At 69.2% G+C, this 55,231-nt stretch carries 54 protein-coding genes (2 of these 54 running past the window's edge); 26 read left to right on the top strand and 28 right to left on the bottom strand.

Translation table 11 applies throughout. From position 1 onward, the window contains the following. Together ACFSVL_RS42580 and ACFSVL_RS42575 are read right to left on the bottom strand one after the other, a co-directional pair. Positions 1-58, bottom strand: partial view of a DoxX family protein gene (locus ACFSVL_RS42580; protein WP_378313161.1) — the start only. 323 nt of this gene lie to the left of the window's left edge; the window shows 58 of its 381 coding nt (coding positions 1-58); it begins with the start codon at positions 56-58; its stop codon lies off the left edge, out of view. Between the two features lie 57 nt (positions 59-115). Next, positions 116-892 (bottom strand): GntR family transcriptional regulator, encoded by a 777-nt coding sequence (locus ACFSVL_RS42575; RefSeq protein WP_378313159.1) that lies wholly within the window; start codon positions 890-892, stop codon positions 116-118. Positions 893-969: 77 nt separating this feature from the next. On the opposite strand from ACFSVL_RS42575, the gene ACFSVL_RS42570 reads away from it, so the two are divergent. Both ACFSVL_RS42570 and ACFSVL_RS42565 read left to right on the top strand, forming a co-directional pair. Then, complete coding sequence (locus tag ACFSVL_RS42570) at positions 970-2,187, top strand: APC family permease (protein WP_378313157.1); 1,218 nt, start codon at positions 970-972, stop codon at positions 2,185-2,187. 315 nt (positions 2,188-2,502) lie between these two features. Next, positions 2,503-3,285, top strand: a complete 783-nt coding sequence (locus tag ACFSVL_RS42565; RefSeq protein ID WP_378313156.1) for a S1 family peptidase — start codon at positions 2,503-2,505, stop codon at positions 3,283-3,285. Positions 3,286-3,480: 195 nt separating this feature from the next. Here the strand turns inward: ACFSVL_RS42565 and ACFSVL_RS42560 are convergent, their stop codons facing one another. After that, entirely contained in the window at positions 3,481-3,942 is a 462-nt protein-coding gene (locus ACFSVL_RS42560; protein WP_378313155.1) for a MarR family winged helix-turn-helix transcriptional regulator, read from the bottom strand. 57 nt (positions 3,943-3,999) lie between these two features. On the opposite strand from ACFSVL_RS42560, the gene ACFSVL_RS42555 reads away from it, so the two are divergent. Then, positions 4,000-4,893: an alpha/beta hydrolase gene (locus tag ACFSVL_RS42555; protein ID WP_378313152.1), complete on the top strand. Its 894-nt coding sequence runs from the start codon at positions 4,000-4,002 to the stop codon at positions 4,891-4,893. 61 nt (positions 4,894-4,954) lie between these two features. Continuing rightward, a complete protein-coding gene (locus ACFSVL_RS42550) occupies positions 4,955-5,641 on the top strand; it encodes a Crp/Fnr family transcriptional regulator (RefSeq protein WP_378313150.1) in 687 nt (228 codons plus the stop codon). Positions 5,642-5,649: 8 nt separating this feature from the next. On the opposite strand, the gene ACFSVL_RS42545 is transcribed toward ACFSVL_RS42550, so the two are convergent. Next, on the bottom strand, positions 5,650-6,171 hold the full coding sequence (locus ACFSVL_RS42545) for a hypothetical protein (protein ID WP_378313148.1): 522 nt from the start codon (positions 6,169-6,171) through the stop codon (positions 5,650-5,652). A gap of 141 nt (positions 6,172-6,312) precedes the next feature. Here ACFSVL_RS42545 and ACFSVL_RS42540 point away from each other — a divergent pair, with 141 nt between their 5' ends. Genes ACFSVL_RS42540 through ACFSVL_RS42520 form a run of 5 tightly spaced genes read left to right on the top strand, consistent with a single transcriptional unit; the run spans position 6,313 to position 12,023 of the window. Further along, complete coding sequence (locus ACFSVL_RS42540; protein ID WP_378313146.1) at positions 6,313-7,101, top strand: Crp/Fnr family transcriptional regulator; 789 nt, start codon at positions 6,313-6,315, stop codon at positions 7,099-7,101. A 50-nt stretch (positions 7,102-7,151) separates the two neighbouring features. After that, positions 7,152-8,387 carry a hypothetical protein gene (locus ACFSVL_RS42535; protein WP_378313144.1) on the top strand — a complete coding sequence of 412 codons (1,236 nt, stop codon included), beginning with the start codon at positions 7,152-7,154 and terminating at the stop codon, positions 8,385-8,387. Then, positions 8,384-10,675 (top strand): hypothetical protein, encoded by a 2,292-nt coding sequence (locus ACFSVL_RS42530; protein ID WP_378313142.1) that lies wholly within the window; start codon positions 8,384-8,386, stop codon positions 10,673-10,675. The genes ACFSVL_RS42535 and ACFSVL_RS42530 overlap by 4 nt, the downstream gene beginning before the upstream one ends. Then, positions 10,672-11,658: a hypothetical protein gene (locus ACFSVL_RS42525; RefSeq protein ID WP_378313140.1), complete on the top strand. Its 987-nt coding sequence runs from the start codon at positions 10,672-10,674 to the stop codon at positions 11,656-11,658. The genes ACFSVL_RS42530 and ACFSVL_RS42525 overlap by 4 nt, the downstream gene beginning before the upstream one ends. Continuing rightward, the gene (locus ACFSVL_RS42520; protein ID WP_378313138.1) at positions 11,658-12,023 is read left to right on the top strand and encodes a hypothetical protein; all 366 of its coding nucleotides are present in this window, start codon (positions 11,658-11,660) and stop codon (positions 12,021-12,023) included. Before ACFSVL_RS42525 ends, ACFSVL_RS42520 begins: the two co-directional genes overlap by 1 nt. A 1-nt stretch (position 12,024) precedes the next feature. Here the strand turns inward: ACFSVL_RS42520 and ACFSVL_RS42515 are convergent, their stop codons facing one another. After that, complete coding sequence (locus ACFSVL_RS42515; RefSeq protein WP_378313136.1) at positions 12,025-13,131, bottom strand: NAD(P)H-dependent flavin oxidoreductase; 1,107 nt, start codon at positions 13,129-13,131, stop codon at positions 12,025-12,027. A gap of 8 nt (positions 13,132-13,139) precedes the next feature. Next, complete coding sequence (locus ACFSVL_RS42510; protein ID WP_378313134.1) at positions 13,140-14,735, bottom strand: acyl-CoA synthetase; 1,596 nt, start codon at positions 14,733-14,735, stop codon at positions 13,140-13,142. A gap of 74 nt (positions 14,736-14,809) precedes the next feature. Here ACFSVL_RS42510 and ACFSVL_RS42505 point away from each other — a divergent pair, with 74 nt between their 5' ends. Next, positions 14,810-15,598 (top strand): crotonase/enoyl-CoA hydratase family protein, encoded by a 789-nt coding sequence (locus tag ACFSVL_RS42505; RefSeq protein ID WP_378313132.1) that lies wholly within the window; start codon positions 14,810-14,812, stop codon positions 15,596-15,598. Positions 15,599-15,818: 220 nt separating this feature from the next. Here ACFSVL_RS42505 and ACFSVL_RS42500 read toward each other — a convergent pair whose 3' ends face one another. Continuing rightward, entirely contained in the window at positions 15,819-17,348 is a 1,530-nt protein-coding gene (locus tag ACFSVL_RS42500; RefSeq protein ID WP_378313130.1) for an acyl-CoA synthetase, read from the bottom strand. Positions 17,349-17,429: 81 nt separating this feature from the next. Here ACFSVL_RS42500 and ACFSVL_RS42495 point away from each other — a divergent pair, with 81 nt between their 5' ends. The 3 genes from ACFSVL_RS42495 to ACFSVL_RS42485 are packed head-to-tail and all read left to right on the top strand — an operon-like array spanning position 17,430 to position 20,629. Continuing rightward, positions 17,430-18,413, top strand: a complete 984-nt coding sequence (locus tag ACFSVL_RS42495; RefSeq protein WP_378313128.1) for a Zn-ribbon domain-containing OB-fold protein — start codon at positions 17,430-17,432, stop codon at positions 18,411-18,413. A 6-nt stretch (positions 18,414-18,419) separates the two neighbouring features. Continuing rightward, positions 18,420-19,472, top strand: coding sequence for a thiolase domain-containing protein (locus ACFSVL_RS42490; RefSeq protein WP_378313126.1), 1,053 nt, complete (start codon positions 18,420-18,422; stop codon positions 19,470-19,472). Then, positions 19,469-20,629 carry a thiolase domain-containing protein gene (locus ACFSVL_RS42485; protein ID WP_378313124.1) on the top strand — a complete coding sequence of 387 codons (1,161 nt, stop codon included), beginning with the start codon at positions 19,469-19,471 and terminating at the stop codon, positions 20,627-20,629. Before ACFSVL_RS42490 ends, ACFSVL_RS42485 begins: the two co-directional genes overlap by 4 nt. Here the strand turns inward: ACFSVL_RS42485 and ACFSVL_RS42480 are convergent. From ACFSVL_RS42480 to ACFSVL_RS42470, 3 genes are all read right to left on the bottom strand, one after another. Next, on the bottom strand, positions 20,626-21,654 hold the full coding sequence (locus tag ACFSVL_RS42480; protein ID WP_378313122.1) for a YhjD/YihY/BrkB family envelope integrity protein: 1,029 nt from the start codon (positions 21,652-21,654) through the stop codon (positions 20,626-20,628). The two genes, ACFSVL_RS42485 and ACFSVL_RS42480, sit on opposite strands and share 4 nt — an antisense overlap. 43 nt (positions 21,655-21,697) lie before the next feature. Further along, entirely contained in the window at positions 21,698-22,483 is a 786-nt protein-coding gene (locus tag ACFSVL_RS42475; protein WP_378313120.1) for a transglutaminase-like domain-containing protein, read from the bottom strand. Positions 22,484-22,559: 76 nt separating this feature from the next. Then, positions 22,560-23,786 carry a cytochrome P450 gene (locus ACFSVL_RS42470; RefSeq protein WP_378313119.1) on the bottom strand — a complete coding sequence of 409 codons (1,227 nt, stop codon included), beginning with the start codon at positions 23,784-23,786 and terminating at the stop codon, positions 22,560-22,562. Positions 23,787-24,042: 256 nt separating this feature from the next. Between ACFSVL_RS42470 and ACFSVL_RS42465 the strand changes: the two genes are divergently transcribed. Further along, the gene (locus ACFSVL_RS42465) at positions 24,043-25,173 is read left to right on the top strand and encodes a steroid 3-ketoacyl-CoA thiolase (RefSeq protein ID WP_378313117.1); all 1,131 of its coding nucleotides are present in this window, start codon (positions 24,043-24,045) and stop codon (positions 25,171-25,173) included. A 13-nt stretch (positions 25,174-25,186) separates the two neighbouring features. On the opposite strand, the gene ACFSVL_RS42460 is transcribed toward ACFSVL_RS42465, so the two are convergent. Further along, positions 25,187-25,837: a TetR/AcrR family transcriptional regulator gene (locus ACFSVL_RS42460; RefSeq protein WP_378313115.1), complete on the bottom strand. Its 651-nt coding sequence runs from the start codon at positions 25,835-25,837 to the stop codon at positions 25,187-25,189. Positions 25,838-25,918: 81 nt separating this feature from the next. On the opposite strand from ACFSVL_RS42460, the gene ACFSVL_RS42455 reads away from it, so the two are divergent. Beyond that, positions 25,919-27,139, top strand: a complete 1,221-nt coding sequence (locus tag ACFSVL_RS42455; protein WP_378313113.1) for a cytochrome P450 — start codon at positions 25,919-25,921, stop codon at positions 27,137-27,139. Further along, positions 27,133-27,948, top strand: coding sequence for an acyl-CoA thioesterase (locus ACFSVL_RS42450; RefSeq protein WP_378313111.1), 816 nt, complete (start codon positions 27,133-27,135; stop codon positions 27,946-27,948). Before ACFSVL_RS42455 ends, ACFSVL_RS42450 begins: the two co-directional genes overlap by 7 nt. 250 nt (positions 27,949-28,198) lie before the next feature. Here ACFSVL_RS42450 and ACFSVL_RS42445 read toward each other — a convergent pair whose 3' ends face one another. Continuing rightward, positions 28,199-28,576 carry a VOC family protein gene (locus ACFSVL_RS42445; protein WP_378313109.1) on the bottom strand — a complete coding sequence of 126 codons (378 nt, stop codon included), beginning with the start codon at positions 28,574-28,576 and terminating at the stop codon, positions 28,199-28,201. A 577-nt stretch (positions 28,577-29,153) separates the two neighbouring features. Next, on the bottom strand, positions 29,154-29,630 hold the full coding sequence (locus ACFSVL_RS42440) for a pyridoxamine 5'-phosphate oxidase family protein (protein WP_378313107.1): 477 nt from the start codon (positions 29,628-29,630) through the stop codon (positions 29,154-29,156). 83 nt (positions 29,631-29,713) lie between these two features. Here ACFSVL_RS42440 and ACFSVL_RS42435 point away from each other — a divergent pair, with 83 nt between their 5' ends. Next, positions 29,714-30,529: an alpha/beta fold hydrolase gene (locus tag ACFSVL_RS42435; RefSeq protein ID WP_378313105.1), complete on the top strand. Its 816-nt coding sequence runs from the start codon at positions 29,714-29,716 to the stop codon at positions 30,527-30,529. Positions 30,530-31,121: 592 nt separating this feature from the next. Here the strand turns inward: ACFSVL_RS42435 and ACFSVL_RS42430 are convergent. Genes ACFSVL_RS42430 through ACFSVL_RS42415 form a run of 4 tightly spaced genes read right to left on the bottom strand, consistent with a single transcriptional unit; the run spans position 31,122 to position 35,150 of the window. Further along, on the bottom strand, positions 31,122-32,276 hold the full coding sequence (locus ACFSVL_RS42430; protein ID WP_378313221.1) for a low temperature requirement protein A: 1,155 nt from the start codon (positions 32,274-32,276) through the stop codon (positions 31,122-31,124). Positions 32,277-32,317: 41 nt separating this feature from the next. Next, on the bottom strand, positions 32,318-33,520 hold the full coding sequence (locus tag ACFSVL_RS42425; protein ID WP_378313103.1) for a metal-dependent hydrolase family protein: 1,203 nt from the start codon (positions 33,518-33,520) through the stop codon (positions 32,318-32,320). Next, positions 33,517-34,950: a sodium:solute symporter family protein gene (locus ACFSVL_RS42420; protein WP_378313101.1), complete on the bottom strand. Its 1,434-nt coding sequence runs from the start codon at positions 34,948-34,950 to the stop codon at positions 33,517-33,519. Before ACFSVL_RS42420 ends, ACFSVL_RS42425 begins: the two co-directional genes overlap by 4 nt. Before the next feature lie 2 nt (positions 34,951-34,952). Next, positions 34,953-35,150, bottom strand: a complete 198-nt coding sequence (locus tag ACFSVL_RS42415) for a hypothetical protein (protein ID WP_378313099.1) — start codon at positions 35,148-35,150, stop codon at positions 34,953-34,955. Between the two features lie 301 nt (positions 35,151-35,451). Here ACFSVL_RS42415 and ACFSVL_RS42410 point away from each other — a divergent pair, with 301 nt between their 5' ends. Then, positions 35,452-36,480 carry an Lrp/AsnC family transcriptional regulator gene (locus ACFSVL_RS42410; RefSeq protein WP_378313097.1) on the top strand — a complete coding sequence of 343 codons (1,029 nt, stop codon included), beginning with the start codon at positions 35,452-35,454 and terminating at the stop codon, positions 36,478-36,480. Positions 36,481-36,585: 105 nt separating this feature from the next. Next, a complete protein-coding gene (locus tag ACFSVL_RS42405) occupies positions 36,586-37,620 on the top strand; it encodes a fatty acid desaturase family protein (protein WP_378313095.1) in 1,035 nt (344 codons plus the stop codon). A gap of 120 nt (positions 37,621-37,740) precedes the next feature. Here ACFSVL_RS42405 and ACFSVL_RS42400 read toward each other — a convergent pair whose 3' ends face one another. Together ACFSVL_RS42400 and ACFSVL_RS42395 are read right to left on the bottom strand one after the other, a co-directional pair. Next, the gene (locus tag ACFSVL_RS42400) at positions 37,741-38,772 is read right to left on the bottom strand and encodes an SMP-30/gluconolactonase/LRE family protein (RefSeq protein ID WP_378313093.1); all 1,032 of its coding nucleotides are present in this window, start codon (positions 38,770-38,772) and stop codon (positions 37,741-37,743) included. 77 nt (positions 38,773-38,849) lie between these two features. Beyond that, positions 38,850-39,491 (bottom strand): TetR/AcrR family transcriptional regulator, encoded by a 642-nt coding sequence (locus ACFSVL_RS42395; protein ID WP_378313091.1) that lies wholly within the window; start codon positions 39,489-39,491, stop codon positions 38,850-38,852. A 119-nt stretch (positions 39,492-39,610) separates the two neighbouring features. On the opposite strand from ACFSVL_RS42395, the gene ACFSVL_RS42390 reads away from it, so the two are divergent. Both ACFSVL_RS42390 and ACFSVL_RS42385 read left to right on the top strand, forming a co-directional pair. Further along, entirely contained in the window at positions 39,611-40,615 is a 1,005-nt protein-coding gene (locus tag ACFSVL_RS42390; RefSeq protein WP_378313089.1) for a PhnD/SsuA/transferrin family substrate-binding protein, read from the top strand. A gap of 20 nt (positions 40,616-40,635) precedes the next feature. Next, positions 40,636-41,607, top strand: coding sequence for a 4,5-dihydroxyphthalate decarboxylase (locus tag ACFSVL_RS42385; RefSeq protein ID WP_378313087.1), 972 nt, complete (start codon positions 40,636-40,638; stop codon positions 41,605-41,607). 70 nt (positions 41,608-41,677) lie between these two features. On the opposite strand, the gene ACFSVL_RS42380 is transcribed toward ACFSVL_RS42385, so the two are convergent. After that, on the bottom strand, positions 41,678-42,313 hold the full coding sequence (locus ACFSVL_RS42380) for an MBL fold metallo-hydrolase (RefSeq protein WP_378313085.1): 636 nt from the start codon (positions 42,311-42,313) through the stop codon (positions 41,678-41,680). A gap of 144 nt (positions 42,314-42,457) precedes the next feature. Between ACFSVL_RS42380 and ACFSVL_RS42375 the strand changes: the two genes are divergently transcribed. Then, positions 42,458-42,883: a MarR family winged helix-turn-helix transcriptional regulator gene (locus tag ACFSVL_RS42375; RefSeq protein ID WP_378313083.1), complete on the top strand. Its 426-nt coding sequence runs from the start codon at positions 42,458-42,460 to the stop codon at positions 42,881-42,883. 205 nt (positions 42,884-43,088) lie between these two features. On the opposite strand, the gene ACFSVL_RS42370 is transcribed toward ACFSVL_RS42375, so the two are convergent. Next, positions 43,089-43,742: a TetR/AcrR family transcriptional regulator gene (locus tag ACFSVL_RS42370; RefSeq protein WP_378313081.1), complete on the bottom strand. Its 654-nt coding sequence runs from the start codon at positions 43,740-43,742 to the stop codon at positions 43,089-43,091. 163 nt (positions 43,743-43,905) lie between these two features. Here ACFSVL_RS42370 and ACFSVL_RS42365 point away from each other — a divergent pair, with 163 nt between their 5' ends. Next, positions 43,906-45,192 (top strand): nucleotide disphospho-sugar-binding domain-containing protein, encoded by a 1,287-nt coding sequence (locus ACFSVL_RS42365; protein ID WP_378313079.1) that lies wholly within the window; start codon positions 43,906-43,908, stop codon positions 45,190-45,192. Between the two features lie 131 nt (positions 45,193-45,323). On the opposite strand, the gene ACFSVL_RS42360 is transcribed toward ACFSVL_RS42365, so the two are convergent. Further along, complete coding sequence (locus ACFSVL_RS42360) at positions 45,324-46,502, bottom strand: FAD-dependent oxidoreductase (RefSeq protein WP_378313077.1); 1,179 nt, start codon at positions 46,500-46,502, stop codon at positions 45,324-45,326. Next, positions 46,499-47,092, bottom strand: a complete 594-nt coding sequence (locus tag ACFSVL_RS42355) for a PadR family transcriptional regulator (protein WP_378313075.1) — start codon at positions 47,090-47,092, stop codon at positions 46,499-46,501. Before ACFSVL_RS42355 ends, ACFSVL_RS42360 begins: the two co-directional genes overlap by 4 nt. An 84-nt stretch (positions 47,093-47,176) precedes the next feature. Between ACFSVL_RS42355 and ACFSVL_RS42350 the strand changes: the two genes are divergently transcribed. Next, positions 47,177-47,431, top strand: coding sequence for a Smr/MutS family protein (locus tag ACFSVL_RS42350; protein WP_009075408.1), 255 nt, complete (start codon positions 47,177-47,179; stop codon positions 47,429-47,431). Positions 47,432-47,484: 53 nt separating this feature from the next. Here ACFSVL_RS42350 and hsaB read toward each other — a convergent pair whose 3' ends face one another. From hsaB to ACFSVL_RS42325, 5 genes are read right to left on the bottom strand one after another with little or no spacing between them, the layout of a single operon-like run. Further along, on the bottom strand, positions 47,485-48,075 hold the full coding sequence (hsaB, locus tag ACFSVL_RS42345; protein ID WP_378313072.1) for a 3-hydroxy-9,10-secoandrosta-1,3,5(10)-triene-9,17-dione monooxygenase reductase subunit: 591 nt from the start codon (positions 48,073-48,075) through the stop codon (positions 47,485-47,487). Beyond that, positions 48,072-48,971 carry an iron-dependent extradiol dioxygenase HsaC gene (gene hsaC / locus ACFSVL_RS42340; protein ID WP_378313070.1) on the bottom strand — a complete coding sequence of 300 codons (900 nt, stop codon included), beginning with the start codon at positions 48,969-48,971 and terminating at the stop codon, positions 48,072-48,074. The genes hsaB and hsaC overlap by 4 nt, the downstream gene beginning before the upstream one ends. Continuing rightward, positions 48,971-49,816 (bottom strand): 4,5:9,10-diseco-3-hydroxy-5,9,17-trioxoandrosta-1(10),2-diene-4-oate hydrolase, encoded by an 846-nt coding sequence (hsaD, locus tag ACFSVL_RS42335; protein ID WP_378313068.1) that lies wholly within the window; start codon positions 49,814-49,816, stop codon positions 48,971-48,973. The genes hsaC and hsaD overlap by 1 nt, the downstream gene beginning before the upstream one ends. Beyond that, entirely contained in the window at positions 49,816-50,985 is a 1,170-nt protein-coding gene (gene hsaA, locus ACFSVL_RS42330) for a 3-hydroxy-9,10-secoandrosta-1,3,5(10)-triene-9,17-dione monooxygenase oxygenase subunit (protein WP_378313066.1), read from the bottom strand. Before hsaA ends, hsaD begins: the two co-directional genes overlap by 1 nt. A 32-nt stretch (positions 50,986-51,017) precedes the next feature. Further along, positions 51,018-52,604, bottom strand: a complete 1,587-nt coding sequence (locus ACFSVL_RS42325) for an FAD-binding protein (protein ID WP_378313064.1) — start codon at positions 52,602-52,604, stop codon at positions 51,018-51,020. 100 nt (positions 52,605-52,704) lie between these two features. Between ACFSVL_RS42325 and kstD the strand changes: the two genes are divergently transcribed. Further along, entirely contained in the window at positions 52,705-54,381 is a 1,677-nt protein-coding gene (kstD, locus tag ACFSVL_RS42320; RefSeq protein WP_378313062.1) for a 3-oxosteroid 1-dehydrogenase, read from the top strand. After that, positions 54,378-55,231: the 5' portion of a Rieske 2Fe-2S domain-containing protein gene (locus ACFSVL_RS42315; RefSeq protein WP_378313060.1), read on the top strand. The gene runs 322 nt beyond the window's last position; only the first 854 of its 1,176 coding nucleotides appear in the window; its start codon is at positions 54,378-54,380; its stop codon lies off the right edge, out of view. The genes kstD and ACFSVL_RS42315 overlap by 4 nt, the downstream gene beginning before the upstream one ends.

The following is a 55,231-nucleotide window of genomic DNA, read 5'->3' as shown; positions in this document are numbered from 1 at the left end:
CGGACAAGGCGAAAAGCAAAGCCAGTGCCGCCTGAGCGATCCACAGTGCGATCTCCATGTCTCGTTCCCTCCGTTCGATGCTGGGGGAACGAGCCGGCGGCACGGAATGTGACAGCTACTCGACGCGGCTCAGTCTGGTGACGAAACTCAGCCGGTCGCCGCGGTAAAGCGACCGGACGCGCTCGAACGGCTCGCCGTCCGGGCCCCACGACACGCGGTGCATCAGCAGCATCGGCAGCGCCGGGTTCGTGCCGATGAGCAGCGCTTCCCGGGGCGTCGCGAGCACGGTCTCAACGCGTTCCTCGGCCCCGTCGAAAACCACGCCCAGCTCGTCGCGCAGGTACGCGTACAGCGACTGCTCCGGGTCGAAATCCTCGGGCAGCGTGGGGAACTTGTCGGCGCGGAGGAAGGTCGATTCGAGGCCGACGCGCTCGTCGTCGGCGAGCAGCACGCGTTCCAGGTGGAGCACCTCGGCGGCCGGTTCGATCCCCAGGTCGGCGGCCAATCCGGTGCCCGCGGCACGGCGTTCGAACGTGATGAGCGTGCGGCCCGGCCGGATGCCCTGGCGGCGCAGGCCTTCGGTGTAGCTGACGAGCGCGAGCGGCTGGACCAGCTTCGGCGGCGCGACGTACGTGCCGCTCCCCTGCCTTCGCGACAGCCTGCCTTCGAGGACCAGTTCGCCGACCGCCTGCCGGACTGTCGCGCGAGACACCTCGAACCGTTCGCACAACTCGCGTTCCGTGGGCAGTGCGCTTCCTTCGCCGAGTTCGGCGATGACGGCCAGCAGCTCGACCTTCACGGCGTAGTAGCGCGGCACGCGGCCGTGATCCGGGATGCCGTCGCGGACCGGTCCGTCGGCGGACAGGCGGGACAGCGGCGAGTACGTGGGCACGAGACCCGAGCCTATGCCAGACGCACGGCTCGTGGTTCGCTGTCTCGCGAACTAAGCCCCACGGGAGGGACCCCGCAATGCCTTTGGCTCGCCGGCTAGGCCTCGCCGACGCTGTTTTCATCGGACTAGGTTCGATGATCGGCGCTGGCGTTTTCGCCGCCTTCGCCCCGGCTGCGCGTGCCGCGGGTTCAGGATTGCTGCCCGCTCTCGCGGTCGCCGCGTTAGTTGCCTACTGCAATGCGACTTCTTCGGCCCGGCTCGCCGCGTTGCATCCGGAATCCGGTGGCACTTATGTGTACGGGCGCGCTCGGCTCGGTGAATTTTGGGGATACATCGCGGGGTGGGGCTTTGTCGTCGGGAAAACGGCCAGCTGTGCGGCGATGACGCTGACCGTCGTCGCGTACGCCGCTCCCGGACTTGGCCAGCCTTGGCGGAGCCTGCTCGCAGTGGGCGTGATCGGTTTGGTCACCGGAGTGAACTATCTCGGCGTGCACCGGTCCGCTTTGGCTACCCGCGTGATCGTTTGTATCACCCTGCTGGTCCTTACCCTGGTCGCGATTTTCGGCCTTTCCGGCGAGCACGTTTCGGCGTGGACGCCATTCCGCGGCGGCGGAGTGCTCGAAGCGGCCGGACTGCTGTTTTTCGCCTTCGCGGGTTACGCCCGGCTGGCTACTCTCGGCGAGGAAGTCCGCGACCCGGCGCGCACGATTCCGCGGGCGATCCCGATCGCTTTGGGACTGACCCTCGTGGTGTACGCCGTGGTGGCGGTGGTACTGCTGGTGACGTTGGGACCGGACGGGATCGGCGCGAGCCCCGATCCGCTCGCTTCCGCCGTGCCGGGGCTGTCGACGGCGGTTCGGGCCGGTGCGGTGGTGGCCGCGCTGGGATCGTTGCTGGCGTTGGTGCTCGGCGTTTCGCGGACGACGCTCGCGATGGCGCGGGACGGGCATCTGCCGCGGTTTCTGACCGCGGTGCATCCTCGGTTCTCGGTGCCGCACCGGGCCGAACTCGCGGTCGGAGTGGTCGTCGCGGTGCTGGCCACGACGACGGATTTGCGTGGTGCGATCGGGTTTTCGTCGTTCGCGGTGCTGGGGTATTACGCGGTGGCCAACGCTGCCGCGCTGACGCTGCGCCGGGACGAAGGGGCCGCGCCGAAGGTGGTCGCGGCCGGCGGGTTGGCGGGGTGTGCGGTGCTGGCCTTCAGTTTGCCGGTCGCGTCGGTGGTCAGCGGATGCCTGGTGCTGGGGTTCGGGGCGGCCGCGTACGCGGTGCGCCGCCGAGGGATCGCGCGCTGACCGACGGGGTTTTGTTCTCCGGCACGGCAATTCGTGCATCAGTGCGCGAAAGTCCCCCTCGCGCAGCTCTCACCCGATTGCCGCGATCAGCACGCATCCCCAGGTCAGGACTGCTTTTCCCATCGTCGCGCCGGGCTGAATCTGCCGGATCCGGTGAAGAATCCGAAAGATCCGAAGAAAGTTGGTTGTCCACTTACCGCTGCTCTGGTGTAGTCGGTTCGTCACCGCAGCACCCCCTCCCCCGCTCCAGGGAGCGCACGCTCCACAGTGGACACCGGAAGGACAATCCCCTTGGCCGACAAGCGAAACTTTAGCATGCTCACGCGAGTCCTGGCAGGCGCGGCGGCACTCGCGGCCACCGCCGGGCTGGCGGCGCCCGCCGCCGCGTCGGAGCCGCCCTCGGGCCCGGAGACTCAGGTCGTCGGCGGAACTCGCGCCAGCCAGGGGGAATTCCCGTGGATGGTCCGGCTTTCGATGGGCTGCGGCGGCGCGCTGTACACCGATCAGCTCGTGCTGACCGCCGCGCACTGCGTCGACCGCACCGGGTCGGACTCGTCGATCACCGCGACGCTCGGCGTGGTCGACCTGCAGAGCTCGAGCGCCAAAAAGGTGCGCTCGACCTACGTGTACCGGTCCCCGACGTACGACTCGACCGGCGGCGACTGGGCGCTGATCAAGCTGGCGAGCCCGGTGAGCGGCATCCCGACGCTGCCGATCGCGAAGAACGCCGACAACAACTCCGGCACGTTCACCATCGCCGGCTGGGGCGCGGCCCAGGAAGGCGGCGCGCAGCAGCGGTACCTGCTGAAGGCGGAAGTCCCGTTCGTGGACGACCAGACCTGCCAGTCCCAGGGCGGCAGCTACGGCGAACTGAAGCCGGACGCGGAACTCTGCGCGGGCAAGCTCGACACCGGCGGCGTCGACACCTGCCAGGGCGACTCCGGCGGCCCGATGTTCCGCCGCGACGAAGCGGGCGAATGGATCCAGGTGGGCATCGTCAGCTGGGGCGACGGCTGCGCCCGTGCCCACGCGCCCGGCGTGTACACCGAGGTGAGCACGTTCGCGTCCGACATCGCGGAGGCGGCCGGGAAGATCTGACCGGGCGCTGACCCGGGAGCGGGCCGGGCGCGGGACTCCGCTGGGGTTCCGCGTCCGGCCAGTGCGGCATTTTCCGGCACCCCGTGTTCCGCTCCTTCAATGTCCCAGGAACAGGGGACATGCCGCGCACCAACCCGCTGCCCCGCTCCCCCAGCGCGGGCCACCCACGACACCGGGCCCACCGAGCACCCCGCACTACCCCGCCGGAAGCCCCGCGTTCCGCTCCTCCAACGCCCCCCGAAGCGCCGCGAGCACCGGAATGACCGCCGCGGCCTGCTCCTCCCCGAGCGCCGAACCGATCAGCGCCGCAAGCTCCGCGCGAAATGTCTCCCCCGCCGCCGCGGCCAGGTCCCGGCCCGGCGGGGTCAGCTCGACCAGCGACGACCGCCGGTCCTCGGGATTCGGCGCCCGCCGCACCCATCCGCGCGTTTCGAGCCGGTCGATGCCCTTGCTCGTCGCCCCGATCCCCACCGCGAAGTGCACCGCGAGGTCCGCGACCCGCGACCGCGGATGCCGCTCCAGGTACCGCAGGAACTCGAACTGCGACGCGACGATCCCGTGTTCGGCCTTGAGCCGCTCGCCCACCGCGTTGTAGAGCCGGGTCTCGGCGCGCACCAGATGGTCGAAGAGCTGCTCGTTCGCCGAAGTACCTGCCACGGCATGTAGTCTACCATTACATGCCTCGGAAGATACTTCCGAAGAAGGAGAGAGCAGATGAGCCAGGAACAGCGCCGCGCGATCGACAAACTGCTGCGACGGGAGCCGCAGGGCTTCGCGCCGTTGCCGGTCGAGAAGATGCGGGCCGGTTTCGCCGCGATGATGAGCCAGTTCCCGGTCCCGGCCGAAGCGCGGCAGACTCCGGCCACGCTCGCCGGGCGGCCTGCCGTCCTCGTCGAGCCGCCGACCGAGCCGCGGCCGGGCACGATCCTGTACTTCCACGGCGGATCGTTCTCGCTGGGATCGCCGCACACCGCGATGGGGCTGACCGCGAATCTGGTCCTGCGCACGGGAATCCGCGCGCTCTCGCTGGACTACCGGCTCGCGCCTGAGCACCCGTTCCCAGCCGCGATCGAGGACTGCCTCGCCGCCTACCGCGCCCTGCTGGAAGACACCGACCCGTCCTCGATCGTCTTCGCCGGCGATTCCGCGGGCGGCGGCCTCAGCGTCACCACCTGCCTGGCCGCGCGCGACGCGGGAGTGCCGATGCCCGCCGGGATCGTCGCGTTCTCGCCCGGTCTCGACCACACCCGGACTGGGACGACCATGGCGACCAAAGAGGGCGTCGATCCCTTCTTCACCAGGGAAGGCATGGGCCACACCGGAGATCTGTACCTCGCCGGAGCCGATCCCGCCCAGCCACTGCTCGCCCCGGCCGTGCACGCCGACCTGACCGGTTTCCCGCCCATCCTGCTGCAGGTCGGCACGAACGAGGTCCTGCTGGACGATTCAGTCCGGCTGGCGGAGCGCGCGCGAGACGCCGACGTCGACGTGATCCTCGACGTCACCGCCGGCGTCCCGCACGTCTTCCAGTCCTTCACCGACACTCTGGACGAAGCGGGCCAAGCCCTCGACCGGGCCGCTCTCTTCCTCAGCCAGCGGCTGGGGTGAACTCCGCTTGGTTCCGTCCCTCTCGCGCCATAGGATCCGCTTGGGGCGAGGGGGTAACACGGTGCGCGAGCCAGATCTCCGGTTCCCGGACGGAAGCTTCCTCGCGGGGCTGCAGCCGAGGGCGCGGGCGGCCTTCCTGGAACTCGGCACCGCGCGGGAGTTCGCCGCCGAAACCGTGATCGTCCGGGAGGGCGAACCGACCACGCACGTCTGCCTTCTGCTGGACGGCTGCGTGAAGGTCACCGGCACGACGCCCGAGGGACAACTGGCGCTGCTCGCCATCCGGGTCGGCGGCGACCTGGTCGGCGAACTCGCCGCGATGGACAGCCAGCCGAGGACCGCGACGGTGATCACGGCCGGGCAGGTCCGGGCGCGGATCTTCTCCCAGGCCGAGTTCCGCCGGTTCCTCAGCCAGGTCCCCGAGGCCGCGCTCGCCGTGACCACCAGCGTCGGCGCGAAACTGCGCTGGGCGACCCGCCGCCGCATCGACTTCGGCAGCCGGGAGGTGCGGATCCGGCTGGCCAGGGTCCTGGTCGAACTGTCCTCGTCGTACGGGATCCCGGCGGGCGGCGACCTCGAACTCGGCGTGTCGCTGACCCAGCCCGAGCTGGCGGCGCTCGTCGGCGCCGCCGAGCCGACCGTCCATCGCGCGCTCGCGCAGCTTCGCCGGGAGAACGTTGTCGAGACCGGGTACCGCAGGCTGCGCATCCGCGACCGGTCCCGGCTCGCCGCTCTCGCCGACGGTTGACCGGCGGGTCATCCCAGCGCGGCCAGCAGCAACACGCCCGGGCCGCTCGCGAGCAGCACGCACGTCCCCGCCAGCGCGGCCCGGACGTGCCGGTGCTTGCGCATCGCCAGTTTCGCCAGCAGCGCGGCCAGTTCGCCAGCCTGAGCACGGTGGTCGCGCACCGAACGCGGGCCGAGGCCGGCGGCGACGCTCGGGAACGCGAACCTGTTGTCGCGGCCCGGTCCGCTCGTCCGCGGCCAGATGGCCTTGACCAGGTGCACCGAGGAAAAGACGTAGGCCGCCGCGAAGCAGAGCAAGACGGCCGCCACCGCGGACCGCGGCACCGCGAACGGGTGCGCGGTGCTGAGCGAGCCGATCTGGGCAGTCGTCATCGCGGTGATCATCGCGAGCACTGCCGCCACTGTCCGCGCCTTGTCGTCGGCGTGCTGGATCGCGCCCTGGAACGACGAAACAGTGGCCAGCACGGTGCCGAGTTCCGCGTCCGTCCGCGCGGCCAGGCCCGCGGGCGCCTTCCTGGTGGAACGTCGCATCGTTGCACTCCTCACGGTTTTCCCGATCATCCGGTTCGTCCGGAGCGGAAACCCCGTCGTACGGCGGGTTTCCGCGGTGCGCCGGTTTCCCGGCCGAATCCCGTCCCGCGACGGGGTGCGGGCCGGCGCGCACGGACCACGGTGGAGACGTTGACCGGCATCCGGCCGGGCCGAGTGCCCGGCCGGCGCGGCGAAGGAGCAGCGCTGAACGAACAGTCCTGGCCCGCCGACAGCCTGTTCGGCCGGCTGCCTGCCCGGATCCGGGAGGGCGTCCTCGATCTCGGCACGACCGTGACTTACCGCGCCCGGCACCAGGTCTTCCGCCAGGGCGAGGAAAGCCACCGCGTCCTCCTGCTGCTCGACGGGCTGACGAAGGTCGTCGTCCACACGGAATCCGGCAGACCGGTGGTCCTGGCTTTGCGCGGGCGCGGGGACCTGCTCGGCGAACTGCTCGAACGCAGGCATCCGGCGAACGTGGTGACCTGCACCCCCGCTCTCGCGAAGTCGATCAGCGGCGCTCAGCTGCTCGATTTCTTCCACCGGAACCCGGACGGCTGGGCCGCCATGGCCGGACGGCTGAACGCGCAGCTGCGCGCCGCCGACGCGCGCCGGGCGGACTTCGTCGCCTGCCCGGCGTCGGAGCGGGTCGGCCAGGCCCTCGCCGAAATCGCCGCCGCGCACGGAGTCCGGACCCAGGACGGCTGGGAACTGCAGGCGGCCTTGACGCAGCCCGAAATCGCGTCGCTGGCCGGGGTCGCGCTCACCACGTGCGAGAAGGCGTTGCGGCGACTGCGCCGATCCGGTCTGGTCCGGCGGAGATCCCGACGGATCGTAGTCGGCGATCTCGCCCGGCTGACCCGGTTCGGAGTACCCGAGCGCCAGAACCCGTCTCAATACGGGGTCTGCGACCCCGAAGTACCGCACAGTTGAGAACTCAGAGTCACGGGGACTGGCTCGCTGGGCGGTCAAGGGAGGACAGGGTGCCGGACCACAAGGAATTCTCCAGGGTGCTGTTCGTCGCCGCGGACGCGTGGCGCTACGGCGGCCGCGACGGGCGTCAGCAGGCAGAACTGCAGGAGGCGCTCGTCGACGCGGTAAACGCGGCCGGGCAGGCGAGCGGCCTCGATCCGGCGAGCTGGGAGCGGCAAGACGCCGGCGACGGTTTCCTCGCCATCGTCCGCGACAACGGGGCCGAACTCGCCCTCGTCGACCCCTTCGTCCGCGAACTGAACGCCTGGCTGGCGCGCTTCAACCACGTTCGGCGCGCGGACACCCGGCTCCGGCTGCGGCTGGCGATCCACCACGGCGGGGTGGTGCCCGCTGCCTGCGGCTACGCCGCCGACGGCGCCGTCCACGTGGGCAGGCTCCTCAACTCGGATCCGGTCCGGGCCGCGCTGGACGCCGTTCCCGAGGCGAACCTGGTGCAGGTCGTGTCGGAGTCCATCTACCACGGTTCGGTCCGGCAATGCCTCACCGACCTGTACCCCGAGGACTTCACCGAAGTCCTCGTCGACATGCCGGGCAAAGGATTCCGGGCCGCAGCGTGGATCCGGGTCCCCGGCACCAGCGCCGAACAGCTGTCCAGCTTGACCGGCCCCGAAACGCTCGCCGTGTGCGTGCGGCGACCCGACCTTCCCGCCGCGCTCGCGGATTCGGTCGGCCGCGCGGCACTCGCTTCCTTCGACGCCGCCGGGATCTCCGCTGTCGAGAAGATCTCCAACTGGGACAACGACTTCGTCGTGCCACTGTCGGCACCGGACACCGGCAGCCGCGTCCTCGGGGTGTGGGTGGACCACTTGACGCGAGCGCTCGCCGAGGCCGGATGCCCCGCGATGTCCATCGGCATCGACAGCGACGTCGCGGCCGCGCGTCAGCTGGCGGCCAGCCAGGCGGCCGCGGCGATCTTCGCTGGCGCCGCCGACGCACCCCCGGTGTTGATCGTGTCCGGCGAGGTGCACCGGCGCTTCGTCGCCGGGTCGTCGGCCCGGATGGTGGCTCCCGAAAGCTTCCGTCGCGTTGGCACGGAGCCGGAATCGTGGCTCCGCGTGCCCGGCTATTCCCTCCCGCCGGAGCCGCGCCCGGACCGGCCGGCCCCGACGCCCGCGTGGGCACCAGCGTCCGCGCCGCATCACGGACCAGTGTCCAACATCGGCCAAGCCACCATCCACGGCGATCACATCACCGGGAACGTCTACCGGGACGGGCGGATGGCATGACCGACGACAAGCCCGCGCCCCAGCCCGCTCCCGAACCAGCCAAACCGCCCGCCGCCGAGAAGCCGCCGTCCCCGGAAACGCCGAATACCGGGTCAGACGACGAGAAACACCTCTCGAACGAGAACGGGCGAGAGGTGAACGACGCTCTCTTCGCCGGAGAGAAATTCCTCGAGCCGGATCACGCGCGGAGCGGACCGACCTCGAATATCGGAAAAGCCTCGATCCGCGACATGCACGTCGGCGACCGCTACGAGATCGTCGTCGGGCAGAAGGTCGCTCACACCGTCGGCGAGGTGCCGGAGGAGTTGCTCCGCTGGGTCAGGCAACGGTATGTCGTCGTGGGGCCTTACCGGGACCTGCGCGAAACGCTGGAAAAACGGCGCGTGCTGCTGTTGCGCGGCCAGCCGGGGACGGGCCGGGTCACCACCGCGCTGCATCTGCTCGACGAACTCGCCCCAAGCCGCGTTTTCCGGTGGGAATGCGGCAAGACCGCGAAGTCACTCACCAACGGCAGCTTCGCGAAGAACGATGCCGGCTACCTGGTGGAGTTGCCCGCCAGGGTGAGCGGTGGACTGACCGAGGCGATCCTCGACCAGCTCCGGAGCAAACTCGGTGAATCCCGGTCCTTCTGCGTGCTGGTCGCCGCCGGAGATCCGCGGCACGCCCGCTCGTTCGGCGGGTATGCCGTCGACTGCCCGGCACCGGATTCCGCCGCCCTCCTCCGGAACCACATCCGGCACGAGATCGTTTCCGACGATCCGGCCGGCCGCGAAGAAAAGCTGCTCCGGCTGTGCCGGAAGACCTGGGTCTCGACCGCGCTCGGGCCGTCTCCGACCCCCTCCGAATCGGTCTGGATGGCGAGGCTGCTCGCCCGGCACGCGCGGGGGGCCATCCCCGAGGAAGAGGTGCGAGAGGGCGGCAGGCAGGCCGTGGACATCCAGGTCGCCGAATGGTTCGGCGACCTGGCCGGGCTCGGGCCGGGCACCGAACTGAAGGAAGCGCTGCGCCTCGCCGCCTTCCGGATCGCGCTGGCGGTGCTCAACGGAACGCCCTACTCCCTGGTGGCCGAAGCTGCCGACCTGTTGAGCCGCCGCTTCTCCGCCGGCGGGGAGGATCCGAAGGACAAGCCGCACGAGGACCTGTCGCTGTTCGCGGACGATCCGGCAAGCAGGCTGCCCGCGCTGCGCGCGAAGATCGTCGAAGGCAGCGCGACCTTCCGGCACGAGCTGATCCCCATGGAAATGCTGGAGTTCGAGGATCCGCGCTATCCGAAAGCGGTCCTCAACCACGTCTGGCAGCACCACCACCGGCTGCGGAACGCCCTCGGCCCCTGGCTCCAGGAACTCGGCAAAGACAGCCGGACGATGGTGTGGGTCCGCGCCGCGCAAGTCGTCGGCTATCTCGGCAGGCTCGATTTCGTCGACGTGTTCACGAAAATGATCGCGCCGGACTCCGAATCCGGCGAGGAGTTCGGCTGGAAGTCCGTCCGGCGCCGTTCGGCGGCCATCGCGCTGGACCAGGCCGCGCGCGACGAAAGCGTAGAACCCGCGGTCCTCGAACGGCTCCGGCACTGGCGTCGCCACGGAACCTTGGAGCAACGGCAAACGGCCGCGATCGCGTACGGCTATGCACTGGGGCGCAAGCGGATCGGAGCCGCGCTCGAGGAGCTTCGAGTGCTGGGCACGCCTTCGGAACGTGCCCGGCCGTTCGCCTCGGGCGGCGAGGAGGAGATCGTCTGGACCGCGGGCTACAGCGTGGCCAAGCTGTTCGCGTTCGGGATGGTCGCGGAAGTGCTCGACCATCTCCGGATCTGGCTGGCCAGCGGGCGCAGCAGCCTCCGGCGGCTCGCCCTGATCAGCGTCGAGCATCTCGCGAACTTCTACGCCTACGAACTCGACCACTTGGCGGTTTCGCTCGGGGACGACCGCCCGGCGCTGCCGCCCGGCTCGGAGCGATGGCCGCTGCTGCCCGCGTTGTGCGCGCAGAACGCCGACCTCGCCCGGCGGGTCGCCGAACTGCTCGGAAAAGCCTTGCGGTCCCGCGAGAGCGACTTCCTGACCAGGGTCCTGCTGGCCCGATGGGTCCGCTCAGCGGAAAGCGACGCGACGCTGCTCGACGTGCTCGCCGAATTCATGGGCCGCCTGGTGACCCGCGAGGGAGACGCTCAGCGGCTGAAATACCTGATCGGACGGTTGCTCGGCGACTGGGCGGATCCACTCCGCCCGGACGTCGCGGCGCGGTTGAACACGGAGATCGACGCGAGTGAACGAACGAGGGTGGCGGCATGACCGAAAAGCAGGATGTCCCGGCGAAAAGCGCTCCTCCGGCACCGGATTCCGGCTGGCTCGAAGCGGCCGCGGAGAACCACGCCCCGACGGTCCGGACCCTGCCGAGTTCCGCCTACGCGCCGATCACCGGCGCGGAGCGGGTCAGCCGGCTCGGTTTCGCCCGGAAACGGGCGGTCCACCGGCCGTGGGTCGCGCGGGTGTTCGTGAAAGGCGACGGCAGCCTCGCGTCCTTCACCTGGCCTGCACAGCCGACGACCGGGGAGCTGGTGTGGGGCGGGTACCGGTCGGTCTACGACGTCGATCTTTCGCTGCGCAACCTCACCTTGGACATCACCCTCCCCAGTTCCGGCGACGCGTTCGTCTTCCGCACCGAGGTGGATGTGCAGTGGAAGGTCGAGGACCCGGAGAAGGTGGTGGCGGAGGGAATCCGCGACCTCCGCAAGCCGCTGGTCCCGCAACTGCTGGCCGAACTCCGGCAGGCGAGCCGGGCACTGGCCGCCACCGACGTCGAAACCGCTGAGAAAGCGGTCAACTCGGCCTTCGACTCCGACCGGTTCCAGAGCAGGTACGGCATCTCGACGACCGTCCACGTCCGGCTTCGCATGGACGCGCAGACCGAACGCAACGTGCGGCTCGAAGCCGAGGTGCGTGCGTTCAAGAAGCTCATCGAGAACGGCGACATCGACCAGTTCGCGCTGCAGCTGGCCCAGAACCCGCGGAACGTCGAACCGGTGATCCAGGCGCTGATCGCGGAACGGGACACCTACCGCAAGGACGTGCTCAAGTTCATCAACGAACTCGTCGAATCGGACGCGCTGGACCGCTGGCAGCTCGACGACCACGTCCGGGTGGCGCTGCAGTGGATGGAGACGATCGTCAAACGGGTGCTGACCGGCGACGATGCCGCTCGGCAGCTGCCGTTCGAGCCGCAGCAGAACGGCGAAGCACCGCACCTGGCCGCCGCCGACCAGGACGGCACCTGATGGGAGCAGCGTTCCTCCACGGACTCGGCACCTCGGCACTCGTCATCGCCGCCGTCTGCCTAGCCGTCCGATTCGTCCTCCCGGCCGTGCTGAAGATTCTCGTGGAGCCAGCCCGCAGCTGCGTTTCCCTGACCGCGGCACTGCTCCTGCTTCCCGAGTACTGGCTCAGCCGATCCCGCCGCCGCGAGGGCGCGCTGCCTGCTCCGTTCGCCTACGCATACGGCGACGGGATCGCGCACCTGGCCGGGCTGGGAGAGCGCAGTGTCGTCCTCCTGCTTCGTTCGCTCGCCGAAGCCTCGGCGACGGTGCCCCCGCTGGCGGTCGCGGGGGTCACCGCCGCCTGGCAACTGGCTGCGGCGTTCTGATTCAGCGGATCTTGTCCAGCCGGGAAACCGTGTCCTCGAACCCCCGCACCAGATCCGCCATCACCTCGGCCACCGGGCGGACCCGGTCCATCCTGCCGACGATCTGGCCGACCGGCATCGACACCACCGACGGGTCCGCGGCGGCGTGGATCCGGTTGTGCGCGTGGGAAACCAGCAGGTTCTGCAGCGGCATCGGCAGCGGCTCCGGCGCGCCCGGCGCCGCCCACGCCTCGGTCCAGCGGGTTTTCAGCAGGCGGGCGGGCTTGCCGGTGTAGATCCGGGTGCGCACGGTGTCCGCGGAGGTCGCTTCGACCAGTGCGTTCTGCATCGCTTTCGATTCCGGCATCGTCTGGAGGTATTCCTCCGTCGCTAGCCAGTACGAGCCCATCCACGCGCCCGAGGCGCCCAAGGCGAGCGCGGCGGCGACCTGGCGGCCGGAGCCGATGCCGCCGGCGGCCAGGACCGGGGCGCGGTCGCCGACGGCGTCGACGATTTCCGGGACCAGCACCATGGTCGCGATCTCGCCGGTGTGCCCGCCCGCCTCATGTCCTTGCGCGACAACCAGATCCACCCCGTTGTCGACGTGCCGGGCGGCGTGGGAGCCCTTTCCGGCCAGCGCGGCCACCGGGACGCCCGCGTCGTGCGCGCGGGTGATGACGTCGGTCGGGGGCGAGCCCAATGCGTTGGCGATCAGGCTGATCCGGTGGTTCAGCGCGACGTCCACATGGGACCGGGCGACCGAATGCAGCCAGCCGAGGACGCCGGCCCGTTCGTCGGTGTCGTCGGGAAGCGGCGGGACCGAGAGGTCCTTCAGCACTTTATCGACAAACGCCCGGTGCCCTGGCGGGATCAGCTCGTTCAGGTCGGTCTGGGTGCCTTCGGACGGGATCTTCGCCGGCATGACGATGTCGACGCCATACGGCTTTCCGTCGGTGTTTTCGTCCATCCAGGACAGCACCGCGTCGAGTTCGGCGGCGTCGTTGAACCGGACGCAGCCCAGCACGCCCATGCCGCCCGCGCGGCTGATCGCGGCCGCGACGTGCTCCGACGGGGTGAATCCGAAGATCGGCACCTCGATGCCGAACCGGTCGCACAACGATGTGCGCATGCGCCCTCCTAGGCGGGTTCGTGTTCGGCGGCGTACCGCTGTGCCCACGGATAATCCGGCTTCCCGCTCGGCGAACGGCCGATTTCCTCGGCCAGCCACACCGTGCGCGGCACCTTGTACCCGGCAACCTCGGTCCGCACGTGCGCTTCCAGCGCGGCCAGGTCCGGCCGCACGCCGGGACGCGGCTGGACGACGGCGGCGACGCGCTGGCCGAGCCGGTCGTCCGGGATGCCGATGACCAGAGCGTCGAAAACGTCCGGGTGCGATTTCAGCGCGCCCTCGACTTCTTCCGGATACACCTTTTCGCCGCCGGTGTTCACGCACTGCGATCCCCGGCCCAGCAAGGTGACCGTGCCGTCTTCCTCGTAGCGGGCGTAGTCGCCGGGAACGACGTAGCGGACGCCGTCCACCTCGGTGAAAATGGTGCGGCTTTTCTCCGGATCGCCGTAATAGCCGAGCGGAACGTGGCCGCGCCTGCCGATCAGTCCGACCGCGCCGGGCTTCGGCTCGACCAGCTTGCCGTCGTCGTCCAGCAGGATCGCGTCCTTGCCGAAGTTCACCCGGGGGCCGGCGGAATGGTCGGAGTCCTTGCCTACCATGCCGATTCCGGTGAACCCGCTTTCCGACGAGCCGATCGCGTCGGTGATCACGACGTTCGGCAGCAGCTCCAGCACTTCCTGTTTCACCGAATGCGAGAACAGCGCCGCGTGACTCGATATCGCGACCAGCGACGACGCGTCGTAATCGCCGGAGCGGTACGCGTCCACGAGCGGCCGCGCCATGGCGTCGCCGACGATGGTCAGCACCTGCACCTTGTGTTCCTGCACCGCACGCCACACGTCGTGCGCGTCGAACTGCGGGACGAACACCACCGGGCTGCCGGTGAACAGCGCACCGAACGCGGCCCACTGCGCCGCTCCGTGGATCAGCGGCGCGGCGGGCAGGCGCACGAGCGAACCGGACTTTCCTTCTTCGCTGAGCGTCCATTCGTCCGCGACGTACTCGCCGGTGACGAAGTTGATGCCGCCGCCGAGCGCACGCCAGATGTCCTCGTGCCGCCACAGGACGCCCTTGGGATAGCCGGTGGTGCCGCCGGTGTAGAGGATGTAGAGATCGTCGGCGCTGCGCTCGCCGAAGTCTCGTTCGTCCGACTCGCCGGCGAGCGCGGATTCGTACTCGACGCCCGTCTCGTACGGGGTGTCCGAACCGTCCTCGACGACTACAACGTGTTTCAGTTTTGGTGCTTCCGGGAGCACTGCCGCCACCCGGTCGGAGTAGCGCCGCTCGTGCACCAGCGCCACCAGGTCGGCGTTGGTGAACAGATAGCGGAGTTCCCCGTGGACGTAGCGGTAGTTCACGTTCACCGCGATCGCGCGCAGCTTGTACGCGGCGAACATGACTTCCAGCGCTTCGATGGAGTTCCGGGAATAGACACCGATGTGGGAGCCGGGTCCCACGCCGTGCGCGGCCAGGTGGTGCGCCAGCCGGTTCGCGCGCTTCTCCAGTTGCGCGAAGGTGACCTGGCGTCCGCCGCACACGACCGCGACGCGTTCCGGCACGGCGTCGACGGCGTGCTCGAGTAGATCCGCGATGTTGAGTGCCACGCACCCAAAGTAGAACATGTTATCGTTCTGGGCAATGATCCCGATGACCCCGGCCAGCTGACAAGGAGGCCCCGGTGGCCGAACCGCACGCACTCGTCTCCCTCGAAGGCCACACGCTCGTGGTGACGATGAACCGCCCGGAGGCCCGCAACGCCCTCACCGGCGAGATGCTTTCGATCATGGTCGAGGCCTGGGACCGGGTGGATTCCGACGACCAGGTGCGCAGTTGCGTCCTGACCGGGGCGGGCGGCGCGTTCTGCGCCGGCGCGGACCTGAAGTCCATGTCCCGCAACGCTCCCGACAAGTCGTTCTCGAACGGCTCCTTCGACCCGAGCCGCATCGAGGGCCTGCTCAAGGGCCGCCGGCTCACCAAACCGCTCATCGCCGCCGTCGAAGGCCCGGCCATCGCGGGCGGCACGGAAATCCTGCAGGGCACGGACATCCGGGTGGCGGCCGAAAGCGCGAAGTTCGGCGTCTCCGAACCCCGCTGGGGCCTGTTCCCGATGGGCGGCTCGGCCGTGCGGCTGCCCAGGCAGATCCCGTACACCGTCGCCGCGGACCTCCTCCTCACCGGCAGGCACATCACCGCCGCCGAGGCACGCGACATCGGCCTGGTGGGCCACGTCGTCCCCGACGGTCAGGCGCTGGCTCGCGCGCTGGAACTCGCTGAACTGGTCAACGAGAACGGCCCGCTGGCGATACGCGCGATCCTCAAGACCATCCGCGACACCGAGGGGATGCACGAGGAGGAAGCGTTCAAACTGGACGCGAAGTACGGCATCGAAGTCTTCGCCTCCGCAGACGCGAAGGAAGGCCCGAAAGCCTTCACCGAAAAACGAAAGCCGAACTTCCAAGGCCGCTGACGACCGTCTGTGAGGGGAACCCTGAGGGAATCTGATTCCCTCAGGGTTCCCCTCACGGACTTCACACCCACCCAGCCGCACCGAGGAGCCACCCACACCTCCCCCACCCCGATACGAAGCCGAAAACACGGGCGGCGGGTGCTTGTCAAGGCATCTTTCCCGCCTTGACAAGCACCCGCCGCCCGTAGTCACCATCAGGCTGAGGGGTGGTGGCCCACCATCACGACACGTACCGCTCCCGCAACTTCCGCTTGTACAGCTTCCCATTCGGATCCCGAGGCAACTCCGGCAAGTAATCCACCGACCGGGGCAACTTGAACCGAGCCAACCGAGTCTCCGCATACGCGAGCAGCTCCGAAGTCAGCTCCGCCGAGCCTTCGATCCCGTCCGCAGGCTGCACCACAGCCTTGATCTCCTCGCCCCAATCCTCATGCGGAATCCCGAACACCGCGACGTCCGCGATCTTGGGATGCATCACCAGCTCACCCTCGATCTCCGCCGGATAAATATTCACCCCACCAGAAATGATCATGTCCGCCTTGCGGTCATGCAGGAACAAATACCCATCCTCGTCAAGATGCCCGACGTCACCGAGCGTGAACAAATCCCCGACCCGAGCCTTCTCCGTCTTGGCCTTGTCCCGGTGATACTCGAACTTCGAATCACCCATCTTCATGTAAACCGCACCAGTCTCACCGACAGGCACTTCTTCCCCGGCATCATCCAGAATCCGGATAGTCGACCCAGGCCACGGCAACCCCACCGACCCCGGCTTCCGCAACCAATCCTCGCCGGAAATCACCGTCCCGCCGCCCTCAGTCGCCGCGTAATACTCGGTAACCACGGGCCCCCACCACTCGAGCATCTTCCGCTTGACCTCAAGCGGACAAGGCGCAGCCCCGTGAATCATCACCCGCAGCGAACTGTGGTCATACTTCGCCCGCACCTCATCCGGCAACCCCAGCAACCGACGGAACTGCGTCGGCACCATATGGCTGTGCGTAACCCGATACCGCTCGATCAACCGCAGCATTTCCTCGGCATCCCACCGGTCCATCAGCACCGCGGTATGCCCCAGCTGCAGCGAAATAGCCACAAAGTTCAGCACCGCCGTGTGATATAGCGGCGATCCGCACAAATGCACGTGATCATCGAACGGCTGAAGCCCGAAAACCCCGAAGAACCACGTCGACGCAGCGGGCACCTGATCGGGATCCGTCCCGGTCAGCGGCCGCTTGACGCCCTTGGGCCGCCCCGTCGTGCCCGAGGTGTAGAGCATCGGCGACCCGGCCGTCCGGTTGTCCGGCCGTCCGTCGCCCAGCCCCGCACCCAGCTCCTCGGCCCGGCGGAAGCCCGGCACCGAGCCGACCGCGAAGCGCGCCGAAGCGGGCAGCCCGGCCTCGTCGGCCGCGGCGACCGCGACGTCGGCGAACCGCTCGTGCGCCAGGAACGCCTTGGCCCCGCTGTCGCCGAGGATGTACGCGACTTCCGGGCCGACGAGATGCCAGTTCACCACCACCACGTACAGCCCGGTCTGGATCGCCGCGAAATACGCCGCGACCAGGTCGTCGCCGTTCGGCAGCAGCAGCACCACCGAATCGCCGACGCCCAGTCCCAGCTCGCGCAATCCCGAGGCGTACCGGTTGGCTTTCGCCGTCAGCTCGCCGTAGGAGATTTCCCGCCCGTCCGGATCCACCAGCGCCACCCGGGCGGGCTCGGCCGCGGCGATGGTCCACAGTCCCAGGTCCATAACTCCCAAATCTAGAACGCGTTCCACCTAGACACAACAGGTTCCTTGCCTCGGATTCGAGAACGTGTTTCACTCAGAGCCGTGACGGTTTCGGATGCCCCTCTGTCGGCGCCGCTCAACGTCGGCTTCGACTACACCCGTTCGACCGGCCCGGTGCTCGGCCGCTTCGTGAACGCGCTGCGCGAACGCCGGATCGAAGGCGTGCGCGGCAGCGACGGGCGCGTGCACGTGCCCCCGGTCGAGTACGACCCGGCCACCGCGGACCCGCTGACGGAGTTCGTCCCGGTCGCCGCGGAAGGCGTGGTCGTTTCCTGGTCCTGGTGCGCGGATCCGCTCGACGGCCAGCCGCTGTCGCGTCCGTTCGCCTGGGTGCTGGTGAAGCTCGACGGCGCGGACACCAGCCTGCTGCACGCGCTCGACGCCGGCTCCCCGGACAATGTCCACATCGGACAGCGCGTGCGCGTGCGGTGGGCGGACGAAACGGTCGGCCACATCCGCGACATCGCGTACTTCCTGCCCGCCGACGCGCCGGACACCACGCCCACCGAGGCTCCCCCGCCGGTGGCGAAGCGCGAGGACGGCGCGCCGGTCAGCGTGATCATCACGCCGGTACACCTCAAGTACCAGCATTCCGCGTCGCCGGAGGAAAGCCGGCACCTGCGCGGTCTCGCCGAAGGCCGGATGCTCGGCCAGCGCTGCCCGGAATGCGGCAAGGTCTACATCCCGCCGCGCGGCGCGTGCCCGGTGGACGGCGTGCCGACCACCGACGAGGTGGAGCTGCCCGACACCGGCATCGTCACGACGTTCTGCATCGTCAACGTGCCGTTTCTCGGCCAGCGCATCAAACCGCCGTACGTCGCGGCGTACATCCTGCTCGACGGGGCCGACATCGCGTTCCTGCACCTCGTGCTCGGCTGTGCCGCCGAGGAGGTCCGGATGGGCATGCGGGTGCGGGCCAACTGGCGGCCGCGCGAGGAATGGTGGACGTCGCTGGAGAACATCAGCCACTTCGAACCCACCGGCGAGCCGGACGCCGCGTACGAGACCTTCGCCCACCACCTGTGAGGAACCATGCCTGAAGTAGCCGTAGCCGGTTTCGCGCAGGCGCCCAACGTCCGCAAGACCGAGGGCACCACCAACGGCGTGGAAATGCTCGTGCCGATCCTCGCCGAGGCGTTCGCCGCCACCGGACTGTCCAAACAAGACATCGGATTCTGGTGCTCCGGTTCGTCGGATTACCTTGCCGGGCGCGCGTTTTCGTTCATCGCCGCGGTGGACGCGCTGGGTGCGTTCCCGCCGATCAACGAGTCCCATGTGGAAATGGACGCCGCCTGGGCGCTGTACGAAGCATGGCTGAAGATCCGCACCGGCGAGGTCGACACCGCGCTCGTGTACGGATTCGGCAAGGCCAGCGCCGGACAGCTCCGCCGGGTCATGGCGATGCAGCTGGACCCGTACCTCGTCACTCCACTGTGGCCGGACTCCCTGGCGATCGCCGGACTGCAAGCCCGGCTGGGTCTCGAAGGCGGGCTGTGGTCCGAAAAGGACCTTGCCGAGGTCGCCGCCCGCTCACAGGCCGATGCCGCGAACAACCCGGCCGCGCAGCTGTCCGGAACCGTGGACGTCGCCGACCTGCTCGACACTCCGTATGTCGCCGATCCCCTTCGCGCACATGACATCGCGCCGGTGACAGACGGCGCATCGGTGATCATTCTGGCGTCGGAAGAACGCGCCCGCGACCTCGTGGAGCGGCCCGCGATCATCTCCGGGCTGGAGCACCGCATCGACTCCCCCGTCCTCGGCGCACGCGACCTCACGCGCTCCCCGTCCACCGCCGCGGCTGCCGTCCGGCTGGATCTCGACGGCGTCGAACTGGCCGAACTGCACGCGCCGTTCACGCATCAGGAACTCATCCTGCGCCGCGAACTCGGTCTCGACGACGGCGTGCGGATCAACCCGTCCGGCGGGGCGCTCACCGGGAATCCGATGTTCTCCGCCGGTCTCGCGCGGATCGGCGAAGCCGCCGCGCGCATCCACCGCGGCGAGGCGGCCAAGACGCTCGCTCACGCGACCAGCGGACCTGCCCTGCAGCAGAACCTCCTCGCCGTGCTGGAGGCACGATGACGAAACAGCTCGCCGCGGTGCTCGGGACCGGGCAGACGCACCACCGCGCGAAGCGCACCGACGTGTCGATGGCCGGTCTGCTCCGCGAAGCTATCGACCGCGCGATGGCGGACGCCCAGGTCGGCTGGGACGACATCGAAGCCGTCGTGATCGGCAAGGCACCGGACCTGTTCGAGGGCGTCATGATGCCCGAACTGTTCCTCGCGGACGCGTTGGGCGCTAACGGAAAACCGTTGATTCGCGTGCACACCGCGGGTTCGGTCGGCGGGTCGACGGCGCTGGTCGCCGCTTCGCTCGTCCAGTCCGGGGTGCATCGCCGCGTGCTGACCGTGGCGTTCGAGAAGCAGTCCGAATCGAACGCGATGTGGGGCCTGTCGATCCTGCCGCCGTTCCAGATGCCGGTCGGCGCTGGGGCCGGCGGGTACTTCGCACCGCACGTGCGGTCCTACATCCGCCGCTCCGGCGCGCCCGAACACATCGGCGCGATCGTGGCGGCGAAAGATCGGCGCAATGGCGCGCTGAATCCGTTCGCCCACCTGCAGCAGTCCGACATCACGGTCGAGTCGGTGCAGGCGTCGCAGATGCTGTGGGACCCGATCCGGTACGACGAAACGTGTCCGTCCTCCGACGGCGCCTGCGCGATGGTGCTCGGCGACGAAGCCGCCGGTGACGCCGTGCCGGGCGGCGCGGCCTGGATCCACGCGACCGCCATGCGGACCGAGCCCACGACGTTCGCCGGACGCGACCAGGTCAGCCCGCAAGCCGGTCGCGACGCCGCCGCCGCGTTGTGGCGCGACGCGGGCATCAAGGACCCGCTGTCCGAAGTGGACGTCGCGGAAATCTACGTGCCGTTCTCCTGGTTCGAGCCGATGTGGCTGGAAAACCTCGGCTTCGCCGCCGAAGGCGAAGGCTGGAAGATCACCGAGGCCGGGGACACCGCGATCGGCGGACGGCTGCCGGTGAACGCGTCGGGTGGCGTGCTGTCGTCGAATCCCATTGGCGCGTCGGGGATGCTGAGGTTCTCCGAAGCGGCGAAGCAGGTGATGGGCCGTGCCGGGGATTACCAAGTGGACGGTGCCCGAGTCGCGTTAGGACACGCCTACGGCGGCGGCTCGCAGTACTTCAGCATGTGGGTCGTCGGCTCGGAGAAGCCTTAGTCCTTCCGTCGCCCGCGCAAGGCGAACAACGTCCCCAACGCTCCGATCATCGCGCCCAGCAGAGCCGCCTTCCCGTTGTTCTGCTTGGGCGCGATGATCGGTCTCAGCGGCGTCGCCGCCGGAGGCTGGATCGGTTTGCGCGGCGCGTCGCGGGCGGTGGCGGTCCAGGCGGTGATGTACACGAGCATCCGCGCGATCAGCGAGATGAAGAACAGCAGACCGATCACCGAACCGAACGCCACGCCCGACGGCGATTTGCTGATCAAGTTCAGGTAGAACCCGCCGGCCAGTTTGAGCAGCTCGAACCCCACCGCCGCGGCGACCGCCCCGCGCATCGCACTGCGCCAGCCGACCCGTTCCCGCGGCAGCCGGGTGAGCACCCACAGGAACACCATCCAGTCGGCGAGCAGCGCCAGCGGCACCGAGACGAACGACAGCAGGTTGTGCCCCCAGCTCGAGTCCTCGACGCCGACCAGCTCCAGCAGCGACCGGCCGACCGCCGTGCCGGACACCGAGATCCCGAACGACACCAGCAGCGCCGCGGCCAGGCCGAGCAACGCCAGCACGTCCATCAGGATCGTGCGCAGCAGCGGCCCGTCGGACCGGTTCTGGCCGTACATCGCGGTGAGCGCGTCCCGCAGCGCGTTCATCCAGTTCCAGCCGGAGTACAGGCCCACCACCAGACCGGCGACCCCGACGCCGGTGCGCTGCTCCACGAACCCGGTCAGGATCGACGACACCTGCGCCCCGATCGGGCCGGGCAGCGAGCCGGAAATCCCCCGTACCAGCGCGTCGAGCAGATGCGGCTGCGTCGCCAGCACGAACCCGGCCGCCGACGAGGACAGCATCAGGATCGGCACCAGCGACAGCAGGCTGAAGTAGGTGATCGACGCGACGTAGTGGTAGCCGCCGTACTCGATGTACCGGTTGGTGGCGCGAGCGATGTGGTCCAGCCATCGGTACCGGGCACGCGCGCGGGCCCATCTGCTCGGCCCAGGGGACTTGCGGGAACGCTTCACTGTCACTGTTTACCCAGCGAACGCGCCGTTTGTCGCAATAGACACGCATTCAGGCCAGTACGACCGGGGCGTGCCCGTCGTCACGCGGAAGCGGCGCGTCGGTCGTGGCGAAGACTGTCGCGCCGAGGAAGTCGAGCTCGCACCCTAGCGTCGCGAGGAACGGGGTGTCCGCGGCGTCGCGGCCGGTCGCGATGCGGAGCATGGTCTGGCGCGGGGCCAAACGGGTGGCGTCGAAGACGTACCAGCGGCCGTCGATGCCCGCTTCGAAGACGGCGTGGAAGTCCATCGGCTGCAAGCCCGGCGCGTACACCGACGTGTAGCGCGCGGGGACGTCGACGAGCCGGCACAGCGCGACGCATACGTGCGCGAAGTCGCGACACACGCCTTCGCCGGCGAGCATGGTGTCGATGGCGTCGTGGGTGGGGCCGCCGGAGCCGACGACGTACGCGAGCCTGCGATGCACGTGGTCGACGATCGCCTGCACGCGCGCCCGCGCACCGGTCAGATCGCCGATGCCCAGCGGCAGCAACCCGCCCATCCGGTCGGACGGGCAGTACCGGCTGGGCCGCGTGTAGCGCGCGACATCGGCGAGCGTGACGGGTTCGGCGACGCCGCGGTGCAGCACGCGTTCGCCGTGATAGGCGACGCGATGCTCGCCCTCGGCGAGGTCGTAGATCTCCGCGCGGGTGCCGTGCTCGAACTCGGCGGTGCGCGCGGAACCGGCGTCGGACACGGTGAGTTCCCCGGCGTCCGCGCGCACGGCGGCGACCGAAATGGCGGCGAGGCCGGGTTTGGTCACCCGGACGCCGAATTCCGCGTCTACCGTCGTGCGCACGGGGCCATCATGCCGGTGCGCCGCGCGGCTTGCCGATCAGGTTGCTTCCCCGGGCGTTTCGCGTGCTCAGCCGTGCTCAGGCGTAGCGGACCTGATAGTGCTTGATCCCGTTGAGCCAGCTGGAACGCAGCCGCTCGGGCGCGGCGGCCTCGGCGATGTCCGGCATCACGTCGGCGATCGCGTTGAAGATCAGGTCGATCTCCAGCCGGGCCAGGTTCGCGCCGATGCAGTAGTGCGAGCCGGTGCCGCCGAAGCCGACGTGCTGGTTGTCCTCGCGCATGATGTCGAACTTGCCGGGCTCGTCGAAGACGTCGGGGTCGAAGTTGGCCGAGCTGTAGAACATCCCGACGCGGTCGCCCTTGCGGATCTGCGCGCCGCCCAGTTCGGTGTCGCGGGTGGCGGTGCGCTGGAACGCGACGACCGGCGTCGCCCAGCGGACGATCTCGTCCGGCGCGGTCTTCGGGCGCTTCTCCTTGAAGAGGTCCCACTGCTCCGGGTGGTCCAGGAACGCCTTCATGCCGTGCGTGATGGCGTTGCGGGTGGTCTCGTTGCCCGCGACGGCCAGCAGGATCACGAAGAACCCGAACTCGTCCGAGCCGAGCGATTCGCCGTCGACGTCGGCCTGGACGAGCTTCGTGACGATGTCGTCCATCGGGCAGCGGCGGCGGTCCTCGGCCATGTTCCAGGCGTAGCCGACGAGTTCGGCCGACGCGGCGATCGGCTCGAGGTCGTATTCCGGGTCGTCGTAGGCGATCATCTGGTTGGACCAGTCGAAGATCTTGAGCCGGTCCTCCTGCGGCACGCCGATCAGCTCGGCGATCGCCTGCAGCGGCAGCTCGCACGCGACGTCGGTGACGAAGTCGCCGGAGCCCTTCTTCTTGGCCTCGTGCACGATCCGCTCGGCGCGGTCGCGCAGGGTGTCCTCCAGCTTCGCGATCGAGCGCGGGGTGAACCCCTTCGACACGATGCGGCGGAGCTTGGTGTGCTGCGGCGCGTCCATGTTCAGCAGGACGAGCCGGTTGGCGTCGAGGCCCTCGGCGGTCATCTGGTCGTCGAACCGGATGATCGCGGTCTTCTCCCTCGACGAGTAAAGCTCGCTGTCGCGCGAGATCGCCTTGACGTCGGCGTGTCGCGTGACGACCCAGTAGCCGTCGTCGCCGAATCCGGCGGCGTTGTGCGGCTGCGGATTCCACCAGACGGGCGCCGTGCGGCGGAGTTCGGCGAACTCCTCCAAGGGCAGCCGGCTGGCGTAGATGTCCGGATCGGTGAAGTCGAAACCGGCGGGCAAAAGCGGGGCTGCCACGGCTTGGCCTCCTGCACGGGATCGGCGGTGATACCCAACTGCAACGCGTTCTACGAGCCCAGTAGAGCATACGGCGTTTACCAACGGAACCCGCTTGAGTGAAACCTGTTTACTTTACCGTTCCAGAACCACTTGACGCAGGTGAGCGCTTGCTCAGGACCATGTGATCGACTTCGGCCCTGTCGTGCGCTCGCTTGTCATTAACAGGAACGTGTTCTAGTTTTGCGAGGTAACCAGCTTTCGGAAGGGGACACTCGTGGGCGAACCGGTGATCGTGGCCGCGGCACGCACGCCGATCGGCAAGCGCGGCGGCTGGCTGTCCGGCCTGCACGCGGCCGAACTGCTGGGCGCGGCGGTGCGCGGGGTCGTCGACCGGGCCGGCATCGATCCGGCCCAGGTCGAGCAGGTGATCGGCGGCGCCGTCACGCAGGCGGGCGAGCAGAGCGGCAACCTGACCCGCACCGCGTGGCTGCACGCGGGCCTGCCGGAATCGACCGGGGCCACGACGATCGACGCGCAATGCGGTTCGGCGCAGCAGGCCGCGCACCTGGTCGCCGGCCTGATCGCGGCGGACGCGATCAGCGTGGGCGTCGCGTGCGGGGCCGAGGCGATGAGCCGCGTCCCGCTGGGCGCGAACCGCGGCGAGGGCGTCGGGTCGCCGAAACCGGACGCGTGGTCGATCGACATGCCGGACCAATTCGGTGCGGCGGAACGGATCGCGGTCCGCCGGGGCATCACGCGCGAGGACGTCGACGCCTTCGGGATGCGGTCGCAGGCCAACGCCGCCGCCGCGTGGTCGGCCGGGCACTTCTCCCGGGAGATCGTGCCGGTCACGACGGAAGCCGGGGTGGTGGACCGGGATCAGGGCCTTCGAGAGACCACAATGGACGGTCTGGCCCGGCTGAAGCCGGTGATGCCGGACGGAATCCACACGGCGGGGTCGTCCTCCCAGATCTCCGACGGCGCCGCCGCGGTGCTGATCATGGACGCGTCGCTGGCCCGCTCGCTGGGCCTGCGCCCGCGCGCGCGGATCCGGCGGCAGGCGCTGGTCGGCGCGGAGCCCTACTACCACCTGGACGGCCCGGTCCAGGCCACCGCGCGGGTCCTGGAAGCGGCCGGGATGAAAACCGGCGACATCGACCTGTTCGAGGTGAACGAGGCGTTCGCGTCGGTCGTGCTTTCGTGGCAGCGCACGCACAAACCGGACGAGTCGCGGGTGAACGTGAACGGCGGCGCGATCGCGCTGGGACACCCGGTGGGCAGCACCGGAGCCCGGCTGCTGACGACCGCGCTGCACGAACTGGAGCGCCGGGACGAGACCACGGCACTGGTGTCGATGTGCGCCGGCGGCGCGATGGCCACCGCCACGATCCTGGAACGGATCTGACCGGCCAGTCTCGCTAGGTTCCTTGCCGCGCCGGCACCGCGTCCAGCAGCAATTCCACCGTGGCAAGGAAACTCTCGCGGCCGAACCCGACGGGCTCGATGCGCCGGCTGTACCGGGCCAGCGCGGGAAAGTCCGCCGGGTCCGCGCCCAGCGTGATCACCCGGAAGCTCTCCAGCCGCCGCTGCCGTTCGGCCGGACCGCTGGCCTGACCGGCCGCGTGCGCCGAAATCAGGGACACCGACAGGGTGACCAGCCGGTGGTACCACTCGGGGATCAGGTCCTCGGGCACTCCCGCGTCGCTGAGCGCCTGCAAGGTCTCCTCGATCACCAACTGGCTGCCGGGCCCGCTGCCCGGGTAATGGCTGGCATCCTTCGCCAGCTGCGGCAGCGCGGCGTACGCGTCCCAGGAACGCATCGTCAGGTCGACGAGCCGCGCGCGCCAGCTCCCCTCCCGCCGGTAGTCGCTCATGGCCTGGACCAGTACGTGGTCGACGATCGCGAGCATCAGCTCGGTGCGGTTGCGGAAGTGGCGGTACAGGCTCGAGGAATCCGTGCCCAGCTCCGCGGCCAGCTTGCGCATGCTGAAGTCGTCGTCCTGGCCGGATCCCGAAAGCAGCTCCACAGCGGCATCGAGAATGGTTTGCCTGCTCCACCGCTGACGCATGGCGGCAGTCTAGTTCGCACTCTTCGGCCCGCTTCTGCACGCAGTGTTGCACGCGGTGCGTGCATCGGGTTCAATGGACTTATGGCCGAACCGCACGCTTCGAGGCCCTCGCCGGAACGCAGGGCGGCCCCGCCCGAACTGGCCGCCCTGCGAAACGGGCTGGACATCGACCCTCGCGTGCGGCATCGCCGCGACTCCGGCGAGGTCTACCGAGTGCGCTCCCCGCTGGGCCACGAGGCCACCCTCTTCAGCCGGTACAGCGACGTCCGCGCCGTGCACAGCGACCCCGCGCTCCGCCTGGACGCGCTCGGCCCGTCCCCCTGCCTGGCCGCGGAGGGGGTCGACGAGGAAGCGATGAAACACCGCCGCGCCGGACGCCTGCTGATGCTGGACCCGCCCGAACACACTCGCCTGCGCCGGCTGCTGACCGCGACCTTCACCGTCCGCCGGGCCCAAGCGCTGGCCCCGCGCATCCAGGCGATCATCGACGAGCACCTCGACGCACTGGCCGCCGCCGGACCGCCCGCGGACCTGGTTTCCTCTTTCGCACTCCCGATTCCTTCGCTGGTGATCTGCGAACTGCTCGGCGTCCCGTTCGCCGACCGGGCCGAGTTCGGCGCGCGCAGCAACCGGTTCCTCGACACGACCATGCCCCCGTCGGAACGCCTGCGCCTGGACGCCGAAGCCGACGCCTACATGCGGTTTCTGATTTCCCAGCACCGAGCCGCCCCCGGCGACGACCTGCTGAGCCAGCTGATCCGCTCGGACGAGCTGTCCGACGAGGAACTGGCCGGCCTGGCGGATCTGCTCCTGATCGCCGGCCACGAAACCACCTCGAACGTCATCTCGCTGGGCACCCTCGCGCTGCTGCGACACCCGGAGCAGCTTGCCCTGGTGCGCGACGATCCCGCTTCGGTGGAAAACGCGGTCGAAGAACTGCTGCGCTACACGTCGGTCCTGCACGCGGGTTTCGTCCGGATGGCCGTCGAGGACACCGAAATCGGCGGCCATCAGATACGACGGGGCGAGCAGGTGGTCGCCTCCCTGCACGCGGCCAACCGCGACCCGGAACTGCTGGGCAACGGAGACGACCTCGACGTCACCCGCGCCCGCTGCCCGCACGTCGCCTTCGGACACGGAATCCACCACTGCCTAGGTGCGACGCTCGCGCGCCTGGAACTCCGGCTGGCGCTTCCAGCGTTGCTGCGGCGCTTCCCCGGCCTGCGCCTAGCCGCTCCCGCCGAGTTCAAGGACCGCGCGTTGATCCACGGCCTGAACACCCTGCCGGTGACCTGGTGCTGACCGACTTCCCCGCCCACTGCCCGGTAGCGCAACGATTCGGCGACCTAGCCCCCGACGGCACCACCAGCACTCCCGCGCTGGCCCGCCTCTTCGAACACGCGCGAATCGCCCTGCGCTTCCCCCGCTTCGACCGCCTCACCGCCGACGGGAAGTTCGGCCCCTTCCAGATCCTGCTGGTCGCCCAGAGCGTCACCCGCCAGGCACCGTTCGGTTCTTTCGGCTCGACGGTGCATGTCGGCACCGGCATCCGCACCATCGGCCGGACGTCGTACACCTACGGACAAACCATGTTCGCCGACGGCCACCCAGTCGCCACCGCCGAGGCAACCATCGTGCTGGCAGGCAAATCCGGCCCCGTCGCCCTGCCGGACGAACTTCTCGCCGACCTGGATCCCCTGCGCCTGCCCGATGTGGCGGCCACCGCGAAACCTCGCCCGAACCGCCGAGAACGCCAGTACTACCCGGCCTCGGCGACGGTGCACGCCCGGATCGGAGACGTCGACCTGAACCGGCACGTCAACTACATCGCCCAGCTCGGCTGGTACGACGAGGCCGTCGCGTCCTACGCAAGCACCCTGCTGGGCGGCGATCCCGCTGGGCTCCCTGCCTATCTGCCGTGGAGCTACCGCGTGACCTATCTCGGCGAGGTGCGCTATCCCGGGTCGTACGACGTCGGGATCGCCGTGAGGGGGCACGACGAGCAGACCGTGCACTACGAACTGGGCCTGTTCGACGCGGCTCGCTGCCTGGGCACCGCGACCGCGTCCGCGCCGCGCGGGGATCTTTCCGCCATCGCGCTGACGAGCTAGCCCGGGGAGCCTTCCGCCGTCGCCCGGCAAGCTAACCCGGGCAGCCTTCCGCCGTCGCCCGGCAAGCTAACCCGGAGAGCCTCCCGCCGTCACCCGGCAAGCTAACCCGGAGAGCCTCCCGCCGTCACCCGGCAAGCTAACCCGGGGAGCCTTCCGCCGTCGCCCTGGCGAGCCAATCCCGGTGCGGCTGCTGGACTTCGCCGAGATTCCGCTGCCACACAATCCCGGCCCAGCACTTCGGGCGGAACCGTCAAGGCACGTCACGGGTCCAGAAGCAGAACGGATGCCCCACCGGATCCAGCAGCACCCGGACATCCCGCTGCGGCTGGAACTCCGCCACCCGGGCCCCGGCAGCGACCGCCTTCGCGACCGCGTCCTCCAGCGCCGCCCTCCCCTCGACCTCGAAGTCCAGATGGAGCTGCATCTGCTGCTCCCCGGACCCCGCAGGCCAGACCGGCGGCACATACCGCGGCTCCAGCTGGAACGACAGCCCCGCCCCGCCCTCCACCGGACGCAACGTGACCCACTCCGGCTCGTCAGCACCGACCGGCCACCCGAGCAGCTCCCGGTAAAACCCGGCGAGCACCCGCGGCTCCGGCGCGTCGAGCACCGTGGACGTGAGTTTCATCAGCCCAGGCTAGGCCTTCGACCGGCTCGTCTCACCCGACCAGCGCACCCCGGCCGAATCACCAGCGCGCTCCAGCTCGACCGACCAGCCTCACCGCACCGGCTCAACCCGCGCGAAAACCACCAGCCCGCCCCATCCCGAGCGACCTCACCAGCTCGGCCCGTCTCGAAACCACCTGCCCATCCCATCCCGACCGACCTCACCAGCTCGGCCCGTCTCGAAACCGCCAGCCCACTCCCTCTCAACCGGTCAGCCTCACCAGCTCAACCCGGCTCGAAACCGCCAGCCCATCCCATCCCGACCGACCTCACCAGCTCGGCCCGTCTCGAAACCGCCAGCCCACTCCCTCTCGACCGACCAGCCTCACCGCACCAGCCCGGCCTGTCCGCCCACCACCTCGACCGCCCAACCTCGCCGAACCGCCACATCCCGCCGCCTCACCCGGGCTCATTCACCCAACTCTCGTCCACACTCACCTCCTCCCACCGCGACCGCCCAACCCCGCTAAACCGCCAGATCCCGCCGCCTCGCCCAGCCGCGCTCACCCAACCCGTCCGGATCCCGTCTCATCCCTCCCTCATCCCAGCTCCGTCCGCACCGCAGGACCGTTGTCCGGCCGGGCGAACCGCACCCAGCTCCCCGGGTGCCACGATTCGATCCACAGCGTGTTGTCCTCCACCCATGTCAGCACTGCCTCCCGCACGTCCAGCCGGAACAGGTGGCTTTCCTGTCCCTCCTGGATCCGCGAGACCTCCGCCGGGTCGGTGATTTCCACTGCCCGCCCGGCGATCTTCGCGTCGCCGCCTTCCTCGATGCCGGGGTAGGCGTGCAGGGCGAAGCGGTCGTCGCGCTGAAGGTCGCGAGCCTTCATCGCGTCGAGCATCGATTCGATGTACGCCTCCCCGTCGCGGAAGTCGATTTCCGAACCGCTCACTCGCGGCGATCCGTCGCGCCGGAGCGTGGCCAGCACGTGCGACTCCGCGGCGGCGAAGCGGGCCCGTACGCGCGAGGCCAGGGACGGAGCGGCGGCGGTGAACTCATCCCAACTCGTCATTCCCGGAGTCTCGCACCCGCCACCGACAAAAACCGGTGTCCCGGAATCCATCGGGTGACCGGGGTTGTGCTTGACTTCGGGGCATGATCGCGGAAGATGCGGAGACTGCCGAGCATCGCTGTCCGGTCGAAGGCGGCGAACTGGCCGTCCGCACGACCGGCGAGGGATCGCTGCTGCTGCTCGTCCCCGGCGGGACCGGTGCGGCAGACTCGTTCCGGGCGCTGGTCAAGCTTTTGCGCACGGACTTCACCGTGATCACCTACGACCGCCGCGGACACTTCTCCAGCACGGACACCACCACCGGCCCCGTCCCGGTATCACTGCAGGCGGACGACGCACTGGCCGTCCTCGACCACGTCGGCGGCGACGGGCCGGTTTCGATGTTCGGCACCAGCGCCGGCGCGCTGATCGGCCTGGATCTCGTCGCCCGGCACCCGGACCGGGTCGCCACGTTCGTCGCGCACGAACCCCCCGCGATCCAGCTGATGCCGGACGCCGCCGGAATCCTCGAAGCCGCCGCGGGACAGGTCCGGTTGGCCCGTTCGGGTGACCTGATGGGCGCGGTGACCCGCTTCGCGGACGGCATCGCCGGCGCCGCCCTGCCCGACCTGCCGCACCTGCGCCTGCCGCACGAAAGCGACTGGCTCCGGCTGTTCGACCGCGAACTGACCGAGTTCTTCGACTACCTGCCAGACCTGCGCGCCCTGCGCCGCACGAACACCGACATCGTGCCGACCGCCGGTGAAGCGAGCCGTGGCTGGTACCACTACCAACCGGCCAAAATCCTCGCACTGGAGCTAGGGCTGCCGTTCGTCGAAACACCCGGCGCACACCTGGCCCCGCAACGCAATCCGGCCAAATTCGCCGCCGCCCTGCGCGACTTACTCACCGGCGACTGAAGCCCCCGCGACCCGGCTGATTCGCAGCACCGCGAGCCCCCGCCCGCACGCTCCGGAGCACGCTGCACCACCCGCCCTCGCCCGAAAGCCGTGAAGGACTCCTTGAGGGAACCAGATTCCCTCAAGGAGTCCTTCACGACCAGCCAACGTCCGTCAGGGGAACCCTCACGGACGCTGATTCCCTCAGGGTTCCCTTCACGGCCAGCTGCCGGACCATGAAGGTCCGTGAGGGACTCCTTCACAGCCCACGGCCACCGCCGATGCACCCAATGTGGCGTTCGGTGCATCCCACGCAACCAACGCCACATTGGGTGCATCCCACGCAACCAACGCCACATTGGGTGCGTCACATGCACCCAATGCCACATTGGGGCGCTAGCCCGCCCCCACCAAACCCGCCACCGACGCACCCGACTCAGCCAGGCACCCACACCACCCCCGCACCCCGATACGAAGCCAAAATGCGGTCTGAGGGTGCTTGTCAAGGCATCTTTCCCGCCTTGACAAGCACCCTCAGACCGTCATCACAATCAGGCTTCGGGGTGCCCGCACGACACCCCGGATGCAATGTCGCCGCCAGGCGACGAGCCCGTCACGAACCAGAACCCCGCCGCCCCCGCCGAGGAAACTCCCGCACCAACCCAGGCAAAACCCCCACCACCAACCCCCACAAAAACCGCCCCGGAGTCAGCTCCCCGCCCACAACCCCCAACCCCACCGGCACCCCGACCCCAAAAATCACCGCAACGAAATCCCACCGCTTCCAACTCCCAGAAGCAACCCGAGCCACCACCCCCACCACCGTAAACACGGCAACACACCCACAAACCAACCACCGCGTCCCCGCAGCAACATGCCCGTGCGCAACCGCCTCAACCACATCCCCCAGCCCAGCCGCCAACGCCGCCAGCAACCCCGCCACCAAACAATGCACCGGCAGCAAAACCCGAGGCCCCCATGCCTCCTGCGACAAATACGGAATCCCCCCAAACCCCTGAAACAAAGCCGCCCCCCACAAAGCCGCGAGCAACGCCAAAACCCCGAGAACAGTCCAGAACAACGGCCCCTGCCACTCGGCAACCTCCGTCATCGCCTCGGTAACAGTAAGAACGCCCTCGCCCAGCACGATGATCGTGAAAAGCCCCAGCCGCTCACCGAAATGCGCGATATCCAAATGCGCGAACGCCAGCCCCGGCATCGGCCGCCGAGATTGGGCAGCCCGTTCAGCGATCCGCTCCGCGGTCTTCTCCCCGGACATGGTCAGCCCGGCCACCAGGTCGATCGCCAGTCCGAGCGCCCACAGCGCGTACTTCCAAGGCGCGTCGACCCAAAACGAAACAAACCACGGCACCACGCCCATTCCGGCGTGCACGATGGGCCATTCGACAATGACCCGCGTGGCTTCTTTGCTCTCCCAGACCCGGCTCGCGAGCCCGCGCACCGCGACGTAAGCGATCGCGAAAGCCTGCGCGTGCTCATGAATGTCGTGCACCGCGCCGGCCATGAACACGAGCCCGGCCATCGCGAGCAGCACCGGCATCGTGCGCGCCGCGGTACCGGTGACGTTTCCGTACACGGTGAAGCACATCCACGCGGTCCAGAACGCGAGGAAGCACACGACGTACAGGCCGGCGTCGCCCCAGGAGGTGGTCCCGCGCACGAGGTGCGAGAGCTGGGCGACGCCGGCGACTGCTACCAGATCGAAAAAGAGTTCGAGCCAGGACGCGTGGCGTTCCTCGGTTTTCATGATCACGGCGGACAGTATGCCGCGATCAGGAAACGACCGCCCTAAACCGCGCGCGTCCCGTCCTGCCACACTTCCCGAACGTTCCCCGCCAAAGCCGGGAAATCGTACACATCGCCCGAAACGACCACCAGATCCGCGCGATACCCGGGAGCCAGGCGGCCCAGTTCGGCGTCCTTGCCCAGCAGCCGGGCGGCCGACGAAGTGGCGGCGACCAGCACGTCCGCGGGGCTCATCCCGGCCTGGTGCATCAGCTCCAGTTCTTCGAGGTTCGTCCCGTGCGGGCCGACGCCGCTGTCGGTGCCCATCGCGATCCGGACTCCGGCCGCGACGGCCCGGCGCACCGAATCGTGGTGGACCTCCGCGACCTCCTTCGCCTTCTGCACTACCGCGTCCGGCAGCGCGGCGCCAGCGGCGGCGGCGCGGATGACGTTCACCGGCGCCACCAGCGTCGGGACGAGCCAGGTGCCGCGCGCGAGCATCAGTTCGATCGCCTCGTCGTCGAGGTAGATGCCGTGTTCGATCGACCGGATCCCGGCGCGGACCGCGTTCTTGATCCCCTCCGCGCCCTGTGCGTGGGCCATCACCGCGCGCCCCTGCATGGTCGCTTCGGCGACCAGGACGTCCAGTTCCTCAAGCGTGAACTGCGAATGCCGGGGATCGTCCCGAGGCGACAGCACGCCCCCGGTGGTGCAGACCTTCAGCACGTCCGCCCCGGCCCGCAGCAGGGTGCGCGCGACCCGGCGCATTTCGTCGGGCCCGTCGGCCAGCGCGCTCGGCCGGCCGGGGTGCGGCAGCGACAGCGGGACGCAATGCCCGGACGGCATCCAGCCGTCGCCGTGCCCGCCGGTCGGGCTGATCAGGCCGATGGCGATTTCCAAGCGGGGGCCGGGAATCAGCCCGTCCGCGACCGCCTGTTTGATGCCGAGGTCGGCCCCGGCGGCGTCGCGCACGGTGGTGATGCCGAGTTTCAGCGTGGTCCACAGGTTCCGGGCCGCCTCGTAGAACTGGTACGAGAACGGCTTCTGCACCCGCTGCAGCAGCCCGAGGTCGGACACCGTGACGTGCACGTGGCAGTCGAACATCCCGGGCAGCAGCGTCGCGCCGGTGCAGTCCACCACGCGGTCGCCGTCGAGGCCGGCGCCGACCTCGACGATCCGCCCGTCCTCGACCACGACGTCCGCCGGCGCGGGCGCGCTGCCCGTCCCGTCGAACACCGAGCCGCCGGTGAAAAGAGTGCGCGTCATACCGATTCTCCTGTCTGCACAACGTCTCCGGACCGGGTCACGGCCCGTTCGATGACCGCCGCGACCGCGAGCACGACCACGTTGACCGCGAGGCCGACCAGCCCGACGTTGACCGTCCCGACGAGTTTGGTGTCCACGAAGGTCAGCCAGATGACCACGACCTCGCCCGCCAGCAGCCCGGCGAACACCGGGGCCTTGCCGACCGGGACCTTCTTCAGGAAGCCGAGCAGGTTGGCCGGGGCCAGCTGCACCGACCCGGAATAGGTGAGCAGCAGCAGGTTCGCCAGCAGGTCCGGCCGGAAGATGCCGAGCACCAGAGCGAGCGCGCTGGCCAGCACGACCGTCCCGTGGTTGATCCAGAACTGCTTGCGTTCGCTGCGCACCCGGGTGATATTCCTGGCCACCAGCGAGGAAATGCCGATCAGGATCCCCGCCGCGGGCACCATCGCGGTGGCCGTCGCGGCGACGACCACGAGACCGGTGACCCAGCCCGGCAGCGCGTCCTTGCTCAGCGTCAGCAGCACGCCGTTCGGGTCGCTTCCCTTGGGCACCACCAGGATCGCCGCGAAACCGATGATCATCGGCAGCAGCAGGCACAGCTCGTACACCGGCATCCAGGTGTAATTGCGGCGCAGCACCTTCGGATCGCGCGCGGACATCAGCGCGGGCCACGTGTGCGGCAGCGTCATCAGCCCGACGCCGATCGCGCTCACCAGCATGCTCGTGATGAACCACGTGTGATCGTTGGCCCCGGCGTGCACGAACAGCTTCTCCGGATGCAACTGGTCGATCTTGTGGAACACCCCGGACACGCCGCCGGCGAAGTGCGCGGGCACCGCGATGATCAGCACCACCAGGACGACGAGCATGATCGCGTCCTTGAAGTACGACGTCGCCGCGACCCCGCGCAGCCCGGCCCACAGCACGAACGCGACCACGAGCACGCTGCCGGCGATCATGCTGAGCGTGCCGGACGCGTGGTCGCCGGTGACGAGCCGGACGATCAGCCCGAGCCCGGTGATCTGCAACTGCAGGTACGGCAGCACGAACACGACGCCGAGGATCGCCGACACGGTGCCGAGCGCGCGGCTGGAATACCGGTCCTCGAGGAAGTCGCCCTGGGTCAGGTAGCCGCGGTCCTTCCCCATCTGCCAGATCCGCTTGGCCAGGAAGAACAGGACCACATACGCGATCGGCACGTACGGCAACGCGTACATCGCGGCGACACCGCCGGAGAACGCCAGCCCGGCCATGCCGAGAAAGGTGAAGGTGGTGAAGACTTCGCCGGCCTGCAGGAACCACATGGTGAGCGCGCCGAACTTCCGGCCGCCGACGGTCCATTCCGCCAGATCCGCGGCGGGACGGCGGCGGCCGACGAAACCGAGCACGCCGATGAGCACGATGCCGACGAGGGTGAAGGCGAGGATCATCGCTAATCCTCCTGTCCGCTGCGGGCCATGAGCCGTTCGGACAGGAGGAGCGCCGGGGTGAACATGAGGCACCAGAACGCGCCCCAGACCATCATCTTCGGCAGGCCCAGCCACAGGCCTGGGGAGTTGACGAAGGGGAGGAAGGGCATCAGGACGAGTGCCGCGACGGGGACTGCGGGCGGGAGATAGTAGCTGCGCATGGGATCACGCTGCCAGAGTTTGATGGCGTCGGCTTCGCCGCCGCGGCGGGATCGCCTTTGAGTCGGCGTGTGGAGGGGCAGCGCGAGCGGCCTGGCGGCCGGGCGCGCTGCCCCTCCACACGCCGACGCGATCCCGCGGTGTGGTCGCCAAGGGGCTGGTGGCGGTGTGCAAGGTCAAAGGGGCCTCCTCGCTGGGATGGTCGACTTATGCTGGTTCGAAGATGATGAGAGTGTCGAACGGGGGTGGTGGCGAAAAAGTGGGAATCCGCCAAGACGGGCTGCCCGGGGCGAGGAATCCGCCATGTTGAGCGAGGGCGATCTCAAGCTTCTCGACGCGTTGCAGACCGATCCGCGGGCGTCGTGGGCGGCGGTCGGCACCGCGCTGGGGATTGGGGCGGTGACTGCGGCGCGGCGTTGGGAGAGTTTGGCCGCGAGGGGGCAGGCGTGGCTTACGGCCTACCCCGGGGGCGAGTTGCTGGCGAAGATGGCGCTGGCGTTCGTGGAGGTCGACTGTGCGCCTGGCGAGGCACTGCGGCTCGCCCGGGAGCTCGCGCGCGATCCGCATGTGCCGACGGTCGACTATCTCGCCGGGCATTGCGACCTGCATCTGCACGTCATCGCTCCGACCTTGCGGGAGCTTTCAGACTATGTGCAGCAACGGCTTTCGCCGCGGCCGGGCGTCGTCCGGATCCGGACCAGCCTGTCGCCGCGGATGTTCACCGAGGGCAGCCGCTGGCGGATCCGGGCGATTTCGCCGGTCGAACGCGAGGCGCTCGCCGGGCGTCCGGCGCGTTCGGCCGCTCCGGTGCGGTTCAGCGACCTGGACCGCGCGCTGATCGTGGCGCTCGGCGAGGACGTCCGTGCCTCCGCCGCTTCGCTGGCGTTGCGGCTGGGGGCCGGCGCGACGACGGTCCGCCGGAGGATGGAAATCCTGCTGGCGCACGGGGCGATCCGGCTGCGCTGCGAGATCGCGCGGCCGCTGTCGCCCGCTCCGGTCACCGCGATGCTGTGGCTCCGGGTGCCGCCGGACAAGCTCGAAACGACCGCGCGCTCGATTTCGATGCTGCCGGAAATCCGGATGTGCGCGGCGCTGACCAGCAAAGCGAACCTGCTCGCGGTGGCGTGGCTCGGCAGCCACCACGACGCGGACGCACTGGAGGCGCGCCTCGCCGCGAAACTGCCGTGGCTGGAGATCGCGAACCGGGCGGTCTCCTTGCGGACCGTCAAGCTGATGGGCCATCTGGTCGAGGGGGACGGCCGTTCGGTGGGTGTTGTCCCGATGAATTTTTGGTCTCCGGTGCGTCCGCTGGACGGGATTTCCCCGGCCTGAGCTGCACGCATCGGCCTAGCACGCCCCCAAGGTGGGGACAACCCCAGCATCCGCGTTCGGGCCTGCCGGTTTCCCGCCGGGGCCGAGCGCCGCAATACTCCCCCCGTGACCACCGACAAGCTCGTCCTCCCCTCGCCCCCACGGCCGGGAAGCGACTTCGCCCGGCTCTGCCGCCGGATCACCGACGCCGGTCTGCTCGACCGCCGCCCCGGCTACTACACCGCTCGAATCGCGCTCGTGACCGTGCTGTTCGCGGGGGGCTGGGTGGCGTTCGCGCTGCTCGGCGACTCGTGGTGGCAGCTCGCGGTGGCCGCGTTCCAGGCGTTCATGTTCGGGCAGATCGCCCTGCTTTCGCACGATCTGGCGCACCGGCAGGTGTTCCGCACGCGCCGCCCCGCCGAAATCGCCGGACGGCTGGCCGGGAACCTCGGCATCGGCATGAGCTACGGGTGGTGGATGGACAAGCACACCCGCCACCACGCCAACCCGAACCACGAGGAACTGGACCCGGACGTCGACCCGGACGTCCTCGTCTGGTCCCAGCGCCAGGCCCGCGAAGCGCGCGGCGTGCCCCGGTTCATCGGCCGCCACCAGGCGCTGCTGTTCTTCCCGCTGCTCACCCTCGAAGGCCTCAACCTGCACTGGTCCGGCATCCGCGCCGTCGCCCGCCCCGGCCTGCGCCGCCGAGGTCTCGAAGCGGCGTTGCTGTTCACCCACATCGCGGTCTACCTCGCGGCGCTGTTCATCGTCCTCCCGCCGGGCCTCGCGCTGCTGTTCTTCGCGGTACACCAGGGACTGTGGGGCGTTTACATGGGTTCGATCTTCGCGCCGAACCACAAGGGCATGCCGACGCTGACCGGGCGCCCGGAACTGGACTTCCTGCGCAAGCAGGTGCTCACCTCGCGCAACGTCGCGGGCGGGCCGGTGATCGACGTGCTGCTCGGCGGGCTGAACCACCAGATCGAGCACCACCTGTTCCCGAGCATGCCGTCGGTGCATTTGCGGCGGGCGCAGCCGATGGTGGAGGCGTACTGCGCGGAGATCGGCATTTCGTACCTGCGCACCGGACTGGTTTCGTCGTACCGGCAGACGCTGCGGCATCTCCACGAAGCCGGGGCTCCTCTCCGGAAAGCTTCGTAGCTTTCAAGAGGCAAACCTGGTTGTGAGAATGCCGGAGGCGTTCTCGAAACGATCGTTTGCGCCGCCGCACCGGGTCCCGCTCCACAAGCCTGACCAGACTCGTGGAGCGGCCCGGACGAATCAGTGCAGCGGCAGGCTCGCGAGGGTGAACACCGGGCTGGTCAGCGGCTTCTGGTAGAGGTAGGTGTCCATCTGGGAGTTGGTCACCAGCAACCGGTTCCCGAGCACGGCGACGCCGGTGGTGGTGTCCGCCCCCGGGTAGGTGCGTTCGGAGACGACGGTGGCGCTGGCACCGTCGCCAGAGAGGCGCGCGGTGACGATCGTGTTGTCTTCCGAGCGGGCGATGTAGAGGGTGTTTCCGCGCCGGGCGATGCCGTCCGCGCCGTGCAGGGGCGGCGCGTCGATCTTGCGGATGCCGCCGGTCGCGAGGTCGAGCCGGTAGAGCGCGCCGCTGTACCAGTAGCCGATGATCAGCGACCCGCCGTCGGGGCCGGCGACGATGCCGTTGCCGTTGGACTGGTCGGCCACGTAGTCCGGCAGCCGATAGGCGGCCTGGAGGGTCCGGTGAGCGCCGGTGGCGGGAGCGTGCACCTCGGCCGCCGGGATCCGGTACACCACGGCGCGGAAGGAGTCGGTGACGTAGACGTCTCCGTTCGGAGCGACCGCCGCGTCGTTGACGAGGGTCTGTTCACCGGCATTCGGCACGCGGTAGGCGGAAACGAGCTTCCCGGCCTTGGTGTAGACGAAGAAGTTCCCGTCGAACGCGCCGGCCACCAGCAGGCGGTTGCCGGTGGTCTTGATACCGGTCGCCTTGCCGCGACCGTCCTGACCGCCCGGAAGGAACGGCTCAAGCGTCCTCGCTCCGATTTTGCCGCGATAGATCGTGCCGGTGCTGATGTTGCCGGTGTAGATGTACTCGTGGTCGACCGCGACGCTTTCGGGGTAGGCGCACTTGTCGTCGATCGTGATCGTGCGGGCCTGGGTGGTCGCGGCGCCTGCCGTGGCGGCGGCCGGGGTGCTGTCGGGGCGAGACGGGCACTGGCCGGCCGCCGTCGTGCGGGCGGCGCTGGCCGGGAGTGCGAGGGTGGCCAGCGCGGCTGCGGTCACGGTGAGGGTGACCAGTGCGCGCAGCCGGGTCGCGCGAGCGGACATTTGTGATGGACCTTTCGTGGTGGGTTCGTCGGAGATATGCGGCCTGGGACAGCCCAGCGCGGCGGCGACCGGTCTGTCTAGCGATGCTCGCGAAGCAGCCTGGTGTCGGTCAGCGTGATGCGGACGTCGTCGATGAAAGCGGCGGTGTCGTCTAGCCCGAACGCCGTGTGCTGCAAGACAAAACCGTGCAGCAATGCCATCACCACCCGTGCCCCCCGATCGGGATCCAGCTCGGCCGGCACGCTGCCCGCCCGCTGGCCGTTGCGGAGCGCGTCCGCGATGCGGTGGCGCAAGCCCTCGAAGCCCGCTTGGGCCTGCTGTCGCAACCCTTGATGTCGCAGCAGTTCGCCCCACGCCTGCACGGCACAGCGCAGCAGTTCGTCGACGGGGACGCGCTGGCCCGCCGCGTCGACGGCGGCGTCACCGCTCACCGGCTCGATCGCCGCCTGAACCAGATCCGCGACCGTGACCTCGCCGTCCGCGTCGACGAGACGCTCGACCGGATCGAACATCATCCGGAAGGCGTCGCCCGCTATCTCGACGATGATCTCTTCCTTGCTGGCGAAATAGCGATACGGGGCGCCGACGGACACGTTCGCTTCGGCGGCGATGTCGGGCATCGAGGTCTGGTGGAAGCCCTCCCGCGAGAAGCAGCGACGAGCCGCGGCCACGATCTGCGACCGGTTCGCGGCCCGGCGTTCAGCGGTGATGCGCGGCATCGGCTTCGCTCCTTCCGTGAATGAACGATCATTCGCCTTGACTCTAGCAGAGCCCTCGGGCACCCTCAAAATGAAAGCTTGTTCACGGAAGATGCCGGTCGAGAAGAAGGAGCCCCGCCATGACCGATCCACAGCTCAAGATGGGCGTCTATCGCTACGAGCACACCGAACCGCTGTTCGACGGGCGGGTGCCGATCGACGGCGTCGACCCCGAACTGGTCACCTCGCCGCTGATCTCGGACGTGTTCGAGCGCATGGCCAAGGGCGAACTGGACATCGCCGAGTACGGGCTGACCTACTTCCTGCGCTCGTTCGACCTCGCCGGCTCGCCGTTCCTGGCCCTGCCGATCTTCCCGAACCGCAACTTCCGCCACTCGGCGCTGTTCGTGAACGTCGACAGCGGGATCGAGCGGCCGGAGGACCTCGCGGGCAAGACGGTCGGCGAGTTCGCGCTCTACGGCTCCGACCCGGGCGTCTGGATGAAGGGCATCCTCGCCGACGAATACGGGGTGACGCCCGAGCAGATGGACTGGGTGATCGGCGGCACCGACCACCCGATCCCGGCGTTCGGCTGGATCCCCCAGCCCGTCCCGGACGGCGTGCGCGTCCGCCACACCCGGGGAGACCAGACCCTGAGCCGCCTGCTCGAAACGGGCGAGATCGACGCCCTGCTGTCGGTCGACGTGCCGCGCAGCGTGCTCGACGGTTCGACGACCAAGATCCGGCGGTTGTTCGTCGACTACGAAACGGTCGAACGGGACTACTACCGCCGCACCGGCATCTTCCCGATGATGCACGTCGTCGCGATCCGCCGCGAACTGGCCGGGGAACCCGGTCTCGCCGAGTCGGTCTACCAGGCCTTTTCCCAGGCCAAGAACATCGTGCAAGACCACTACCGGGCCACCGCCGCCAAACAGCACATGTCCGTCATCACGCCGTGGTTCAGCGAGCTGTTCGCGGAGAACCGCGCGCTGCTGGGCGAGGACTGGTGGCCCTACGGCCTCGACGCCAACCGCAAGGCCGTCGACACGTTCCTGCGCTACCACTACGAACAGGGACTGTCCCGGCGGCTGCTCACCTCCGAGGACATCTTCGCCCCCGCCTTCCTTGGCGGTGCCGCGTGAACGGGCTGCGGATAGGCACGATGCCCTACGACACCACACAAGCGCTGCTCGACGGCAGCGTCGTCTTCGACGGGATCCCGGCGACGATCACCACCGCGGGCATCGCCTCCGACATCTTCCGCCGGATGGTCCGCGGCCGGGAGTTCGACGCCGCGGAACTCGGCCTGACGGTGTATCTCCGAACGTTCGACGCCGGCGAATCGCCGTTCGTCGCGATACCCGCGTTTCCCGCGCGCATCTTCCGGCACTCCTGCGTCTTCGTGAACACCGCGAGCGGGATCACCCGGCCCGAGGACCTCGCCGGCAAGACCGTCGGAGAATTCGGGATGTTCGGGCAGGACTCGGGAATCTGGATCAAGGGCATCCTGTCCGACGAGCACGGCGTCACGCCGGACCAGTGCCGGTGGGTGATCGGCGGCCTGGACAGCCCGATGCCGCCGTTCGGCTTCGTTCCCCACCCGCACCCCGCCGAGGTCCGCGTCCAGCAAGCGCCCGCCGGACGTTCGCTGAGCGAGATGCTCGTGGCCGGCGAAATCGACGCGCTCATCTCGTCCAACGTTCCGCAATGCGCACTGGACGGATCTCCCCGGGTCGCCCGCTTGTTCCCCGATTACGAGACCGTCGAACGCGATTACTACCGCCGCACCGGCATTTTCCCGATCATGCACACCGTCGTGCTCCCCAGGTCGCTGGCCGCCGAGCGGCCCGGGCTCGCGAGGACCGTCTACAACGGATATCTGGCCGCCAAGAACGCGGGCATGAACCGGTACCGCAGTGCTCGCAAGGCCTACCAGGTTCGCACCATGCTGCCCTGGGCGAACGCGTTGTTCGAGCGCGACGCCGAACTGCTGCCCGCCGACTGGTGGCCCTACGGAGTGGCGGCGAACCGCACGACGATCGACACCTTCCTGAGGTACCACTTCGAGCAGGGACTGTCGGCTCGTCGCATGACCTGCGACGAACTGTTCACTCCCGAACTCCTCGACACCTGAAAGGCGGCCTCGCGCATGCCGCGGCCGGTGCGGGCCGAGGCGAAACGCATGGCTTTCCCGGGTCCGGTCGTCACAGCTCGACGCTCTGGCCGGGACCGAGAATGGTCTCGGTGACGCCGGTGAGATTGCGCAGGAAGGTCCGGGTCGACTGCTGGCCCAGCTCGCTGAGCATGAGCTCGTGGATCTGGATCACCTGCCGCGGCTTGACCGCACGCACGTACTCGACCGCGTCACCGAGCTTGGTCCACGGCCCGCTGGTGGGCAGCAGCAGCGTGTCGACCGGCACTTCGGGCACATAGTAAGCGTCACCGGGATGGAACACCTTGCCGTCGACCACGTAGCCGACGTTGTCGACGCCGGGGATGTCCGGGTGGATCGCGGCGTGGGTTTCGCCGTGGACCTCGATCGCGAAGCCGCCGACCGTGAAGACGTCCCCGAGCGCCGCCGAACGCACCCGCCCGCCGTGCTCGCCGAGCTTGTCCAGGACCGCAGGCGGGCCGAAGACGCGAAGCCCGGGCTGAGCGGTCAGCGCCGCGGAGACGAGGGTGTCGTCGAAGTGGTCGAAGTGCTCGTGGGTGATGAGCACGGCCGTTGCTCCGTCGACGGCGTCCTTCGCGTCCGGGGTGAAGGTGCCGGGATCCAGCACGATTTTGGCGCCGCCCTTCTCCAGAGTGACACAGGCGTGCGCGAACTTGGTGAGCTTCATGTGCTTCCTTGCCTTGGGATCCAGTGCTTCCGCACGCAAGACTATACAGCCTTGCTGTATTAACTCGCGCACCCGAGTCCGAGTCGACGACAGAAAACGCTTTATTGGACAGGGTAAGCACAGGAAGGCTGTACAGTTGTCCTCGTGATCGACCAGAGACTCCTCGCCGAGCAGCTGCGAACCTCCATCGGCGGATTCGTCCGCGCCACACGCTCGGGCGCCGACGCGCTCGCCCCTCCCCTGGCCTCGACGATGGGCCTGCTCGACCGCGACGGAGACTCGACAATCGCGTCACTGGCGCATCGGCGCGGCGTCCGCCACCAGAGCCAGAGCCGGACCGTCAAGGAACTCGAGGAGCTGGGGTACGTGACCCGGCGCGCCGATCCGCTGGACGGCCGCGGCTTCATGCTGGCCCTGACCAAGCAAGGACGCGCCGCGCTCGACCACGACCGCGGGATGAGACGCGACTGGGTCGCACAGGCGATAGCCGCCCTCCTGACACCGAAAGAACAGGAGCGGCTCAGCGCACTGCCGCGCCTGCTGGACCGCCTGGCCTCCTACGACGGCTGACCGGCCGAAATCCGCGGCGGCGACACGTGCGGGCCGCTTCGCCGAACGGCGGTGTGCCCACGGCCGGAACGACGGATGGCTCAGGCGTGCGGACTCGAAGGCGTCGCCCGGAGATTCGGCCGCGGCGCCTCGGCGAGGGAGCCGAGTCGTCGGCGCACGGAGGAGCGCGGACTTCCGGCGCAGGCCATCGGATGCCGCCGAGGCGTCAGGTCGCGGTGGCGCCGCCGGAGGCATCCGGCGGCGGGATCAGGCGGACGGTCCGTTCCAGCAGCCAGGCGCGGAACCGGTCGGGCGACCAGCCGGCGAGGGTGACGAGCAGGTCGTACTGGGTCGGGTGCGAGGCCGCCCAGAATTCGTCGGCGATCGCCGCCGGATCGACTCCCGGGTCGACCAGGCCACGGGCCACCAGTTCGGTCACGAACGCGCGGCCGGCTTCGCGCATGTCGTCCATCCGGCGGCGGTAGGCCGCGGCCAGCTCGGGGTCGGCCCGGCGGGCTTCGCTCCATGCCGCGGTGAGGGCGTTGATCCGCTCGTTGCTCAAGGCGACGTAGGAGACGAGTGCGGCGAGGATCTCGCCGAGATCATCGCCTGCCCACGCCGGTGCGATGTCGCCGCGCCGGGTCAGGCCGAGCGGTTCCCCGTCGTTGACGGCATCTTCGAACGCGGCCAGCAGCAGTGCGGGCTTGCCGCCGACCGCGGTGACCCGCTCCAGCGACACCTTCGCGTCGCGGGCCACCATCCGCAAAGTGGTGGCGGCGTATCCGTGCTCGGCGAACAACCGTCCCGCGACTTGAACGACCCGCTGCCGGGTTTCGGCACTCCGGGCGGCGCGAATCGGTGAGTCATAGCTGCGGGGCATACCGGCTCCTGGGTCGACTTCGCCGGTGTCGGGACCGGCTGGCCGAAACGAGGGTACCAAATTGACCAGACCATGTTATGGTCATTTTGTCGCCGGCCGATGCGCAGCGGTCGTGAACGCCGCGCCTTCCCGGCCTTCCCGGACCCCACACGAACGGATCATCATGTCTTCAGTCGTCCTCGCCGCTCCCGGTCTTCCCGGAGAGCTCGCCCCCATCCTGGAACTGGCCCGCCACTTGACCACGCACGGCCACGAGGCGGTCGTGGTCACGACCGGAATGTTCGAGAAGGCGGTGACCGCGACCGGAGCCCGGTTCGTGTCCGTCGGCGGAGCGTCCGATCTGACCGAGGACCAGCTGCACGCCCTGCTGGCCGAGGGCGCCGCCCTTCCGCCGGGCCCGGAACTGCTCAACTTCCAGTGGAGCCGGTTGTTCGCCGACCCCATCGCCGACCAGCACGCCGCCCTGCAGCAGCTGCTCGACGAGGATCCCGGGCGCGTCCTGATCGCCAACTCGGTGTTCCTCGGCGCCTGGCCGGTCGCACTGGGCGCGCCGGGCAGGCGCCCCGCGCGCTGGATCGCCGTGGGAGCCAATCCGCTGTCGGTCTCCAGCATCGACACCACCGCGTTCGGACCGGTGCCGGCCGGACCCGGACAGGACCCGCACGCGGGCAACATCGCGGCCAACGACGGTCTCGCCGCGGCGACCGAACCGACTCGCCTGCACATCGAAACCATTCTGCGTTCGCTCGGCGCCGACCAGGACGTGCCGCCGTTCGCCGACGGCATCGTCACCGTCCCGGACATCTTCGTCTCGCTCAGCGTGCCTGCCTTCGACTTCCCGCGCAGCGACCTGCCCGCCAACGTTCGCTACGCCGGCGTGCTCGCTCCCCCGCCGGCCGCGCAGTGGACACCGCCCGAGTGGTGGGCCGACCTGAACGACGACCGCCCGGTCGTGGCCGTCACCCAAGGCACCGTCGCCAACCGCGACCTCGCCGAACTGATCGAACCCACCATGCTCGCCCTGGCCGGCCACGACGTCCTCGTCGTCGCCGCCACCGGCCGCGAAGACAACGCGCTCGGGATCACCGTGCCCGGCAACGCCAGGGTCACGTCTTTCGTGCCGTTCACCGAACTGCTGCCCCGATGCGCGCTGCTCGTCACCAACGGCGGATTCGGCGCCACCCAGCAAGCCCTGGCCGCCGGGATCCCCGTCGTCGTCGCCGGCGACACCGAGGACAAACCCATGACCGCGGCCCGAGTGGCGTTCCACCGCCTCGGCGCGAACCTCGGCACCGCCAACCCCAGCCCCGCCCAGATCCGCACAGCCGTCGACCACGTCCTCGCCGACCCCCAGATCGCAGCCAACGTCGCCGCCACCGCCACCGCCTACCAGGCGCACAACGCGCTGAAGGAAATCTGCGACCTCATCCATCTTCCCGGCAAGGTCTAGGGTGCCGCTGCCCGTGCCCCTCGGCCGGGCCGACCCGGCTGTCTGGAGCTGAAACCTCCTCGGCGGCCGGGTCGTTCCCCGCTCGCACCCCGGCCGGGCCAGCACAACCGCTCAGCCACAAGGCCTTGGGGCTAGACCGAAGCCCCCGAAGGCGCGAAGTCGATCCGGTGCCGGTGCAGGTCCCCGAACATTTTCTCCGGCGTCATCACCGTCTTCATCACCACGGGCATCAGCAAGTCGCGCATGATCCGCGCCACCGGGCCCGCCGCCTTGTCGTTGTTGATTTTCGCTGCTCGCGCGATGATCCGCTCGACCCGCTCCCGCCGGGCCGCTTCATAGGCGGCGAAAGCGGTTGCCACGTCAGGGCTGTCCCGCAGTGCGCGAGCCAGTTCCAGGGAACTCTCGATCGCCTGCGACGCTCCCTGCCCGGAACTCGGCGACGTCGGATGCGCGGCGTCGCCGACCAGGACGACCCGGCCGCGGTGCCACGTCCGCACCGTCGGGATGTCCTCCAGTATTCCTGGCCGCGCAACGTCTTCCGGCTTCAGCAGGGCGACGATATCGCGCGCCGGGACATCGTCCGCGTGGCGTTCACGCAGCACTGCGAGCCAGTGTTCCGGAGCGGTGGTTTTCGCCTCGGCCGGGTCGGCGGCGGGGACGTTGCTGAACCAGAGAATCTCGGAAGCGTCGATGTAATAGCCGAAGAACGCTCGTTTGCCGAAGGCGAAATGCTGATAATCGCCGGTGACCGGAAGACCGGGGTTGCGGATCCAGCCGCCGAGGCCGAGCAATCCGGTGTAGCGCGGGGCAGGTGCCATTGGGTCCAAAGTGGACCGGACAGCCGACCGGATGCCGTCCGCGCCGATCACCAGGTCGCCGGTGGCGGAGGAGCCGTCCGTGAAGTGCGCGATCACCTGGCCCGGTCTGTCCTCAATGGACTTCAGGCGTTTGCCGAACTCGACCGTGATGCCCCGGCTCAGCGCTTCGTCCATCAGCGCACGGTACAGCCGGTCCCGGCGCAGCAGCAGGCTCGGCGGCAGTTCCGGCAGCCCGTCGAATCTGCCGACCACGCGGCCTTTGTGGTTCTGCATCACCATTCCAGGCACTTCGACGCCGACCGCGGCCACTGCGTCGTCGGCGTCGATTTGCCGCAGGGCGTGCCGGCCGTTGGGCGACAGGGTCAGCGCGCCGCCGACTTCGTCCGCTGGCTTCGCGTAAGCCTCGTAAACGGTGGCCTCGATTCCCGCCCGCTGCAACGCCATCGCGGTGGTCGCGCCGGCGATGCCGCCGCCGATCACTAGTACGTTCATGTTCTCCCCTTGAAGTAGGTTTCCCACGCCTGCCGGTAGTCCTCCCCGGCGACCGACTCGGCGAGCCGTTCGACGAAGCCGCGCTCCGCCTCGACTTTCACCAGCCGGTAGTCCTCCTCGACCAGGAACCACCAGGCGAGCCCCTGCTCCCGGCCGCGTTCGATGGCCGCGCGGACGTCGTCGGCGATCGCGGCGAGCGCGGCGAGCCGCTGCTGGAGCAGTTCGCGGACCTCGTCGACGGGCAGCACCACGAACAGCGACAGCGCCGCCCCGAACAGCGGATACTCCGTGGCAGGTTCGGCGACGAGTTCGCGCATCCAGTCGAACAGTTCGAGCCGGCCGGTGGGCGTGATGGCGTAGACCGTCCGCTCCGGACGCGCCGAATCGCGCAGGACTTCCCGCGCCTCGATGAACCCGGCCTTCTCCAGCTGCCCGACCACCATGTACAGCGAGCTGCGGGTGTACTTGAAATCCCGTTCCTTGCCGTACTCCACGAACCGCCGTGCCATCTCGTACGGATGCATCGGCTCCTCGAGCAAGCCCGCCAGCACGGCCAGCCCGAGCGGATTCCCCACCACGCGTCGCTTCACCACAGCTCCTTAGTCAGGATCGACTATACGCAGAAGAGTAGTCGATGTCGACTATGCGGACGTGCGGCAAGGTAGGAAGGAGGGATGAAGCTCAAGCTCGATCTTCACGACATCTACAACCGCGGCGGCGAGATAGACCGGGCGTTGCGCGCGGTCATCGACGAGGCGGTCGCGAAGAAGGCGCCGCTCGTGGAGATCATCCCGGGCAAGGGTTCCGGGCAGCTGAAGAAGCACGTGCTGCGGTTCCTGGAGCGCAAAGACGTGAAGGCGCTCTACCACCGCGTCGAGAAGGACAAGGACAACTTCGGGCGGGTGTTCGTGCACTTCCGCTGGAAGTAAAGCCTCGTGAGTGTTGATCCCGGTTCTAACCGTGATCAACACTCACGAGGCGGTCAGAGCCAGTCGTCCGGGCGGGGCCAGGGCATCAGCGCGGTGAGCGCGTCCGGCACCGGTTCGGTGACCGTGTAGCGGCCGCGGTGGAACAGCAGCGGGCGGGCGTCGGACGTCTCGCCCAGCGCGGTCACCCGGCCGACCACCACGTAGTGGTCCCCGGCCGGGTGGACGGCCTGCACCTCGCAGTCGACCCAGGTCAAGGCTCCGTCCAGCAGCGGCGCGCCGGACGGGGCGGGCCGCCAGGAGACCCCGGAGAACTTGTCGCCGCCGCGGCGGCCGAACTCGGCGCAGACCGCCTGCTGGTCCTCGGCGAGCACGTTCACCGCGAACGTGCCCGCCGCGGCCAGCGCGGGCCAGGTGCGCGAGGTCCGGGCGACGCAGAACAGCACCAGCGGCGGGTCCAGCGACAGCGCCGCGAAGGACTGGCAGGCGAAGCCCACCGGCCCGGTCGGCGTGGGCGAGCTGGCGTAGTCGGCCAAGGACCTGGCGGAGTCCTCGACGTAGCCGGTCACCACCGTCACCCCGGTGCAGAAGTGGCCCAGCACCTCGCGGAACCGGTCCGGCACCGCCTCCGGAACCGCCGCCGTCATTGCGCGCCCACCGAGAAGTCGTGGCCCCACAACGAAACCGCGGTGCTCTCGCGGGCGATCCAATCCTCGTCCTCGACCTGGCGGCCTTCGCAGCCGAACTCGACGTCGAAGCCGCCGGGGGTCTTCATGTAGAACGACAGCATCAGGTCGTTCACGTGCCGGCCCAGCGTCGCCGACATCGGGACGTTCTTGCGTTTCGCGCGGTCGAGGCACAGCCCGACGTCGTCGGTTTCCTCGACCTCCACCATCAGGTGCACGATCCCGCTCGGCGTCGGCATCGGCAGGAACGCCAGGCTGTGGTGCCGCGGATTGCAGCCGAAGAACCGCAGCCACGCCGGGTCGCCGTCGGCGGGACGGCCGACCATCTGCGGCGGGAGGCGCATCGAATCGCGGAGCCGGAAGCCCAGCACGTCCCGGTAGAACCGCAGCGCGGCCTCGTCGTCGTGGGTCGACAAAACCACGTGGCCGAGGCCCTGCTCGCCGGTGACGAAACGGTGGCCATACGGGCTCACCACGCGCCGGTGCTGCAGCGCGACCCCGTGGAACACCTCCAGGGTGTTGCCGGACGGATCGGTGAAGCTGATCAGCTCCGCGACCCGGCGGTCGGCCAGCTCCTCCGGCGTGCCTTCCTTGTACGGCACCGAAGCCGCGTCGAGCCGGGCCCGGACGTCGTCCAGTTCCGCGGCGTTGGCCGCTTCCCAGCCCGCTACCGACAAGCGGTCCTGCGAACCCGGCACGATCACCAGTCGCGCCGGGAAATCGTCCATGCGCAGGTACAGCGCGTCCGGGTCGGTGCCCGAACCTTCCACCATGCCGAGCACCTTCAGCCCGTAGACGCGCCAGGCGTCCATGTCCGTGGCTTCGATGCGCAGATATCCCAGCGAACGGATTGCCATCACGAACTCCCGAGGAAGTCGAGGGCGAGTCGGTTGAACTCGTCGAACTTCTCCAGCTGCGCCCAGTGGCCGCAGCCGCCGAACACGTGCAGTTGCGCACGCGGAATCGTCTTCAATGCCAGCAGCGCGCCGTCCAGCGGGTTGACCCGGTCCTCCCGGCCCCACACGAGCAGGACCCGTTGCCGCAGGCGGTAAGCCTCGCGCCACAACATGCCTTCCTCGAAGGAGTCCGGCAGGCTGAAGGACTTGCCCATCGCCCGCATCGCGGCGAGCGACTCCGGCGAACGCGCGATCTCGAAGCGTTCGTCGATCAGCTCGTCGGTCACCAAGGCCTGGTCGTGCACCATGATCCGGAGGAACGCTTCCATCCGCTCCCGCGTGGGATCCCCGGCGAACCGGGACAGCAGCCGCACGCCCTCGGTGGGATCCGGGGCGAACAGGTTGACGCTCAACCCGCCCGCGCCCATCAGCACCAGCCGTCCCGCGCGTCCCGGATGGTTCAGCGCGAGCCGGACCGCCGCGCCCGCTCCGAGCGAGTTGCCGACGATGTGCGCCTTTTCGATGCCCAGCTGGTCCATCAGGCCGACGACCGCGTCCGAGCTGTGCCGGAAGTACTGCGGGTGCTCGGTCGGCTTGTCGGACCGGCCGAACCCCGGCTGGTCGATCGCCAGCGTGCGGTAGGACTTCCCGAACACCGGCAGGTTCCGGCCGAAGTTGCTCCACGCCGAAGCACCCGGGCCGCCGCCGTGCAGCAACAGCACCGTCTCGGCGTTTTCCGCGCCGGATTCGTGGTAGTGCAGGCGAATCCCGCCCGCAGTGTCTACGTAGGAACCTTCGGGTGCCATCAGACCATCGCATTCTCGACGGGCAGGCCGAACTCGCCGGTGCCGAACATGACGTACGCGCGCTCGGCGTCGTTCGCCGCGTGCACCCGGCCCGCGTGCGCGTCGCGCCAGAAGCGCTGGATCGGCGTGCCCCGCTGCAGCGCGCGGCCGCCGGAGTTCTCGAAAAGCCGGTCGATCGCGGCGATCGACCGCTCGGTGCCGCGCACCTGGTCCCGGCGCACCCGCAGCCGCGTGCTGAACGGCAGCTTCTCGCCCTTGCAGGCCAGCTGGTACAGCTCGTCGATGTTGTGCGTCAGCTGCAGCCAGGCCGCGTCGATCTCGCTGCCCGCCTCGGCGATCCGCACCTTCGAGAACGGGTCCTCTTTGGACTGTTCGCCCGCGTACGCCGCCCGCACCCGCTTGCCCTGGTGCTCCACGTGCGCGTCGTACGCGCCCTGCGCCATCCCGATGATCGGCGCGGTGATGGTGCTCGGGTGCACCGACCCGTACGGCAGCCGGTACAGCGGGCCGGGATTGACCTCCTGGCCCGGGGTCTTGCACTTCGACGTCGCCATGAAGCTCAGCGCGCGGTGCTTCGGCACGAACACGTCCTCGACGACGATGTCGTTGGACCCGGTGCCGCGCAGCCCGACCGTGTCCCAGACGTCCACAATGGAGTAGTCCGAGATCGGCACGAGATACGTGCAGAAGTCCACCGGCTTGCCGTCGGCGAACGCCGGCCCGCCCAGCAGCACCCACGTGCAGTGGTCGCTTCCGGACGAGAAGCTCCATCGCCCGGACAGCCGGTAGCCGCCCTCTACGACGGTCGCCTTGCCCATCGGCGCGTACGACGAAGAAATCCGCACGTCGTGGTCCTCGCCCCACACGTCCGCCTGGGCTTGCGCGTCGAACAACGCGACATGCCACGGGTGCACGCCGAGAATCGACGCGACCCATCCGGTGGACCCGCAGGCGCTCGCGATGAGCTTGACCGCGGTGTAGAAGGTGACCGGGTCGGCTTCCAAGCCGCCGTACGGTTTCGGTTGCAGCAGGCGGAAAAATCCGGTCTCCTGCAGCGCTTTCACTGATTCGGCGGGGATCCGACGGGCGTCCTCGGTCTCCTGTGCGCGTTCCCGCAGCACGGGAAGAAGGTCGCGCACCCCCGCGATCACGGCAGCCAGCTCGCTCATCGGCCGTCCTCTCTCGCTCGACACGCTCAAGACTAGAACACGTTCTCGTTTTTGTCGACGCGGTCCGCCCCGCGCGCGCCGTGCAACCCTGCCCGGCGGCCGGAAAACACGCAGTCAGCCAGCGAAAGACCGCTCACATACGACCTGGAACAGATTCCCACCGCGGTCCGCCCGGCGGCGTAAAGCCCGCGTACGCCGGCCACCGCGCCGGTGTCCTCGTCGACCACCAGGCCGCCCAGCGTCAGCATCGGGCACGGGTAGCCGAGGTTCGGTTTCACCGACACGTCGATCAGCGAGTACGGCGGCGTGTCCAGCGGCCGCGCGAAGTCCGCCGGTTTGCCCGCCGGATCGGGACCGCGCTGGTACTCGGCATAAGTCGCCGCCAGCCCCGCCGCGTCGATCCCGGCGCGCGCGGCCGCTTCTTCGAGCGTCCCGCCGGTCACCCGGCCCTTGCCGAGCAGATAGCGCAGCTGCAGCGTCGCGAACCATTGGCCTTGTTTCCGCCCGTCGCGCCGGGCTTCGGCGACGATCGGCTCGTCGACCAGCAGCCAGCCTTGCCCGCCGTGCTCGGTGACCATGCGCTCGCCGATCGCCGCGCCGTACCGGGATTCGTCGATGATCCGGCGGCCGTCCCGGCCCACCAGCAGCCCGCCGAGAAACGCCGACGGCGGCGTCAGGAACCGCCACGCCGACACCCGGTCCAGCTCCGCCGCGCGCCCGCCGGCTTCCACGCCCATCCGGATGCCGGAGCCGTCGTCCGCCGAGGTCCCGAGATCCAGCCCGCCGCGATACGCGGGCGCGTGCTCACGCACCATCGCCCGGTTCACGATGAACCCGCCCGCCGCCAGCACGACGCCCCGGCGCGCGGAAATCCGCAGCTCACGCGCGTGCTTGCGCTCGATCCGCTCGACCCGCTGATGCAGCGACCGGCGCATCGCGGGCACATAGATACCCGGCTTCGCCGCCCAATCCGCGAGCCGCGCATGCCGCGCCCGCACCCACGAAGGAGCGTCGCGCAAAGTATGCGTGAGCACCCCGGTGACCGTGCCCGAGTCGTCGGTGATCAGGTTCATCGCCTGCGTCTGGGGCAAAATCCGCACCCCGCGCTGCCGGGCCGCCGCCAGCAACTGCTTCATCAGCAGCTTCCCGGACGTGCCCGGCCCCTTGACCCGGTGCCCGCGCGGCGCGGGTTTCGCCACGTCGCGGAAGCCGCCGGACAGTTCGCTGCCGGAGTAGTAGAGGTAGTGCTTGTTGCTGGGATACGACGTCTTGTAGTCGCACATGCTGCCCTCGAACGGCACGCCCTGGCGCTCCAGCCAGGCCACCATGTCGACGCTTTCCTCGCAGAACCGCCGCAACGTCCGCTCCGACACGACGTCGCCGGTCTCCATCCGCAGGTACGCGTACATCGCGTCCACGCTGTCGTCGACGCCCGCGGCGCGCTGCTGCGGCGTCCCTCCCCCGGCGTAGACCACGCCGCCGCTCACGCGACTGGCCCCGCCGCCGGAGAACCGGTCGACCAGCAGCACCTCGGCGCCCGCGTCGGCCGCCTCGATGGCCGCGCACACGCCGGCCGCGCCGGCTCCGATGATCACGACGTCCGCCCCGAACTCGTCCATAGCCCGCCACCCTAGAACTGGAACACGTTCTCGTCTATGGTGACGGAAGTGGCCCCGAGCAGGCCAGCTTTAGCCGATAACACGTTGCATGTGAGGTGGCATGTCGGACGAGTACGACGTGGTGGTGGCCGGCAGCGGCGCCGCCGGGATGACCGCCGCGCTCGCCGCCGCCCATCGCGGGCTTTCCGTGGTGGTGCTGGAAAAGGCAGCCTGCTTCGGCGGTTCGACCGCCCGCTCCGGAGGGGGCGTCTGGCTGCCCGGCAACCACGCGCTGCGGGCCGCGGGCATCGAAGAACCACCCGAACGCGCGAGGCAGTACCTGGAATCGATCGTCGGCGACGTCGTTCCGGAGCACCTGCGCACGACCTTCCTCGACCACGGCCCCGAGGTGCTGGAGTTCGTCACCCGGAACACGCCGCTGGAGTTCAAGTGGGTGCCGGGTTACAGCGACTACCACCCCGAGGCGCCCGGCGGACGCCCCGGCGGCCGGTCCGTCGAGCCGAAGCCGCTCGACGGCAAGCTGCTCGGCGCCGACCTGGCCCAGCTCGAACCGCCGTACAGCGCGCCGCCGCTCGGCGTGCCGATCACCCAGTCGGACTACCGCTGGCTGAGCCTGATCGCCCGGCATCCCCGCGGGTTCGCCCGGATGCTGTCGCTCGGGATGAAATGGCTGGCCGGACGCGTCCGGGGGCAGCAGCCGCTGTCCATGGGGCAAGCGCTTGCGGCCGGGTTGCGGAAGGGCCTGCGAGACGCGGGCGTCGAGGTCCTGCTGGACACGCCGCTGGTCGATCTGCAGGTGGAGAACGACGTCGTCACCGGCATCGTGGCCCGGCGCGACGGTGCCGAAACGCTGTTCCGCGCGCGCCGCGGTGTGGTCCTGGCCTGCGGTGGCTTCGAACACAACGAAGAGATGCGGGCCAAGTACCAGCGCGCGCCGATCGGCACCGAATGGACCGTCGGCGCGGCCGCGAACACCGGCGACGGCATCAACGCCGGGCTCAAGCTCGGCGCGGCGACCGACCTGATGGACGACGCCTGGTGGGGCCCGTCGTTTCCGCTCACCGGCGGCCCGTGGTTCGCGCTCGCCGAACGGTCCCGGCCCGGCTGCCTGATGGTCGACGCCGAGGGCACGCGGTTCGTGAACGAATCCGCGCCGTACGTCGAGGCCGTGCACGCGATGTACGGCGACGGCGACGGCCCGGGCAAGCACGTCCCGGCGTGGCTGGTGTTCGACCAGCGCTACCGCGACCGCTACCTGTTCACCGGCCTCGGCCCGCGGCAGCCGCTGCCCGGGCGCTGGTACAAGGCCGGGATCGTGGCGAAGTCCGCGACGCTGGCCGGGCTCGCGGAGAAGATCGACGTGCCCGCCGACGCGCTGGAGCAGACCGTCACGCGGTTCAACGGCTTCGCGCGCAAGGGCGTCGACGACGACTTCCAGCGCGGGCTCAGCGCCTACGACCACTACTACGGCGACCCCCGCAACCGCCCCAACCCGAGCCTCGGCGAACTGGCCAAGGCCCCCTACTACGCGGTCCGCGTGGTGCCCGGCGACCTGGGCACCAAGGGCGGGCTGCGGATTGACGAAAACGCCCGCGTCCTGCGCGAGGACGGCACGGTCGTGTCCGGTCTCTACGCGGCGGGCAACACCGGCGCCCCGGTGATGGGCCGGACCTACGCCGGGCCGGGCGCGACCATCGGCCCCGCGATGGTGTTCGGCTACCTTGCGGCACAGGCGCTGGCGAACGAAGATCAGACCGGCACGGGAGGCAGGCAGTGACGCCGAAGACTGAGGGATCGCAGATCCGCACGATCGACGCGGGGGCGCCGCCGGCGCGGTACGCCCGCGGCTGGCACTGCCTCGGGCTTGCCGACAGCTTCCGCGACGGGAAACCGCACGCGGTGCAGGCGTTCGGCACGAAGCTCGTGGTGTTCGCCGACAGCGCCGGGAAGCTGAGCGTGCTCGACGGCTACTGCCGGCACATGGGCGGCGACCTCACCCAGGGCTCGGTGAAGGGCGATGAGATCGCCTGCCCGTTCCACGACTGGCGGTGGGGCGGCAACGGCAAGTGCAAGTCGATCCCGTACGCCAAGCGGGTCCCGCTGCGGGCGCGCACCCGGGCGTGGCAGGTGCTGGAGGAGAACAAGCAGCTGTTCGTCTGGCACGACCCGGAGGGCAACCCGCCGCCGGAGAACGTCGTGATCCCGCGCGTCGAAGGCGCGTACAGCGACGAGTGGAGCAACTGGACCTGGGACTCGATCCTGATCGAGAACGCCAACTGCCGCGAGATCATCGACAACGTGGTGGACATGGCGCACTTCTTCTACATCCACTACGCCTTCCCCACGTATTTCAAGAACGTGTTCGAGGGCCACATCGCCACCCAGTACCTCAACACCAAGGGCCGCCCGGACATGGGCATGGCGTCCAATTACGGCGGCGAGGAAAACCTGCTGCGGTCGGAGGCGTCGTACTTCGGGCCCTCCTACATGATCAACTGGCTGGTGAATTCCTTCCAGGGCTTCGAAATCGAGAACGTGCTGATCAACTGCCACTATCCGGTTTCGCCGACGTCGTTCGTGCTGCAGTGGGGCATCATGGTCAAGAAGATGCCCGGCATTTCCGACGA

The sequence above is a fragment of the Amycolatopsis silviterrae genome, from assembly GCF_042684085.1.
Lineage (GTDB): Bacteria > Actinomycetota > Actinomycetes > Mycobacteriales > Pseudonocardiaceae > Amycolatopsis > Amycolatopsis silviterrae.
This window is presented reverse-complemented; position numbering and strand designations above follow the sequence as displayed.

Excerpts from the sequence above, each read along its gene's own strand:
- ACFSVL_RS42570 (WP_378313157.1), top strand. The coding sequence starts at position 970 with ATGCCTTTGGCTCGCCGGCTAGGCCTCGCCGACGCTGTTTTCATCGGA.
- ACFSVL_RS42565 (WP_378313156.1), top strand. The coding sequence starts at position 2,503 with ATGCTCACGCGAGTCCTGGCAGGCGCGGCGGCACTCGCGGCCACCGCC.
- ACFSVL_RS42555 (WP_378313152.1), top strand. The coding sequence starts at position 4,000 with ATGAGCCAGGAACAGCGCCGCGCGATCGACAAACTGCTGCGACGGGAG.
- ACFSVL_RS42545 (WP_378313148.1), bottom strand. The coding sequence starts at position 6,171 with ATGCGACGTTCCACCAGGAAGGCGCCCGCGGGCCTGGCCGCGCGGACG.
- ACFSVL_RS42530 (WP_378313142.1), top strand. The coding sequence starts at position 8,384 with ATGACCGACGACAAGCCCGCGCCCCAGCCCGCTCCCGAACCAGCCAAA.
- ACFSVL_RS42525 (WP_378313140.1), top strand. The coding sequence starts at position 10,672 with ATGACCGAAAAGCAGGATGTCCCGGCGAAAAGCGCTCCTCCGGCACCG.
- ACFSVL_RS42520 (WP_378313138.1), top strand. The coding sequence starts at position 11,658 with ATGGGAGCAGCGTTCCTCCACGGACTCGGCACCTCGGCACTCGTCATC.
- ACFSVL_RS42515 (WP_378313136.1), bottom strand. The coding sequence starts at position 13,131 with ATGCGCACATCGTTGTGCGACCGGTTCGGCATCGAGGTGCCGATCTTC.
- ACFSVL_RS42500 (WP_378313130.1), bottom strand. The coding sequence starts at position 17,348 with ATGGACCTGGGACTGTGGACCATCGCCGCGGCCGAGCCCGCCCGGGTG.
- ACFSVL_RS42490 (WP_378313126.1), top strand. The coding sequence starts at position 18,420 with ATGCCTGAAGTAGCCGTAGCCGGTTTCGCGCAGGCGCCCAACGTCCGC.
- ACFSVL_RS42485 (WP_378313124.1), top strand. The coding sequence starts at position 19,469 with ATGACGAAACAGCTCGCCGCGGTGCTCGGGACCGGGCAGACGCACCAC.
- ACFSVL_RS42460 (WP_378313115.1), bottom strand. The coding sequence starts at position 25,837 with ATGCGTCAGCGGTGGAGCAGGCAAACCATTCTCGATGCCGCTGTGGAG.
- ACFSVL_RS42455 (WP_378313113.1), top strand. The coding sequence starts at position 25,919 with ATGGCCGAACCGCACGCTTCGAGGCCCTCGCCGGAACGCAGGGCGGCC.
- ACFSVL_RS42445 (WP_378313109.1), bottom strand. The coding sequence starts at position 28,576 with ATGAAACTCACGTCCACGGTGCTCGACGCGCCGGAGCCGCGGGTGCTC.
- ACFSVL_RS42440 (WP_378313107.1), bottom strand. The coding sequence starts at position 29,630 with ATGACGAGTTGGGATGAGTTCACCGCCGCCGCTCCGTCCCTGGCCTCG.
- ACFSVL_RS42435 (WP_378313105.1), top strand. The coding sequence starts at position 29,714 with ATGATCGCGGAAGATGCGGAGACTGCCGAGCATCGCTGTCCGGTCGAA.
- ACFSVL_RS42430 (WP_378313221.1), bottom strand. The coding sequence starts at position 32,276 with ATGAAAACCGAGGAACGCCACGCGTCCTGGCTCGAACTCTTTTTCGAT.
- ACFSVL_RS42425 (WP_378313103.1), bottom strand. The coding sequence starts at position 33,520 with ATGACGCGCACTCTTTTCACCGGCGGCTCGGTGTTCGACGGGACGGGC.
- ACFSVL_RS42420 (WP_378313101.1), bottom strand. The coding sequence starts at position 34,950 with ATGATCCTCGCCTTCACCCTCGTCGGCATCGTGCTCATCGGCGTGCTC.
- ACFSVL_RS42415 (WP_378313099.1), bottom strand. The coding sequence starts at position 35,150 with ATGCGCAGCTACTATCTCCCGCCCGCAGTCCCCGTCGCGGCACTCGTC.
- ACFSVL_RS42410 (WP_378313097.1), top strand. The coding sequence starts at position 35,452 with ATGTTGAGCGAGGGCGATCTCAAGCTTCTCGACGCGTTGCAGACCGAT.
- ACFSVL_RS42400 (WP_378313093.1), bottom strand. The coding sequence starts at position 38,772 with ATGTCCGCTCGCGCGACCCGGCTGCGCGCACTGGTCACCCTCACCGTG.
- ACFSVL_RS42395 (WP_378313091.1), bottom strand. The coding sequence starts at position 39,491 with ATGCCGCGCATCACCGCTGAACGCCGGGCCGCGAACCGGTCGCAGATC.
- ACFSVL_RS42390 (WP_378313089.1), top strand. The coding sequence starts at position 39,611 with ATGACCGATCCACAGCTCAAGATGGGCGTCTATCGCTACGAGCACACC.
- ACFSVL_RS42385 (WP_378313087.1), top strand. The coding sequence starts at position 40,636 with ATGCCCTACGACACCACACAAGCGCTGCTCGACGGCAGCGTCGTCTTC.
- ACFSVL_RS42380 (WP_378313085.1), bottom strand. The coding sequence starts at position 42,313 with ATGAAGCTCACCAAGTTCGCGCACGCCTGTGTCACTCTGGAGAAGGGC.
- ACFSVL_RS42370 (WP_378313081.1), bottom strand. The coding sequence starts at position 43,742 with ATGCCCCGCAGCTATGACTCACCGATTCGCGCCGCCCGGAGTGCCGAA.
- ACFSVL_RS42365 (WP_378313079.1), top strand. The coding sequence starts at position 43,906 with ATGTCTTCAGTCGTCCTCGCCGCTCCCGGTCTTCCCGGAGAGCTCGCC.
- ACFSVL_RS42360 (WP_378313077.1), bottom strand. The coding sequence starts at position 46,502 with ATGAACGTACTAGTGATCGGCGGCGGCATCGCCGGCGCGACCACCGCG.
- ACFSVL_RS42350 (WP_009075408.1), top strand. The coding sequence starts at position 47,177 with ATGAAGCTCAAGCTCGATCTTCACGACATCTACAACCGCGGCGGCGAG.
- hsaB (WP_378313072.1), bottom strand. The coding sequence starts at position 48,075 with ATGACGGCGGCGGTTCCGGAGGCGGTGCCGGACCGGTTCCGCGAGGTG.
- hsaC (WP_378313070.1), bottom strand. The coding sequence starts at position 48,971 with ATGGCAATCCGTTCGCTGGGATATCTGCGCATCGAAGCCACGGACATG.
- hsaD (WP_378313068.1), bottom strand. The coding sequence starts at position 49,816 with ATGGCACCCGAAGGTTCCTACGTAGACACTGCGGGCGGGATTCGCCTG.
- hsaA (WP_378313066.1), bottom strand. The coding sequence starts at position 50,985 with ATGAGCGAGCTGGCTGCCGTGATCGCGGGGGTGCGCGACCTTCTTCCC.
- ACFSVL_RS42325 (WP_378313064.1), bottom strand. The coding sequence starts at position 52,604 with ATGGACGAGTTCGGGGCGGACGTCGTGATCATCGGAGCCGGCGCGGCC.
- kstD (WP_378313062.1), top strand. The coding sequence starts at position 52,705 with ATGTCGGACGAGTACGACGTGGTGGTGGCCGGCAGCGGCGCCGCCGGG.